Origin of the sequence: Mycobacterium sp. (assembly GCF_049683935.1) — a bacterium.
GTDB lineage: Bacteria > Actinomycetota > Actinomycetes > Mycobacteriales > Mycobacteriaceae > Mycobacterium.
On record NZ_JBAUJR010000234.1, the window covers coordinates 1 to 41023 of the forward strand.

Genomic DNA, 41023 nt, shown 5'->3' on the forward strand with positions numbered 1-41023 from the left:
GCGCGGCTGTGCTGCTCGCCGACGACACGACCGAAAAACGCGCGCTGCTGGGGCGACTCGCCGAGGGTGCATCGGCAGCCGTGGTCGGACCCGGTGGCAACCGCCTCCGCGCGACACGATCCGGCACCGGCTGGACCGTCCGTGGCGAATCGCCGGCCATCCTGGGGATCTGCTCGGCGCAGGTGATCCTGGTTGCCGCCAACGCTGATCACGGCACTGTGTGGTTCGCCCTCGAGCCTTCTCATCCCGGGGTGGGCATCGAGGTGCTCAACAGCACCGACAAGACCACCGACGTGGGGGTGCTGCGGCTGAGCGACTATGTGTGCGAATCAGATTCGCTTCTGAACGGCATCGATGACGAACGCGCACACTGCTTGACGGTGGCCCTGACCGCCAGTGCCGCATCCGGCGCCATCCGGTGGTGTGTCGACGCCGTCACCGACCACCTGCGCACCCGCGAACAGTTCGGTAAGCCGATCGGCACGTTCCAGGCACTGCAGCACCAGGCGGCGATGCTGCTGGTGAACAGTGAGCTGGCGACCTCGTCGGCGTGGGATGCCGTCAGGTCGGCGTCGGAAGTGGTGTCGCAGAACCGCATCGCGGCGGCGGGTGCGGCCCTGATGGCGGTGGCCCCCGCGCCCGATCTGGTCCTGGACACGCTCACGATGTTCGGCGCGATCGGCTTCACCTGGGAGCACGACCTGCACCTGTACTGGCGGAAGGCCACCAGCCTGGCCGCCTCGATCGGGCCGACGCCGCGGTTCGCCCGAACACTGGGCGGCCTGACCTGCAGTGAAAGCCGTAATGTGGCAGTGAAACTCGGTGATGTCGACGCAGAGTTCCGGCGAGGCGTGGCTGCCGTTCTCGACGAGGCGCAGACGCTGCGCAACGACCGCCCCGGCCGGCAGGGCGACTACGAGAACCTCGCGTCCGGCCCTCAGCGCACCCTCCTGGCCGAAGCCGGCCTGATCGCCCCGCACTGGCCGCGGCCGTGGGGCGTCAACGCCACACAGCTGCAGCAGCTGATCCTCGACGAGGAGTTCGCTGCCCGGCCAGAACTCGTCAGGCCCTCCCTAGGTATCGCCGAGTGGATCCTGCCGACGTTGATCAGTTCGGCGCCGGAGCACATCCGACAGAAGTTCATCCCGCCGACACAGCGCGGCGAGCTCGGCTGGTGTCAGCTGTTCAGTGAACCCGGTGCCGGCTCGGATCTCGCTTCACTGACGACCAGGGCCACCAAGGTCGACGGTGGCTGGCTGGTCAACGGCCACAAGATCTGGACGTCCTCGGCGCATACCGCGGACTACGGGGCGATGCTGGCCCGCACCGACCCCGACGTAGCCAAACACCGCGGCATCGGCTACTTCATCGTCGACATGCGCGCGGCGGGCATCGAGCTGCAGCCGATCCGGCAGGCGACCGGGGAGGCGCACTTCAACGAGGTGTTCCTGACCGACGTGTTCGTCCCCGACGAGCTGTTGCTCGGCGGTCCCACCGACGGGTGGAGCCTGGCGATCGCCACGATGGCCCAGGAGCGAGTGGCGATCAGCGGCTACGTCAACTTCGACCGGGCAAGCATCCTGCGTCGGCTTGCCAACCAGGAAGGACCCGAGCAGGAATCGGCGTTGTCGGCGCTCGGTGCGGCCGATGCCTACGCCAATGCGATCAAGGTGCTGGCTGTGCGTGAGGTCATCCGACTCCTCGACGGGCAGATGGCGGGCCCGGCCTCCAGCATCGCCAAGGTCGCGATGAACGTGATGCTCCGCCGAACCTTCAAGGCCACCCTCGAGCTCACCGCGCCGGCGGCGCTGGTCGAGGACCCTATGCCGCCGGTACCAGCGATCATCGAGCCGTACTTCCACCTGCCCGCCGAGCTGATCGGCGGCGGCACCAAGGAGATCCAGCTCAACATCATCGCCCAGATGATCCTCGGGCTGCCCCGCAAGTGACGCGGGTGAATTCAACGAAAGTGAGTGCACATGGGGTTGCGCGGGGATGCCGCGATCGTCGGCTACGTGGAGTTGCCTCCGGAACGGTTGAACAAGGCGACCCCCGCCCCGTTCACGTTGGAGCAGTGGGCTGAACTGGGAGCCGCGGCGCTGGCCGATGCGGGGCTGCCCGGCGAGTCGGTCGACGGCATCGTCACCTCGCACCTGAGCGAGTCGGAGATCTTCGTACCGTCGACGGTGACCGAATACCTCGGCGTGCGGGCGAATTTCGCGGAACTGGTCGATCTCGGCGGCGCCAGCGCGGTGGGCATGGTGTGGCGCGCCGCGGCGGCCATCGAGTTGGGAATCTGCGATGTGGTGCTGTGTGCGATTCCGGCGCGCTACATCACCCCGACGTCGGAGAAGAAGCCCAAGCCGCTGATCGATGCGATGTTCTTCGGTGCGTCCAGCAACCAATACGGCTCCCCACAGGCGGAATTCGAGATTCCCTACGGCAACCTCGGCCAGAACGGACCCTACGGTCAGGTCGCCCAACGGTATGCGTCCGTGTACGGATACGACGAGCGCGCGATGGCCAAGATCGTGGTGGACCAGCGTTTCAACGCCAACCACACCGATGGCGCGATCTGGAAGGACAAGCCTCTGACCATCGAGGAGGTGCTGGCCAGCCCGGTGATCGCGGATCCACTGCACATGCTCGAGATCGTGATGCCGTGCGTCGGGGGCGCAGCGGTGGTGGTCGCCAGTGCCGACGCCGCGGCCCGCGCGAAGAACCGTCCGGTGTGGATCAAGGGCTTCGGGGAGCAGGTGCCCTACAAGACGCCGACGTACGCCGAGGATCTGCTGCAGACGCCGATCATCCGCGCCGCCGACACCGCCTTCGACATGGCGGGGTTGAGTCGCCAACAGATGGACATGGTCTCGATCTACGACTGCTACACGATCACCGTGCTGCTGAGCCTCGAGGATGCGGGCTTCTGCGAGAAGGGCAAGGGGATGGAGTTCGTCTCCGGGCACGACCTGACATTCCGCGGTGACTTCCCGCTCAACACCGCGGGTGGGCAACTCGGATTCGGGCAGGCCGGAAACGCCGGAGGGATGCACCACGTCTGCGACGCCACCCGGCAGATCATGGGCCGCGCCGGCGCCGCTCAGGTAGCCGACTGCAACCGTGCCTTTGTCTCCGGCAACGGTGGCATTCTGTCCGAACAGACGACTCTCGTACTGGAAGGGGACTGACGGTGAGCAGCGCGATGTTCCAGCGACCGATGCCGGTCAAAACTCCGACCAGTGCACCGTTCTGGGATGCGCTGGCCGAACATCGGGTGCTCATCCAATACTCGCCGTCGTCGCAGTCCTACGTGTTCTACCCGCGGGTGCGGGCGCCGAAGACGTTCGCCGACGACTTGGAGTGGCGGGAGATCTCCGGTATGGGCACGGTCTACGCCTTCACGGTGGCCCGCCGCCCCGTCGGTCCGCACTTCGCCGACGCCGTGCCCCAACTGCTCGCGATCGTGGAATGGGACGAGGGCCCTCGCTTCTCGACCGAGCTGGTCAATGTCGCTCCCGACGACATCACTGTCGGGATGCGGGTCAAGCCGGTGTTCTGCGACTATCCCGATCACGACGTGACGATGCTGCGCTACGAGCCGGCTGCGAGCTGAGGGCAATGACCGATATGTCCGACGTCGACGCCATCTGCGAGGTGCTGGTGCGCTACGCCACCGGTATCGACAGGCGCGACTGGCCACTGTTCCGTACGGTGTTCACCGACGACTGTGAACTCGACTACGGCGAGATCGGCGTCTGGCGAGGCGTGGACGCGGTCACCGAATTCATGGTCGCGGCACACGAGATGGCCGGCCACACGATGCACCGGATCACCAATCCGGCGGTCACCGTCGACGGCGACACCGCCACCGCACGCGCCTACGTCGACGCGCTGATCATGGCGCAGGACAACGGTTCCGGCGTCAATGCGGCAGGATTTTATGACGACGAGTTCGTGAGGACCGATGTGGGCTGGCGTCTGGCGAAGCGGCGCTTCACCGCGGTGCTGGTCCGGACGGTGGGTGGCTGAGTCAGCGGCCGGTGGTCGGCTCGTAGATCTCGGTGGCGTCGGTCCGGCCGCGCAGGCCGGTCTTGCCGCGGGGCACCCACCGGGACCGCTCGGCGGGGTCGGCCCTCTCGAGCGCGGCTCCCGAGCACAGTGCCCTGCCGTCGAACTCCTTGGCGCAATCGGCCAGTCGCGCCGCTTCGTTCACCGGGTCACCGACCACTGTGTACTCGTAACGGTTTTCGGCCCCGATGTTCCCGGCGAACACCGGACCGGCCGACACCCCGATACCGAAATCGACCGGCAGCCTGCGTAATTCCGAGGCCAGCGCGCGTGCTGTCGACAATGCCGCGGTAGCGGGTCCGTCGATCCGCAGCGGGGCGCCGAACACCGCCAGCGCCGCGTCTCCTTGGAATTTGTTGATCAGCCCGTGCTGCTCGTCGACCGCGGCCACCACGATCCGGAAGAAGTCGTTGAGGACACGGGCCACCTCATGCGGTTCGTGCACGATGGCCAGTTGTGTCGAACCGGCCAGGTCGATGAACAACACCGCGACGTCGCGTTCATCGCCGGCCGGCGACTCGTTCTGCTCGACGGCTCGGCGGGCGACTTCCTCACCGACGTGGCGGCCGAACAGATCGCGCAACCTGTCGCGCTCCCGCAGGCCTGTCACCATGCGGTTGAAACCGCTTTGCAGCCGCCCGATCTCGGACCACTCGTACACCTCGATGGTGCGGTCGATGTGGCCCCTCTCGACATCGGCCATCGCGTCGATCACCTGGTTGACCGGATCGGAGATCGACATCGACACCAGGATCATGGCACGCAGTCCGAGCACCACGGCCACCAGCGCCAGCACGATGAGCGCCAGTTCGATCGGAGCGGACTCGTCGAGCAGCCAGCCGTTCGAGCGCAGTATCAACAGCAGAGCGATGGCAAGTCCCGGCAGCGCCGTGCAGACGGTCCACATCAGCAGCAGTCGCGCGCGTACCCCCGGCGCGGCAGGGCGCGTGAGGTGGGCGGGCACCGCCGCCAGCACCGGGCGCAGGGTGCGGATCGTGAAGAGGAATCCGGTACACACCGTGGCGACGGCGCCGAACAGCATGGTCGAGGCGATGACGATGACAGCGACCGGGCCTGTGTCGAGGTAGAGCGGTACCTGGACGGCGGCGGCGACCGCCCAGGGCGCGATCGTGATCGCCGATTGTCGCCGCATCATCCTCGTCGCCGTGCGAAGTTGTGCGTCGGTCGGCGTCACGCCGGCGCTCAGCCAGGTGAGCGTGGGCCTGAGGATCAGGACCGCGCCCCCGGCGACGAAGGCGGTCCCGACCACGCCGACCACACCCAGTGTGAGGACGTTGGCGGAGGTGATCACACTCGGTCCGACGAGCGAGCGGACGATCAGCACCACCTCGGCGACCGTGAGCACATAGGCAGAGGTGAGACCTGCGGCATAACGGATCAGCAGGCGGCGTGGCCTCACACGGCCGAAGGTATCAGTCGCTGGCGGGCAGCGGCTTGGCTTCCTTGAGAGCCAGCGGGGTGGACCCGACGCTGAGGGTCCCCTTTCCGGCTTTGGTGACCAGTACTTCGGCGCCCGCGTCGTCGACGTAGCGCTTGCCCATCAGGTTTCCGTCGGCCAGCGCGTCGTCGAGCGACAGCCCGGCGTCGACCTCATCGCCGATCGGGACCATCGGTGCGCCCCCCGCGCGGAGGTCGTCGAGGCTGTCTGCACTGCGCACCACGATCACCTGGGTGTCGCAGACCTGGCTCTGCAGGCGGCTGCCGTTCTTGATCATGCGGGCTCCTTGCTCGACGTCGAGTTCAGTTCGTGAACGAGTTCGCGGCGCAGCACCTTGCCGGTCGCGTTGGTGGGCAGTTCGGCCCGGAACACCACCCGGTCGGGGGTGCGGGAGCCACGCAGCTGCGAGCGGACATAGGTTCGCAGATCCTCGACATCGGGTTCGGCGTCCGGCCGGGGTACCACGACGGCCACGATGATCTGGCCCCACTCGGGATCGTCGGCGCCGACCACCGCACAGTCGCGCACGTGCGGATGCTCGACGAGCACGTCCTCGATCTCGGCGGGGGCGATGTTCTCCCCGCCGCGGATGATGGTGTCGTCGGAACGCCCGCCGATGAACAGATATCCCTCGTCGTCGAGATAGGCGACATCCTTGGTGGGGAACCAGCCCTGCTCGTCGAGCACCGAACCGATGTCGGTGTACCTGCCCGAAACCTGCTCGCCGCGGACGAAGAGCTCGCCGGCCTCACCCGCGCCCAGGACGGTGCCGTCCTCGGCGCGGATCTGCACCTCGATGCCCGGCACCGGTTGGCCGACCGATCCCAGGCGCCGGGCGGCCCCCTCGTCGGGTGCTCCCAACGCGGCGCGGTGATCGTCGGGGGTGAGCACGGCGATCGTGGAACTGGTCTCGGTGAGGCCGTAGGCGTTGACGAACCCGACCTCGGGCAGCAGCGACAGTGCCTTGCGGACCAGCGGCAGTGCCACCTTGGAGCCGCCGTAGGCCAGGGTGCGCAACGACGGCAGCGCCACCTTGTCGGCGTCGAGGACGGTGACGATCCGGTCGAGCATGGTCGGTACCACGGTCGCGGACGTGACGTTCTCGGTCCCCACCAGGCGCACCCACTCGGCGGCGTCAAAATGCCGCAGGTACACCATCTTCCGGCCCGCGTACAGGTTCGACAGGGCGGCGCCGACGCCGGCGATGTGGTAGGGCGGCACACAGATCAGGGCGGCATCACCGGGGTCAGCCGAGGCGAACTCCACGGTGCCGGTGACATAGCTCGTCAGGTTGTTGTGGGTGAGTTCGACAGCCTTGGGCTTGGAGGTGGTGCCCGAGGTGAACAGGACCACCGCCACCGCATCCGGATCCGCGAACTCGGCCGCCGGTTCTGCCGTGCGGGCGGCGTCGAGGAGTTCACCCGAACCCATGGTGCGGTAACCCCCGCCGACGGCGTCGCGGTACTCGTCGTCGACCACGACCAGTGGGTCGGGCAGACGGTCGAGCAGTGCCCGCAGGCCGTCGGTGGACAACCGGTAGTTCAACGGGGTGAACGGCACCGCCGCGCGCGCGGAGGAGAACAGCAGTAGCGGCAACAGCGCGCCGCCGGTGCCGACATAGACGACGTGCCGTGCGCCGGAGGCCGCGATGATGCCTGCGGCTCCGTCGGCCAGCGCACTCAGTTCGTCGGTGGTGAGCCGGACATCGTCGGAGACCACCGCCGTCCGGTCCGGCTCGGCCGAGGACGCCATTTCCAACAGCAGCGAGATACTCATGACTTGTCCAGGAAGATATCCCACATCGGGTCGTCACCGCCGCCGTAGCGCGACAGGTCGCTGACCCCGGCGGCGGTGAGGACGTCGGCGTCGATGAAGCACTCGCCGTTGACCTCGGCGGCGGGCCTGGACAGAATCGCCACCGCCGAGTCCGCCATGATGTCGACGCTGCGCGAGGCGCTCACGAGCGCGTCGCCGTCGGCGAGGTTGGTCACCGCCGACGTCGCGATGTAGGTCTGGGGCCACAGACAGCAGAACCCGATACCGGTCTCGGCGTACTCCGTGGCCCATCCGAGGCTCAGTAGCGTCATCCCGTACTTGGACAGCGTGTACGCCGGGTGCGCGCCGAGCCAGTACGGGTTCATGTTCAACGGCGGAGAGATCGTCAACACCTGCGCGTGCGGGGATTTCTGAAGATGCGGCAGCGCCGCCTTGGTCAGCAGGAACGTGCCGCGGACGTTGATGTCCATCATCAGATCGAACTTCTTGGCGGACAGATCCTCGGTGCGATCGGTCGCGATGGCGCTGGCGTTGTTCACGACGATGTCGACGCCGCCGAAGCGTTCGACCGCTGCATCGATGGCGCGCTGCACGTCCTCTTCCTTACGGACGTCACCGACGACTGCCAGGCCCGTGCCGCCGGCGGCTTCGACCTCGGCGACGGCGGTGTGCACGGTGCCGGGAAGTTTCGGGTGCGGCTCCGCGGTCTTGGCCAGCAGCACGACGTTGGCTCCCAGCTTCGCAGCGCCCAGCGCGATGGCAAGTCCGATCCCGCGGCTGCCACCGGACACCACCAGGGTGCGATCGGTGAATGATGACTCGCTGGACATAAGCCTCCTCGGCTGGCGGACCCGGATACCCAGGATAGTGCGGTTCTCATTTTAGGGGAATCCCATAATCGCTGTGTAGCGGGGCTTAGGCGGTTGGGTTCGCGGTGTCGCACCCGCTCCCGAGTGCATCTTTCCCTCAGGCGGTATTGGCATTCTCATTTTTTGCAAGTACGTTATCCCCTGATGACCACACCATCCAATCAGCCAGTGGAGACACCGTCCGGGCTCCCGTTGGAGCCTGTGTACGGACCGGCCGACCGTTCCGGCGACCAGCCGCCGCCGGGTACCTATCCCTTCACCCGAGGCAATTTTGCGTCCGGGTACCGGGGTAAGACGTGGACCTTTCGGCAGTACTCCGGCTTCGGGACCGCCGAGGAGTCGAACCGCAGATATCGCTATCTGCTCGCCCAGGGTGGCACCGGATTGTCGGTGGCGCTGGACCTTCCCACTCAGTGCGGTTATGACTCCGATGACCCCGAGTTCGGCGAGGAGGTCGGCAGGGTCGGGGTGGCGGTCGACACGCTCGCCGATGCCGAGGTGCTGTTCGACAGCATTCCCCTGGACAAGATCAGCACCAGCTTCACGATCAACGGCACCGCGGCGATCCTGCTGGCGTTGTATGTGGCGGCCGCCGAAAAAGCCGGGGTGCCAAGGGAAAAACTCACCGGCACCATCCAGAACGACATCCTCAAGGAATACGCGTCACGCGGCACGTGGATCTGGCCCCCGGAGCCGTCGCTGCGCCTGATCGCCGACACCATCGAGTTCTGCGCATCGGAGGTGCCGAGGTTCAACGCGATCTCGGTGGCCGGGGCGCACTTCCGCGACGCGGGCGCCAACGCCGTTCAGGAGATGGCGTTCACGCTGGCCGACGGCGTCACCTACTGCGACACCGTGGTCGAACGCGGTCGGATGACGATCGACAAGTTCGCGCCCCAGATCTCGTTCTTCTTCTACACCCACGGCGACTTCTTCGAGGAGATCGCCAAGTACCGGGCGGGGCGCAGACGCTGGGCGACGATCGTGCGGGAGCGCTACGGCGCGACCACCGACAAGGCGTCGATGTTCCGCTTCGGTTGCGTGGCCGGGGGCGCGTCGCTGTATGCACCGCAGGCCCAGAACAACCTGGTGCGGGTGGCCTACGAGTCGATGGCGGCGGTGCTGGGCGGGGTGCAGTCGATGTTCACCGCGGCCTGGGATGAGCCGTTCGCGCTGCCCAGTGAGGAATCGGCGACGCTGGCGCTGCGCACCCAGCAGATCCTCGCCTACGAGACCGGGGTCACCAAGGTGGCCGATCCGCTCGGTGGCTCGTACTTCGTCGAAGCGCTCACCGATGCCACCGAGGCCAAGATCATCGAGATCATGGACGATCTCGAGCAGCACGGTGGGATGGTGCGTTGCATCGAGGACGGCTATCTCCAGGGTCTGATCGCCGACGAGGCGTACAAGATCCACCATGAGGTGGAGTCGGGTGTCCGGCCCGTCGTGGGCGTCAACAAGTTCGTCGTCGACGAGCCCCCACCGGACATCGTGACCTACGAACTCGACGCCGAAGGCCGTGACCTGCAGCTCAAGCGGCTGGCCAAGGTCAAGGCCGAACGCGATGGCGTGGCGGTCACGCAGGCGTTGGCGGCACTGGCCAGATCCGCGGAGGGTGATGACAATCTGATGCACAAGCTGATCGACTGCGCCAACGCCTACTGCACCGTGGGCGAGATGGTGTCGACTCTGAAGTCGGTGTGGGGCGAGTTCCAGCAGCCGGTGGTGTTCTAGTGGCCACTCGAGTGTTGGTCGCCAAGCCCGGCCTCGACGGGCACGACCGGGGTGCCAAGATCGTCGCGCGAACTCTGCGCGACGCCGGATTCGAGGTCATCTACACCGGCATCCGTCAGCGCATCGAGGACATCGTGTCCATCGCCCTGCAGGAAGACGTTGCACTGGTTGGGCTTTCGATTTTGTCCGGTGCCCATGTCGCGTTGACCACCAGGACCGTCGACGCACTTCGGGCTGCGGACGCAGGTGACATCGCAGTTGTCGTCGGCGGCACGATCCCGCAGGGAGATGTCCAGAAGTTGTTGGACGCGGGCGCGGCCGCAGTGTTCCCGACCGGCACCTCGCTGGAGACCCTGGTGCGCGACGTGCGGGAGCTGACCGAGAAAGAAGGCGATCAAGAATGAGGCCGGGTGGGCGAAGCTGGGTGGGGGAGCGATGAGACTGGGCGTGATGATCGGCGCCGAGCGTGGCGACATGTCGCGCAAGGTGAAGAAACTGGTCGCCGACATCGAGTGGGCCGACGAGGCGGGCCTGGACACCGCGTGGATGCCCCAGGTGCCCGACGACTTCGACTGCCTGACGATGGTGGCGCTGATGGCGGCACACAGCTCCCGCATCGAATTGGGCACCGCAGTGGTGCCACTGCAAGCTCAGCATCCGATCGCGCTTGCCCGGCAGGCGCTCTCGGTGAACGCGATGGCGGCCGGTCGGCTGGCGTTGGGTGTGGGACCGTCACACCACTGGATCGTCAGAGACATGCTCGGGCTGCCCTACGAGAAGCCGGCGGGCTACACCCGCGACTATCTCGAGGTGTTGAATGCCGCGACCGCAGGCCCGGGTCCGGTCGACGTGGAGAACTCCTCCTTCACCGTGCACAACCCCACCGCCCTGGGCGCCGAACCCCCGATGCCGGTGCTGGTCGCCGCTCTGGGGCCGGTGATGCTTCAGATCGCGGGAGAACTGGCCGACGGGACCGTGCTGTGGATGGCCGACGAGAAGTCCATCGGTGAGCACATCGCGCCGAAGATCAACAAAGCCGCCGCCGAGGCGGGACGACCCGCACCGCGCGTCGTTGCGGGTATCCCGGTCTGTCTGTGCGCGAACTCCGAGATCGACGCGGCCAAGGACCGGGCCAACCGGATCCTGGCCGAGGCGGAGACGTCGCCCAACTACCAGAAGTTGCTGGACCGCGGGGATGCGCGCAATGTCGGTGACCTGTGCGCAGCCGGCGACGAGGACTCAATTCTCGCGCGCTTCAAGCAGTTCGCGGACGCCGGTGTAACCGATCTGTCGGTGCGACTGCTGCCCATCGGGGACACCCGAGACGAGCTCATCGCGTCGAAGTACCGCACCAGAGAAGTGATCGCTGAACTCGCCAAGGCGCTCCGGTGAGCGCGTGCGCGAAGAGCAGACCATGGTGAGTTCGCCGGGACCGCTGGCGGGCATCCGCATCCTCGAGGTCGGGGTCATGCTGGCGGGGCCGTACGCCACCATGCTGCTCGCCGATCTCGGCGCGGACGTGGTCAAGATAGAGCCGCCCGGGGGTGAGATCTCGCGGCAGGTCAGCGACAGCTACTTCGCCAGCCTCAACCGCAACAAACAGAGTGTGTGCCTGGACCTGCGGTCGGCTCAGGGGCGCGCCCGCTTGGGCGAGCTCGTCGCGGATTCCCATGCGCTGCTTGTCAACATGAAGCCGTCGGCGATCAAGCGACTCGGCCTGACCTACGAGTCGCTGCGTGAGTTCAACGAGCGCATCGTCTGTGTGGCGTTGACCGGTTTCGGCCTCGACGGCGGAGACGATCCCGCGTTCGCCTACGTCATCCAGGCGGCCACCGGGGTGGCCGCCATGACGGGTGATCCGCAGGGGCCACCGACCCTGCCCGGGTACTCATCAGCCGACAACTCGACCGGTCTGACAGCTGCCGTGGGTCTGCTGGCCAAGATCGTCTCCGGGCGCGGTGGTCAGGTCGACGTGTCACTGCGCGACGTGATGCTCTCCCAGCTCAACTACCGCGCCGCAGCGTTCCTCAACGACGGCATCGAGCCGCGCCGGTACCCTGACGGCGCGCACTCGTACTATGTTCCGGCGCAGCTGTTTTCGACTGCCGAGGGGTATCTCGCACTGTTCATCACCCACGACGCGTTCTGGGCGGCATTCGCGGCCGAAGCCGGCATCGAGGGATTCCCGACGATGGCCGAGCGCGCGGGTCGCCGTGACGAGGTGCTGGCGGTCGTCAGCGCCGCGCTGGCCGCCGACACCGCAGCCAACTGGGAAACTCGGCTGCGGCCGTTGGGAATTCCCGTCTCCGCTGTGCGCACCTTGCCGGAGGCGCTCGCCGCGACCCCGGAGGTGGTGGTCACCGCCGGCGACTTCGACCTGGTGGGCAGCCCGATCCGGATCGCGGGCTACGAACCCACCTACCGGCCCGCGCCGCGACTCGACGATCACCACGCCCTCGACGGGGGAGCGGTGCGTGCGAATCAGTCGTCGTAGTTGACCGTCACCGAAGGAGTGTCGGGAACGGCCTGGCAGGTGAGCACGTAGCCGTCTGCGACCTCGTCCTCGGTCAACGCGTCGTTGACCCGCATCGTCGCGGTGCCTTCGGTCAGGTGCGCCATGCAGGTTCCGCAGTTTCCCGCCTCGCAGGAGAAGGGCGGGCCCATCCCCGCCCGGCGGGCACTCTCGAGGAGCGTCTCGCCGGGTTTGGGCGAGACCGACGCGGTGCTGCCGTCCAGTTGGATGGTGACGGTTGCGGTGTCCGTCTCTGTCACGGTGCCCCCAGATCCCGGTGCTGCGGGTCGGTCATGTGACCCTCTTTCGACATTGTCATTCTGATAACAGGAGAATACTATTCTCCTGAACAAACGCTAGTCCTCTCGCACACATCATCCATGACTTCCGGAAGGGGCGCGCGCGACGTGAGTGAGCCGATGGCGCTCGCCTTCGAGGATCAGGAATACACCCTGACCGACCTCGACGCGCTGGCCGACGGGATGGCTCTGGTGCTCGCGCAGCGCGGCGTCGGCCCGGGTAGCCGGGTCGCGGTGATGTCGTCGAACCGTCCGGAGTTCGTGGTCGCGCTGCGCGGGATCTGGCGACTGGGCGCCGCCGCGGTGCTGTTGAGCCCCGCCTGGAAGCAGGCCGAGGTGAGCCATGCGCTGTCGCTGACCACGGCGTCGCACGCGGTCGGCGATCATCCGGTGCTCGCCGAGTTGATGCCGATGGTGCACCTGGACGACCCGATCACACCGGCGCACCGTCGGGCGGCAGCGGTCGACCCCAGCACAGACGGCGACGCGGTTTTTGTGTTCAGCTCCGGAACCACGGGCATGCCCAAGGCGGTGCGTCACACGCACACGTCGTTGGCGGTCGCGGTGCGTCACTGGCGGGGCGCACTGCAGTTGTCGGCGACCGACCGGATGCAGGTGATGACGCCGCCGTCTCACATCCTCGGTCTGCTCAACATCGTGACGGCGCTCGACACCGGGTCCTGGATCCGGCTGCACTTCCGCTTCGATATCGACACGATGCTTCGCCACATCGAATCCGACCGCATCACCATCGAGATGGCGGTCGCGCCGATCGCGCTGGCGCTGTCCGCGCATCCGCGTCTGGAGTCCTACGACCTGTCGTCGCTGCGGTACATCATGTGGTGCGCCACCCCGGTCACGCAGAGTGTGGCCGACGCCGTCACCGAACGGTCCGGCGTCTCGTGGGTCACCGCGTACGGGGCCAGCGAATTGCCGGTGATCTCGTGCAACACGATCGAGGGTGCGCGGCTGGACACCGTCGGCCGGCCGGTGCCCGGGGTCCAGGTGCGGATCGTGTCGCTGGACAGCGGCGAGGCGCTGGAGGTCGGAGCCGAAGGGGAGATCCAGGTGCTCTCGGAGTCGGTGATGGCCGGCTATCTGCCTGTCGACACGACAGCCGAGATGTTCGCCGACGGTTGGTACCGCACCGGCGATGTCGGTTACCTCGACCGGGACGGGTGGTTGCGGATCACCGACCGCGCCAAGGAGATGATCAAGGTCCGCGGATTCCAGGTCGCTCCGGCGGAGATCGAGGCGGTGTTGCACGGGCACCCCGCCGTCGCGGACTGCGCGGTCTTCGGGGTGCCCGACGGGGCCAATGGCGAGGCCGTGGTGGCCGCCGTGAGACCCGTCATGACTGTGGATCCCGACGTGCTGGTCTCGTTGGTCGCGGACCGGTTGGCGTCCTACAAGCGCCTGAGTCGAGTGTTCTTCGTGTCCGAGATACCCCGTCTGCCGTCGGGGAAGGTATTGCGCCGAGTGCTGAAGGAGCGTCTGTGGACGTCCGTCTGACAAGTGAACAACAACAGTTGAGGGACTCCGCGGCCAAGCTTGCCGACGACCTCGGTCCGGGGTCGGTCGCCGATCTCGACGACGAGAGTCGGGTGACGCGGCTGGAGAAAGCCGTGGACGCCATCGGCTTCCGGACACTGCGCTCCGACGGTGCCTCCGGTGTCGAGGTCGCAATCGTCGCGGAGGAGTTCGCCCGCGGTCTGGTCGACGTGCCGTTTCTCGGTCCGCTGCTCAGCGACGATCTGAACCGTCGGCTCGGCCACGAATCAGCCGCAGCCGCTCAGGTTCTCGAATCGGTCGACCTGACGGGAAGCCTGGCCGGAGTGGTCGAGTCGCCGCCCGGCCTCAGCGACCTCTCCGAGGAGGACGCGGACCGGTGGCGTGCGCTGGCGCTGACAGTGACGTGCGCCGACCTGGTGGGCGCCGCACGCGGCACCCATGCGCTCGCGTGTGAATACGCAAAGGTCCGCGAGCAGTACGGTGCCACCATCGGTTCCTACCAGGCGGTGGGGCACCTACTGGCCGAGGCGTTGGCTCTGATCGAGGGATCGATCAGCGTGTCCCGCCACGCCGCGTGGGCTGTCGACGAGCTACCTGTCGCCGAGGCGCTCGAGGCCGCGCGCGTCGCCAAGATCTACTGCGCGCGTGCGGCGTTGACCGTGTGCGAAACATCGATTCAGGTGCACGGTGGCATCGGCAACACCTGGGAATGCCTGGCGCACGTGTATCTACGCCGGGTGCTTGCCGCCACCGAGACCTGGCCCGTGAAGTTAGAGGAGCTGACCATTGGACTTTCGTGATTCCACCGAGGAGGCCGCGTTCCGGGACCGGTTGCGCGGCTGGCTGACCGAGCAGAAGGGCAAGTTCCCGACCTCGGGTGACGAGTACTGGGCCAAAGCAGGCGAGTGGCACCAGGCGCTGTTCGGGGCCGGGTTCTTCGGCACCTCATGGCCCAAGGAGTACGGTGGCCAGGACCTGCCGCCGGTTTACGACGTGATCGTCGACGAGGAGATCGCCAAGGGCGGCGCGCCGGCGCGCCCGAGCCTGGGTTATCTCGTCGTCGGGTTGAGCCACCACGGCAACGAGGAACTGCGACAACGGTTTCTACCGGGAATGATCAACGGCACCGAGCGCTGGTGTCAGGGTTTCAGCGAACCCGGCGCCGGGTCGGATCTGGCGTCGCTGACGACGACCGCCACCCGTGACGACTCCAACCCCGACGAGTACGTGATCCATGGGCACAAGATCTGGACGAGTTACTCCGACGTCGCCGACTGGTGCCTGGTGCTGGCGCGCACGGACAAGAACGTGCCCAAACACAAGGGCATCTCGGCGTTCATCGTCTCGATGCACCAGCCCGGGATCGTGCAGCGGCCGCTGAAGATGATCAGTGGGGTCACCAGGGAGTTCGGGCAGGTCGAGTTCGACGGCGCCAGGGTGCCCATCGGGAACATGGTCGGCGCGCCCGGCGAGGGTTGGAAGTTGGCGATGACCGTGGTCAGCCACGAGCGTGAGCCGTCGACGCTGGGGTTCTCGGCGCGCTACGGCAAGCTGGTGCGCCAGTTGGCATCTCGCTCCGAGGACGCGGCGCCGGATGAGCTGTCGTGGGCCTGGGTGCAGACCGAGATGCTGCGGTTGCACGTGCGCAGGCGACTCTCCGAACAACTCGACGGACTGACTCACGGACCGCAGGGTTCGCTGGACAAGCTGCTGATGACGTGGGTCGAGCAGTCCGTCGGACATGCGACGCTGGCTACACTGGGCACCAAGGACCCGGAATTGTTCGATGCCTACATGTACAGCCGAGCCCAGAGCGTGATGGGTGGCACGTCGCAGATCCAGAAGAACATCATCGCTCAGCGGATTCTCGGGTTGGGAGCCTAAATGTACGACATGCCAGACGAAATCGATGTCCGCGCCGACGGTGGTCTGCGGATCATCACCCTGAACCGGCCCGATGAACTCAACGCCGTCAACGATGCGCTGCACGTTGGGCTGGCCAAGGTGTGGGAGGCGCTCAACGAGGATGCTGACGCCCGGGCCGCGGTGATCACCGGTGCGGGCCGGGCGTTCTCGGCCGGCGGTGATTTCAACTATCTCGACGAACTGCGTGGCAACGAGGCCCTGCGCCAGAAGACGATCAAGCACGGCCGGGACCTCGTCGTCGGTATGGTGCGGTGCCGCATCCCGGTGATCGCCGCGGTCAACGGCCCGGCGGTGGGTCTCGGTTGCAGCCTCGCCGCGCTGTCCGACATCGTCTACATCGCCGAGAGCGCCTTCTTCGCCGACCCGCATGTCCAGATCGGTTTGGTCGCCGCCGACGGTGGCCCGCTGGTCTGGGGTTCGCAGATCAGCCTGTTGCAGGCCAAGGAGTTCGCGCTGACCGGGGTGCGGATCAAGGCCCAACGGGCAGTCGAACTCGGTCTCGCGAACCATGTCGTCGCCGATCCGCTGGCCGAGGCGACCGCGTGTGCGAAGAAGATCCTGGAATTGCCGCAGCAGGCCGTCGAGGCCACCAAGCGGCTGATGAACATCCAACTGGAGCGGTCGGTGATGGCTTCGCTGGACTACGCGAACCTCGCGGAGTACGTCTCGTTCGGCACCGCCGACTTCAACAAGATCGTCGACGGGCTGATCGCCAAGCAGACGTAACCTTGCACCGCGGAATAGCATTCCTGGTCGTCAGAGCGTGAGATTCACAGCCCGGAACGCTATTCCGCGGCGACGGATTCCGAGCGTTGGATGGTGCCGGTGATGCCGTCGGCGTCCTGCTGTGCGAGCAGCAGCGCGGCCTCGGCCATCGCTTCGGGCGGTTCGACCATCTCGGGCGGGATCTCGAGGCCGCCACCGCCGGCCTGCCAGCCTTCGGTCAGCACCACCCGGGACGGGCTCAGGCAGTTCACCGCGATGTTGTCGGGCTTCAGGTCGGCCGCCAGCCCGAGGTAGAGCCGTTCGGCGGCGGCCTTGGACACCCAGTAGGCGTTGGCACCGTGGTCGGTCATCGCGACGCCGGTCGTCGTCACAACGATCAACGATCCGCCACCGCGGGCGCGCACATGCGGGATCACGGCCTTGGTGACGAGGAAGACGCCGGTGGTGTTGACGTCGAGGCACAGCTTCCACCGCTTCAACGGGGTGGATTCGATCGGACCGAGCCACAGCACACCCGCGTTCGCGACGAGGATGTCGATGCCGCCGAACTCGGCGACGGTCGCGGCGACCGCGCCGTCGACGGATTCCTCGCTGGTGACGTCGCACACCAGCGGCAGCGCCTGTCCACCCGCGGCGGTGATTCGGTCGGCGACCGATCCGATGGTGCCCGGCAGCCTGCCCTGCTCTTCAGAGCGGGCGGCCACGGCCACCGAGGCGCCCGCGCCGGCCAGCGCACACGCGATGGTCGCGCCGATGCCACGACTGGCACCGGCGACGAACGCGACCCTGCCCGAAAGGACGCCTGTCACTTCGGTGGGAACCGGAGCGCTCCGTCGAGGCGGATGATCTCGCCGTTGAGATAGTCGTTTTCGATGATGCTCTGCGCGAGTTGCGCGTACTCCGTCGAGCGCCCCATTCGCTTGGGGAAGGGCACCTGCGGGGACCAGTACTGCTCGAGTTGGTCGGCCGCCTTTCCGTATGCGGGGGTGTTGATGGTCCCCGGCGCGATGGTGACGACGCGAATTCCCAGCGGCGACAGATCACGTGCGGCGACGAGCGTCATCCCCAAAACACCGCCCTTGGCGGCGGCGTAGGGGAGCTGCCCGATCTGGCCCTCGTAACCCGCAATGGAGGCGGTATTGATGATCACGCCGCGGGCGCCCTCGTCGAGCGGCTCCGATCTGGCGATCGCGGCGGCCGAGAGCCGCATGATGTTGAACACCGCGGTGAGGTAGAACTCGATGGTGGTCTTGAAACCGTCGAGGTCCAACGGCGATCCGTCCTTGCCGACGAGACGCCCGCCGCTGGCGGGGCCGCCGTGCGTGTCGACTGAGATACGCAGCGGAGCAAGGGATTCTGCCTCGGCGATCGCCGCGTTCACAGACTCCTCCGAGGTGGCGTCGGTGCGGATGTAGCGCACGCCGAGTTCGGCTTCGAGCGCCTTGCCCTTGTCGTCGGCCATGTCGGCGACGACGACTTTGGCACCCGCCGAGTGCAGCCGGCGCACCGTCGCTTCGCCCAGTCCTCCTGCGCCGCCGACGACCAGGGCCGAACTACCGGTGATCTGCATGTGCGTCCTCCTTGAAACTAACACTCTCAGTGAGAGAGAATAACATTCTCAGAACCGGCATCAACGTGTGAACAGTGAGGAATCCCGCTGCGTAATCTGTCTGGAGTGACCATCGACGAGCTCATCGCGGCAGCGGTAGCCGGCTCTGCTCGGGCGACCGGCCGACTGCTCACCCTGGTCGAGGGTCCGCGTCGGCACGACGTGCTCGCTGCGTTGGGAGACGTCGGCCCGGCGCGCGTGGTCGGCATCACCGGACCGCCCGGCGCCGGAAAATCGACGACGGTCGGCGCCCTGGCGGGCGCCTACCGCGCCAAGGGCATGCGGGTCGCGGTGCTCGCCGTCGATCCGTCCTCGCCCTACAGCGGTGGCGCGCTGCTGGGTGACCGGATTCGGATGGCCGCCCACATCAACGATCCCGACGTGCTGATCCGGTCCGTGGCGGCGCGCGGGCATCTCGGCGGCCTCGCCGCAGCCGTACCCGCAGCCATCAGACTCCTGACGGCGCTGTCCTATGACCTGGTCGTACTCGAGACCGTCGGCGTCGGGCAGTCGGAGATCGAGATCGCGGCGGTCGCCGAACCGACCGTGGTGATCCTGAACCCCGGCGCGGGTGATGCGGTGCAGGCCGCCAAAGCGGGGCTTCTCGAGGTGGCCGACATCGTCGTCGTGAACAAGGCCGACCGTGACGGTGCCGACCAGACGGTGCGTGATCTGCATGCAGAGACCGAGGCGCCGATCCTCAAACTTGTTGCCGCACAAGGTGAGGGCATCGGCGAACTGGTCGATGCGATCGACGCGTACCACCGGACCGACACGGCGCCTCGGCGGATCGCCCGCGCGCGTTCTCAGATTCTGTCGCTGGCGCAGACGCGGCTGCGAAGCCACCCGGATCTGGAGCGACTGGCGCAAGCCGTCGCCGACGGCCGCGACGATCCCTACACCGCCGCGGAGCGACTCTTCGGTGCTGCTGCCGAATCCTGACCCGACTCAGGCAGATCCAGCATGCGGCGCGTCATCTGCGTCAGCTGGGCACGGAGCGTGGGGCCGTCGAAGTCGGCGATGAGCGGGTGCATGACCGCGACACTGATCGCGCTCGACAGCATCGCCGCGTGGAACCGTGCCTCGACACCGGCCTCGGTGCCCAACAGTGCGGCGTAGAGGCGCTCGATGAATCGTTGGAACGGTTCGTGTTCGGCCTGTAGTCGGATGATCACCGGATCGAACTGCAGCACGCTGACCACCCCGCGGCGTTCGATGGCCTGGTCGATCATCCGGGCGAGGAGAACTTCGCGCGCTTGTACCGGGTGCCCCGCGGCCTCAGCAGCTTCGACCGCATCCTCCAGTGTGGCCATCTCCCGCTCGGTGATGGCGACGACGATCTCCTCCTTGGTCTTGAACTGCCGGTAGACGGCGGCCTTCGTCACGCCCATCGCGTCGGCGATCATCTGCAGTGACGTCCCACTGACGCCGTGCTCGGCGATGAGTTTCAACGCTGCGTCGAGCACCCTGGTCTGCGCGGCGGTGCGCGTGATCGCGCCGAACCGCATGTCGGAGGGGGTGGACGTCACAGCGACGAGGGTAACCGACCGGCAACCGTCGTCGCCGAGTTGTCAGGACACCGATGTGCCGGTGGCGGCGGCGTGCCCGGCCCGGTAGCCGAACACCATCGCCGGACCGAGCGTTCCGCCCGCGCCGCCGTAGGCCTTCCCGGTGGCTCCCGCCATGGCGTTGCCCGCTGCGAACAGACCGGTGATCGCGGTGCCGTTGACATGGAGGACGCGGCCGTCGCGGTCGGTTCGTGGGCCGCCTTTGGTGCCCATGGCGCCGATGGACACCGGTACCGCGAAGTACGGGGCGGTGTCGATGGGGCCGAGGGTCCTTCCGGCTGGGGTGGTCGCCTTGTCATCGCCCCAGTAACCGTCGTATGCGCTTGCGCCGCGGCCGAACTCGGGATCGACCTCGCCGGCGACGGCGGCGTTCCACGCGTGCAGCGTCCGTCTCAGGCCGTCGGCGTCGATCCCGGTCTTGTCGCTGAGTTCGTCGAGATCGGTGGACTGGCAGAACCAATCGGGGATGGGTCCGTCCGGATCGACACCGAGGAAGCCGTAGTGCTTGAGGTGCAGCGAGTCGAACACGATCCAGGCCGGGTCGTTGGCGTACCCGAGTCTGGGGTCCAGGAAGTGGAACGGACCCGCCATCGAGTTGTATTCGCCCGCCTCGTTGAGAAACCGGTTGCCGGCCCGGTTGACGATGATGCTTCTCGGGCGGGTGCGCTCGAGTCGGACGCTGCGACTGCGGGGGTGACCGGCGAACGTGTCGCCGGGGATCTGCACGATGGGAACCCACCACGCCTCGCCCATGTTGGCCAGGTCGGCGCCGTGTGCCATCGCCATCCGCAATCCGTCGCCGGTGTTGGTGGGTGGGGATACCGCGCCGCGCATCGGACCCCGCAGATACGCCTCGACCAGACGGTCGTCCCACTCGAAGCCGCCGGTGCCCAGTACCACGCCGTGGCGCGCACGCACTCGAAACTCTCTTTCACCCTGAGCGATTCGAACCCCGACGATCCCCAGCGGATCAGCGATCAGCTCGACTGCACGCGAATCGGTCTGGGGGACCACCCCTGCGTCGAGCAGCCCCTTCAACAGCCCGGCGATCAATGCCGTCCCGGCCACGCAGAAGTCGCCGGACATGTCCTCGACCGAGGCGTGGATGCGAGCACGCGTCTCGGCGTCGATGCCGACATTGCTGAAATCGGCGGGGAAGGAGGTGATCCGGTTGCTCCAGTCGCCGAGACGCGACAGGTCGAAGGGCCGGGCGTTCAGTGACCGTCCGCCTGCCGGTTGGCCGCCCGGTAGTTCCGGCTTGTAGTCCGGGAACCCTGCGGCAACCTCGAACTCGAGCTCGCTGTGTGCCTCGACGAAGTCGAGCATCGCCGCCCCGGTGCCGACGAACGTCTCCACGAGTTCGTCGTCCAGGTAGCCGAGGGACTGGGCGCGCAGGTAGGCCATCGCATCCTCGGCGGTCAGCTCACCGTCGGAGGACCGGCGGTGGGCGGGGATCCACACGATCCCGCCGGACACCGCGGTCGTCCCGCCAACGGTCGCTGCTTTCTCGTACACCGCCACCGAGGCGCCGTTGACCGCCGCGGTCAGCGCTGCGGTCAGCCCCGCGCCGCCAGTGCCGAGCACGACGACATCGACGTCGTGGTCCCAATCGGTCACCACTGTCTCCCTCCGGTCATTCCCGCCCTCAGCTGAGGAGAGCCGATAATTCGTTGGCTGCCTTGATGACTGAGTCGCGACCCTGTACGACGACGTCTTCACGATGTGAGATCAGGTTGATGCAGGTGGGCGGCGACGGTGGCCTACGGCGCACCGGAACCGCCAGGCCGAAGGTGTTGGGTTCGATCTCGCCGTGGGTGATCACCCAACCCTGCTGGCGAGCCAGTGGCACCAGGGGGCGTTCTGCCGGGCGTGGCGCCATGCTCGCCAGCAGCGCGATTCCGGCGGCGCCGCGCTCGAGCGGGTATCGGCTGCCCTCGTGGAACGACAGTTGGTAGAAGACGTTGGTGGGGACCATGACCGCAACCGCGACCTGCTGATCGCCCTCGGCCACCAGCAGTGACACGGTGGTGCCGAGTTCGTCGGCGAGACCACGCAGGGTCGGCACACACAGCTGGCGGACGTTGTTGTCGAACGAGGCACCGAGCACGGCCAGTGCTGCGGCGGAGCGGTACCGGCCGTCCTCACCTTTGGCCACGAACCGGAACTGGGCCAGCGTGCTGAGGAGTCGGTAGGCGATCGTGCGGTGCACCCCGATGTCGTCGGCGACCTGGGTGACGGTCAGTCCTGTGGGCGAATTGGCGACCAACTGCAGAGCGCTCAGACCCCGGGCCAGCGTCTGCGATCCGGGTGCACCGGGGGTCGCAGCAGGTGTCCCCGGTTCGACGAACGGTCGAGTCATGCGGGCCTTCCTTGACAGGCGCACTCATGAGAGTGATGCTCTGACTATATTGCACGTAGATGTGCGATAAATGAGCAGAGTGCTTACAACATACGAGAATTCGATTCTCGCCGTCAAGGGCTGAGGCGAGGTCCGAACACACGGAAAGGGGCGCGGGGTGGCGGAGTTCGAGAGCGTGTGGAGCGACCTGCAGGGTGTCGCGTTCTCCCAGGGTTATCTCGACGCCGGGGGCATCCGTACCCGCTACCTGCACGCCGGTGACCCGCACGATCCCGCGCTGGTGCTGCTGCACGGGTCGGGGGGCCACGCCGAGGCCTACGTCCGCAACCTGCAGGCGCACGCCGAACATTTCTCGACCTGGTCGATCGACATGCTCGGCCACGGGTACACCGACAAGCCGGGACATGACCTCGAGATCAGGCACTACGTCGAGCATCTGGTCGCGTTCCTCGACGCGATCGGAGCCGACCGCGCCGACATCAGTGGTGAGTCACTGGGTGGCTGGGTCGCCGCCCGCATTGCGGTGGATCACCCGGAACGGGTGCGGCGCCTGGTGCTCAACACCGCCGGCGGCTCGCAGGCCGATCCCGAGGTGATGAAGCGCATCGTCAGTTTGTCGATGGCCGCGGCGGAGGATCCGACGTGGGAAACCGTGCAGGCACGCATCAAATGGTTGATGGCCGACAAGTCGAAGGACTACGAGGACATCGTCGCCAGTCGGCAGCGCGTCTATCGGCAACCCGGGTTCGTGTCCGCGATGAAAGACATCATGGCGCTGCAGGATCCGCAGATCCGCGCGCGCAATCTGCTCGGACCCGACGAGTACGGCGCGATCACCGCGCCCACCCTCGTGTTGTGGACCAGCGACGATCCCACCGCCGATGTCGACGAAGGTCGCCGCATCGCCTCGATGATCCCCGGCGCCCGGTTCGAGGTGGTGCCGGGATGCGGTCACTGGCCGCAGTACGAGGATCCCAAGACGTTCGACCGGCTGCATCTGGACTTCCTGCTGGGGGTGCGATGAGCACCCGCGCGACGAACCGAGTGCGCCGATGACCACCGACAACGACGTCGACGTCGACGTCGTCATCGTCGGGGCCGGGCCGTCCGGACTGACCCTGGCGAACATCCTTGGCCTGCAGGGTGTTCGCACTCTGGTGGTCGAGGAGCGCGACACCCTGATCGACTATCCCCGGGGTGTCGGCCTGGACGACGAGGCGCTGCGCACCTTCCAATCGATCGGACTGGTCGATCGTGTGCTGCCGCACACCGTGCCGAATCAGATCCTGCGCTTCTTTGATGCCAAGCGCCGACTGCTCGTCCAGATGGCCCCGCCCGACGCCCGATTCGGCTGGCCCAAGCGAAACGGCTTCGTCCAGCCCATGGTCGACGCCGAATTGTGCCGCGGTCTCGAACGATTCGAACATGTCGAGGTCCGGTTCGGTCGGCAGATGCAGACGTGCGTGCAGACCTCGGACGGCGTGACCGTGCAGTTCACCGACGGCCGGGATCCGGTACGCGCGCGCTACCTGGTGGGCTGCGACGGCGGCCGCAGCGTCACGCGCCGCCTGATGGGTGTGTCGTTCGACGGCACCACGTCATCAACGCGCTGGCTGGTCGTCGATGTGGCCAACGATCCGCTGGGTCACCCGAACAGCGAGGTCGGGGCGGACCCTCGGCGGCCGTATGTCTCGATCTCCATCGCCCACGGCATCCGGCGCTTCGAGTTCCTGATCCACCCCGACGAATCAGACGAATTGGCCGACGATCCGGCCTTCGTCCGACGCATGCTTGCGCAACTGGTTCCGCATCCCGAGCGCGTCGACATGATCCGCCACCGGGTGTACACCCACCACTCACGGATCGCCGGGTCCTTCCGTGAGGGCCGACTCCTGCTGGCCGGTGACGCCGCGCACCTGATGCCGGTGTGGCAGGGCCAGGGTTACAACAGCGGAATCCGGGATGCCGCCAACCTCGGATGGAAGTTGGCCGCTGTGGTGACCGGGCGGGCCGGCGATGCGCTGCTCGACACCTACGACGTCGAGCGTCGCAAACACGCCCGCGCCATGATCGACTTGTCCACGATGGTGGGCCGGGTCATCTCCCCGACGAATCGTCGGGTGGCCGCGTTGCGGGACCGTGTCATTCACGCCGCGTCGGTGGTGCCGTCGCTGAAGCGCTATGTGCTGGAGATGCGGTTCAAGCCGATGCCCCGATACCAGCAGGGCGCGGTCCATCATGCGGACGCCGCGGGGCCCGGGGTGAGCTCGCCGACCGGCACGCTGTTCATCCAGCCGCGCGTGGACACCCGTGATCGGCAGAACGTGCTGCTCGACGAAGTGCTCGGCTCTGGATTCGCCGTGCTGTGCTGGAGCAACAATCTGCGTGCTGTTCTCGGTGAAGCCGCATTCGACCGGTGGAAAGCGCTGGGAGCGAAGTTCGTCGAAGCACGGCCGATGACACAGTTGCATTGGACCGGGCATGACGACGCCGATGTGACGACCGTCGGGGACCGCTCGGGTGCACTCAAGTCGTGGTTCGACGTGTACACCGATTCGGTGCTGTTCATCCGCCCCGATCGGTGTATCGCCGGGGCGTGCATCGCCCAGCGCGCACCAGAGATGTCGGAGGCGATTGTCGACGTACTCCATCTGACCCAGGAAGGAGGCTCCGATTCGAATGGCCACGACTCAGATCGCGCTGTGCTGCATGTCGCACAGTCCGCTACTGAATCTTCCGGGACCATCGCAGGAACTCCTTGACGACATCGAGTCGGCGATCGCGAACACCCGGGAGTTCGTCGCCGCCTTCGATCCCGAACTCGTCGTCACGTTCTCCCCGGACCACTACAACGGCTTCTTCTACAACGTGATGCCGCCGTTCTGCATCGGTACCGCCGCCGAGGGTGTGGGTGACTACGGCACCTACCGAGGTGCTCTCGACGTGCCGGCGGGCCTGGCGACCGACTGTGCCCGAGCGGTTCTCGACGCCGGGGTCGATGTCGCCATCTCGGCGGCGATGCACGTCGACCACGGCACCGTGCAGCCGTTGGAGAAGCTCTTCGGCGATGCCGTGGCCAAACCGGTGATCCCGGTGTTCATCAATTCGGTGGCCACTCCGCTGGGCCCGATGCACCGGGTCCGCGCGCTCGGCACCGCCGTCGGAGCACATCTCGCAGGACTGAGCAAGCGGGTGCTGGTGATCGGATCCGGCGGTCTGTCCCACGATCCGCCGGTGCCGACGCTGGCCACCGCGCCGCCGGCGGCGCTGGATCGGATCGTGCACGGCAAGCCCATGACCAGCGAGCAGCGGCAGGCCCGTCAGGTGGCGGTGATCGATGCCGCCCGCGAATTCGCCTCGGGCAGGGGCGGCCTCGCTCCGCTCAATCCCGAATGGGATCACGCCTTTCTGGACCTCGTCGACACCGGGAGGCTGGACGAGGTCGACGCCTGGGACAACACCTGGATAGCTGCGCAGGCGGGGAACTCGGCGCATGAGGTCCGTACCTGGGTGGCGGCCTTCGCCGCACTCGCTGCGCAGGGGAGCTACCGGACCGGCGATCGCTTCTACCGCGCGGCACCGGAGCTGATCGCGGGCTTTGCCATCAGGACGGCGGTGAGTACGCCATGAGCTCGGCAATCGATCCGGATTTCGACCACGTCGCCGACGTCCTGGTGATCGGTTCCGGTGGCGGCGGGATGACGGCGGCGCTGGCCGCCGATGCCGCCGGACTCGACACGCTGGTGGTGGAGAAGTCCGCCCACTTCGGCGGTTCGACAGCGCTGTCCGGCGGTGGGATCTGGGTGCCGGGTGCACCGTCGCAGCGGCGCGCGGGTCATGTGCCCGACCCCGATGACGTCTTCACCTACCTCAAGGAGATCACCGGCGGTCTGGTGAGCGACGCCCGGCTGCGCATGTACGTCGATACCGCCCCCGAGATGATGGAGTTTCTCGAGAAGCTCAGTCCGTGGCTGGATTTCGTGTGGAAACCCGGCTACGCGGACTACTACCCGGAAGCCCCTGGAGGCTCCGAGCTGGGCAGCACGATCAACGTGGAGGCCATCGACCTGCGCGTGCTGGGCGACGAGGAGCAGAACCTGCTGGCGCCGCTCGCTCTGGCCCCCAGGGGAATCTGGTTCGGTCCGAAGGACTTGCGGCTGTTCTACCAGGTTCGGCAGTCGTGGCGCGGCAAGGCGGTGCTGGTGAAGCTGATCTGGCGGATGTTCCGGGCGCGGGTGTTCGGCGACCGGATGGCCGCGATCGGCCAGTCGCTCGCGGCCCGACTGCGGCTGGCGATGAAGCAGCAGGACATCCCGCTGTGGCTCAGCTCGCCGATGACCGAGTTGATCACCGATGTCGACGGTGCGGTGATCGGCGCGGTGGTCGAGAAGGACGGACGCGCAGTCCGGATCAGGGCCGCCCGTGGGGTCGTGATCGCCAGCGGCGGCTTCGACCACGACATGCAATGGCGTTCCGAGCACCTGCCGGAGGTCGAGAAGGACTGGAGCTTCGGCAATCCCGCCGCCATGGGTGACGGGATCCGGGCCGGGCAGAAGGTCGGCGCCGCCACCGAACTGCTCGACGAAGCCTGGTGGTTCCCGGCGATCTGCTGGCCGGACGGTCGGCTGCAGTTCATGCTCAACGAGCGCATGATGCCGGCACAGTTTGTCGTCAACGGTGCCGGCGATCGATTCATCAACGAGGCGGCGCCGTACATGGACTTCGCCCACGCCATGATCGACGGTCAGAGGTCCGGTGTGACACACATCCCGTGCTGGCTCGTCACCGACATCCGGTCGTTCCACCGCTACGTCGTCGCCGGGCATCTGCCGATTCCGAAGGTCCCGTTCGCACCGGTGCCCACCGGTCGGAAGGTGCCGGCGGCCTGGTTGGAGTCGGGTGTGGTGAAACAGGGCGCCACCTGGGAGGAACTGGCCGACCAGATCGGGGTTCCCGCTGCCCGATTGCGCGCCACCGCAGAGCGATTCAACCAGCTGGCGCACTCCGGCCACGATGACGACTTCTGTCGCGGTGACAGCGCCTACGACAACTATTACGGCGATCCGACCCTGCCCAATCCGAACCTGCACCCGCTCGGCGAGCCGCCGTACTACGCGTTCCAGATCATCCTGGGTGATCTCGGCACGTCGGGAGGGTTACGCACCGACGAGTTCGCGCGGGTGCTGCGATCCGACGACAGTGTCGTGAGTGGGCTCTACGCCGTCGGCAATGCCTCCGCTGCCGTGATGGGCCGCAGCTACGCGGGTGCGGGCGCAACCATCGGTCCCGCCATGGCCTTCGGGTACGTGGCCGCCAGACACATCGCCGATTCAACCCAGATTCAGCCACCGGTCTTGCCGGATCGTCAAGGAGGTAAACAGAAGTGAAGATTTCGCTGTTCTACGAGTTCCCGTTGCCCCGGCCCTGGTCGGAGGACGACGAACACCAGTTGTTCCAGCATGGATTGGACGAGGTGGAACTCGCTGACAAGGCTGGGTTCTCCACCGTCTGGCTCACCGAGCACCACTTTCTCGAGGAGTACTGCCACTCCACCGCACCCGAGATGTTCCTGGCCGCGGCCAGCCAGCGCACCAAGGACATTCGGCTCGGTTTCGGGGTCATGCACCTTCCGCCCCCGATCAATCACCCGGCGCGGATCGCCGAGCGGGTCGCCACGCTGGACCATCTGTCCAACGGCCGGGTGGAATTCGGAACCGGTGAAGGGTCCTCGGTCGCCGAGCTCGGCGGGTTCGACATCGACCCGGCCGACAAGCGCGCGCAGTGGGAAGAAGCACTCGAGGTCTCCATCCGATGCATGACCGAGGAGCCGTTCACCGGATTCAAGGGCGAGCACGTCGAGATGCCCGCCCGGAACGTGATCCCCAAGCCTCTGCAGAAGCCGCACCCGCCGGTCTGGGTGGCGTGCACCCGGCCGTCGTCGGTTCAGATGGCCGCTCAGAAGGCCATCGGTGCACTGAGTTTCGCGTACACGGGCCCGGAGGCACTCAAGGACCGGGTGGATGGTTACTACGCAGAGTTCGAAGAGAAGGGCACCCCGATCACCCCCGCGATCAACCCGAATCTGCTGGCGATCGGTGGCGACCTGTCGATGATGGTGGCCAAATCAGACGACGAGGCGCTCAAACGGCTCGGCATCGGCGGCGGCTTCTTCTCGTTCGGGATCATGCACTACTACCTGACCGGTATGCACACCCCCGGCCGCACCAAGGTGTGGGAACGCTACGAAGAGGCCGTCAAGGAGGATCCGACGCTGGCCTACGGACCGGGCCGCGGTGCGATCGGCTCACCGGACACGGTCCGGGAGTTCCTGCGCGGTTATGAAGCCAGCGGCGTGGACGAGATCATCCTGCTGCTGAACCCGCGCAGCCACGAGGGCACGATGGAGTCCATCGAGATCATGGGCAGGGAGATCCTTCCCGAGTTCATCGAGCGTGACGCGAAAGCGGTCGCGGACAAGGCCAAACGTCTCGAGCCGGTGATCGAGAAGGTCGAGGCGCGACGACAGGCCTGGGACGCGCCGCTGTTCGACGAGACCTACGAATTCGGCGGGCTGCCCACCGGCCGCGGTGGCAAGTTCACCGCCGGCGAGATTCCTGAGGCGATGGCGGAGATCAACGAAGGCAGGGTCAAGGCCGCTCAAGCGGAGAAGGACGCCAAGGCCAAGCAAGCCGCGAGCTGAGCGTGACCACCCTCGACCGCCTGGTCCGCTATGACGGCAAGCATGTCGTGGTCACCGGCTGCGCCTCGGGCATCGGCGCGCAGTTGGCGCACCAACTTCACGAGCTCGGCGCACGGGTGACGGGTCTGGATCGCTGCGCTCCGACTGAATCACAGTCTGCGGTAGACGAGTTCGTCACGGTCGACCTGGCGGATCCTGGCTCTGTCGACGCGGCAGCCGGCAGTGTCGAGGGCCCTGTCGATGTGCTCTTCAACGTGGCCGGGGTGTCCTCGGGCATCGGGGATCCAGTGCTGGTCGTCCGGATCAACTTCCTGGGAATGCGGCAGTTCACCGAAGCGCTCGTCGGACGGCTGGTTCCCGGTTCGGCGATCTGCAACGTGTCCTCATTGGCGGCGGCGTCGTACCGGGAGAACGCCCACACCACCCAGGGCCTGCTCGATACAGACTCGGTCGACTCCGGATTGGTCTGGTGCGCTGACAATCCGGATGCGCTCGCCGATGGCGGCTACCGCCTCTCCAAGGAGGCGATCATCCTCTACGGAATGCGCCGTGCCTCCGACCTGGGTTCCCTGGGCATCCGGATCAACTGCACCGCCCCTGGCGTCACGGAGACCCCGATACTCGACCAGTTGCGGTCCGCCTATGGACAGCAGTATCTGGACTCGTTCACCGCGCCGCTGGGCCGGGTGTCGACCGCCGAGGAGCAGGCCGTGGTACTGGCGTATCTGGGTAGCCCTGCCGCTGGGTACATCACCGGGCAGGTGTTGTGGACCGACGGCGGTATTCTCGCGGAGCGATTGTCCACCGGCATTCGCACTGCCCAACTGGCCCAGGGGAGCTGATCATGGCCGGTAGCATGACCGACTTCCGGCAGATGGCGGACGAGGTGCGCAACTGGGGTCGCTGGGGCGACGCCGACGAGGTCGGCACCCTCAACCTGATCACGGCCGACAAGGTCGCCGAGGCGGCGGCAATGGTCAAGAAGGGCAAGGTCATCTCGCTCGGCGGCGACTTCGGCTCGGCGGGACCGCAGGGCGCGTTCAAGTTCCGGCAGAACCCGGTCCACGTGATGACCGTCGACGGTGGTGATGCTTCGACGCTGGTCCGGTACGGCCCGGAGTGGTTGCGTAACGCAGTGGCCGCCGACGTCAGCGCCTTCTTCGCCGACAACCCGTTCCGCTTCAACGACGACATGATCGTGATGCCGCTGCAGGCCGCCACCCAGTGGGACGCCCTGTCGCATGTCTACTACGAGGACAAGCTGTACAACGGGTTTCCCGCCGATTCGGTGACCAGCTTCGGCGCCTTCCACTGTGGTATCGAAAAGGTTGACGCCAAGGGCATCACGTCGCGTGGTGTGCTCCTCGACGTGGTGGCGCACCGCGGTCTCGAGACTTTTTGTGCGCCCGGTACACCGATCACGCCCTCCGAACTCGACGAGATCGTCGCCCGGCAGGGTGTGGAGATCCGGTCGGGCGACATCATCGTCGTGCACACCGGATGGTGGACGCGGTTCCTGTCCACCGGCGACGGCGCGGAAGCCGGCTCCGGCCTGGACTGGACATGTGCGTCATGGCTGCACCGGCACGACGTCGCCGCCGTGGCCGCGGACAACCTGATGGTCGAGGACCCCGATCCGGCCCAGGGCGTCGAGGGCACGTTCCTTCCGATGCACATGTTGTGTCTGCGCGACATGGGCTTGATGCTCGGCGAGTACTGGGACCTCGGCCCGTTGGCGGCCGACTGTGCCGCAGACGGCGTCTATGAATTCCAGCTCCTCGCGTCGCCGCTGAAGGTTGTTGGTGCGGTGGGAGCCCCTGTCAGTCCGATTGCGATCAAGTGAGTGATGAATTGACCAGTATCAGAACACCGTTCATCGTCGGTCTCGGCGGAACGCTGCGCGCGAACTCGTCGACTGAACGCGCGTTGCGTCTCTGCCTGGAATCGGTGGAGCGCCAAGGGGGACGAACCCGGCTGTTCGCGGCCGAGGACCTCGACCTGCCGATGTACGCGCCGCACGAACTGAACCGCACACCGCGCGCGCTCGAACTGGTGACGGCTCTGCGGGATGCCGACGCGGTCGTCGTCGGCTCCCCGGGATACCACGGCGCGGTATCCGGGCTGGTGAAGAATGCGCTCGACTACATCGAGGATCTTCGGGAGGACCCGCGCGTCTACCTCGACAACACGCCGTGGGGCTGCATCAGCTGCGCCTACGGCTGGCAGGCCGCGGTCGGCACGTTGACTCAGTTGCGGGGCATCGGGCACGCGCTGCGGGCCTGGCCGACGCCGCTCGGGGTGGCCATCAACTCCGCCGAGAACGTCTGGGACCCTTCGGGTGGGCTCGCCGACTCCGAACAGGGCGCCGCCGTCGGCACTCAGCTCGACCTGCTGGCCACCCAGCTGCTGGCATTCGCGGGGACCGCGAAGGCGACGGCGTGACCGATCGGCACACTGTGCTGGTCGACGGCCTGCTCACCAGTTACCTGGAAGCGGGACAGGGTGATCCGATCGTCCTGCTGCACGGAGGCGAGTTCGGGGCCGACGCCGCGATCGGCTGGGAGCACACCGTCGACGCGCTGGCCGCCCGCCACCGTGTGCTCGCTCCCGACATGCTCGGGTTCGGTGGATCGGCCAAGGTGGTGGACTTCACCGATGGGCGGGGCATGCGGATCAGACACATCGCCCGCTTCTGCGAGACGATGGGCATCGAGGCCGCGCACTTCGTGGGGAACTCGATGGGCGCAGTGAACATGCTCGTCGACGCCACCTCGGAGAGCCCTCTGTTGCCTGCCCGCAGTCTGGTGACGATCTGTGGCGGTGGGGACATCCAGCGCAACGAGCACGTCGGCGCGCTCTACGACTACGACGCCACTGTGGCAGGCATGCGCCGGATCGTCGAGGCCCTGTTCTTCGACCCGTCCTATCCGCAGGACAATACCTACGTGCAGCGTCGCTACGAGTCGAGCATCGCTCCCGGAGCGTGGGAGTCCCTGGCGGCAGCACGTTTTCGCCGCCCCGGCCTGGATACGCCGTCGACGCCGACCAGCGCGCGCGCCTACGACCGCATCACCGTCCCGGTCCTGGTGGTGGAGGGACAGGGCGACAAACTACTTTCTGGGGGGTGGTCGGCCGAGATCGCCGCGCAGATCCCGCACGGCCGTGCTGCGGTGATCGAGAATGCGGGTCACTGTCCGCAGATCGAGCAACCCGAGGCCGTCAATGCGCTGCTGCTGGACTTCTTCGAAGGGATCCTGAATGACTGAACTCGCAGGCAAGGTCGCGATCGTCACCGGTGGTGCCTCAGGTCTGGGCGCCGGTCTGGTGCGACGGTTCGCGGCCGAGGGCGCAAAGGTGGTGTTCTGCGATCTCGACGGCGACAGCGGTACGGCATTGGCGACCGAACTCGGTGCCGACGCACTGTTCGTCGAGGCCGATGTGTCCGACATCGATCAGGTGGCCCGACTGGTGGCGACGGCCGTCGACCGTTTCGGGGGTCTGCAGGTGATGGTCAACAATGCCGGGGTGTCGGGCACCATGCACCGGCGCCTGTTCGACGACGACCTCGCCGACTTCCACAAGGTCATGTCGGTCAATCTGTTGGCAGTGATGGCCGGTACCCGCGACGCCGGTCGGCACATGGCCGAGAACGGCGGCGGCTCGATCATCAACCTGACCTCGATCGGCGGCATTCAGGCTGGTGGCGGGGTGATGACCTACCGGGCGTCGAAAGCGGCGGTCATCCAGTTCACGAAGTGTGCGGCAATCGAGTTGGCGCACTACGAGGTTCGTGTGAATGCGATCGCTCCGGGCAACATCCGCACCGCAATCGTGCGCAAGTCGGCGGCCGGGGAGGATCTGGAGAAACTCGAGCAGTTCGAGGCGAAGATCCGCCAGCAGATGCGCGACGACCGACCCCTCAAGAGGGAGGGCACCGTCGACGACGTCGCCGAGGCGGCTCTCTACTTCGCGACGGACCGGTCGCGCTACGTGACCGGCACCGTGCTGCCGATCGATGGCGGCACCGTCGCCGGCAAAGTGCTCGTCCGCAAGTCCGCGAAGTCCGACGCACCGGCGCCCTGAACTTCTTTAAATCAGTCGCTTGACTTAGCCGGTGTGACCGGGTTCACTGAAGTGGTGACCACAGCCCGTAGCGTGCGCGCCGATCGCGCCACCGGTACGCAAGAGGCGATCCTGAAGGCGGCGGAGCGTCTCTACGCCGAACACGGTGTGTTCGCCGTGTCGAACAGGCAGGTCAGTGAAGCCGCAGGACAGGGCAACAACGCGGCCGTCGGATACCACTTCGGTACCAAGACCGATCTGGTGCGTGCGATCGAGCACAAGCATCGACTGCCGATCGAGGAGTTGCGGGAGCGGCGTATCGCCGACATCGGCGACTCGACGCAGATGCGGGACTGGGTCGCCGCGCTGGTCTGTCCGTTGACCGATCACCTTGCTGCACTGGGTAATCCGACGTGGTATGCGCGCTTCGCCGCGCAGGTGATGACCGATCCCGCGTATCACAACATCGTCGTCAAAGACGCGTTGTCCTCACCGTCGCTGGTCCGGGTGCTCGACGGGATCAACACCTGCCTGCCGGACCTTCCCGTCGACGTCCGGATCGAGCGCAACATCATGGGACGCAACCTGCTGATGCACAGCTGCGCTGATCGCGAACGGCTGCTGGCACAGGGGTCTCCGGTCGCCCGGACGTCATGGCAGGCCGCCGCGTCGGGCCTGATCGACGCCATCGTCGGACTCTGGCACGCCCCCGTCACGGAGTTGCCCTGACATGAAGGTCACCGTCGACCAGGACAAGTGCGTGTCATCCGGAATGTGCGTGATGAATGCCGGTGATGTGTTCGACCAGCGCGACGACGACGGCGTGGTGGTGCTGTTGGTCGACGAGCCCGGACCCGCCCACGCCGAGGAAACCCGCAGGGCCGCGGCCGCCTGCCCGGCCCTGGCCATCCAGATCGAGGAATGACGGAGAAGACATGACAGACACCCTTGCCGCCGGGCATGTTTCGGCTGACGTCCCCGAGTACCCGATGGAACGGGAAGCCCGCTGCCCGTTCTCGCCGCCACTGCCGATGCTTGAGATGGGGGAGAGCCGGCCGCTGTCGCGGGTACGGATCTGGAACGGCACCACCCCCTGGCTGATCACCGGCCACGAGGTGGCGAAGGCGCTGTTCGCCGATCCCAGGGTCAGTGTCGACGACCGCCGCGAGGGTTTTCCACACTGGAACGAGCACATGCTCTCCACGGTGAACAAGCGCCCACGGTCGGTCTTCACCGCCGATGCCGAGGAACACACCCGGTTCCGCCGGATGCTGTCCAAGCCGTTCACCTTCAGGCGGGTCGAGGCGCTGCGGTCGGCTATTCAGGAGGTCACCGACGAATGCATCGATGACATCCTCGCGGGTCCGCAGCCCGCCGACATCGTCGCCAAACTCGCACTGCCCGTGCCGACCAAGGTGATCAGCGAGATGCTCGGCGTGCCCTACGAGGACCACGAGTTCTTCCAGCATCACGCCAACGTCGGACTGGCACGCTTTGCGGCCGCGGATGCCATGCAGAAGGGGGCGATGAGCCTTCACAAGTACCTGATCGACCTCGTCGAGAAGAAGATGGCCGAGCCGTCCGAGGACGCGGTGTCCGATCTCGCCGAACGGGTGACCGCCGGCGAGATCAGCGTGAAGGAAGCCGCGCAGTTGGGCACCGGGCTCCTGATCGCCGGCCACGAGACCACCGCCAACATGATCGGCATCGGCGTGCTGGCGTTGCTGGAGAACCCCGAACAGGCTGCGCTACTGCGAGATTCCGATGACCCGAAGTTCATCGCCAACGCCGCCGAGGAGCTGATGCGCTACCTGTCGATCATCCAGAACGGTCAGCGTCGCGTGGCCATCGAGGACATCGAGATCGCCGGGGAGACCATCAGAGCGGGCGAGGGCATCATCATCGACCTCGCTCCGGCCAACTGGGATGCCGCCGCGTTCCCGCAGCCCGACAAGCTGGACTTCACTCGCGACGCCGGCCAGCAACTGGGGTTCGGTTACGGACGGCACCAATGCGTCGGTCAGCAACTCGCCCGCGCCGAACTGCAGATCGTCTTCCACACGCTGCTGCGCCGCATTCCGGCGATGCGGCTGGCGATCCCGTTCGACGAGGTGCCGTTCAAACACGATCGCCTCGCCTACGGCGTCTACGAACTTCCGGTGGCCTGGTAGTCACCGCGCAAATCAACAGCCCTGCACCACAGCCCGATTGGAGCACCAACGATGTCCACTCCGACAGTTCCCTCGCCCACCCGTCCGGTGACGACGCTTTATCCCCCCGAAGGATGGGGCGCACCGAAGAACCGCCACGGCCACGCCAGTGGCGGTATCGCAGGACTCCCCGAAGGAACCGAGATCTTCTCGGCGGACAATCACATCTCGGTCGCCGATGACATCTTCTATGAGCGGTTTCCCGAGGAACTCAAGGGCGCGGCCCCGCGCATCTGGTACGAGGACGGCGCGTACATGGTCGGCATGAAGGGCAAGGCGTGGACCGGCGGCGATTTCGGCCGGGTGCTCATGCAGTACGACGACCTCGCCGGGGCCGCGTCGAACAACATCGACGCGCGCATCAAGGAGCTCAAGCAGGACGGCATCGACAAGGAACTGGCCTTCCCGAACGCGGTGCTGGCGCTGTTCCACTATCCGGACAAGTCCCTGCGCGAGAGAGTGTTCCGGATCTACAACGAGCACATCGCCGACCTGCAGGAGCGTTCCAACGGGCATTTCAACGGTGTCGGCCTGATCAACTGGTGGGATCCCCGTGGCACGCGAAGCACCCTCGAGGAGCTGAAGTCCCTGGGACTGCGGACATTCCTGCTGCCGCTCAATCCCGGCAAGGACGACGACGGCAACATCTACGACTACGGCAGCACGGCCATGGACGCCGTCTGGGACGAGATCGAGGCAGCAGGGTTGCCGGTCAGCCATCACATCGGCGAGACGCCCCCGAAAACGCCCTGCCAGAACAACAGCGTCGTGGTCGGCATGATGGTCAACGTCGACTCGTTCCGTGAGCAGTTCGCCAAGTACGTGTTCTCCGGCATCCTCGATCGGCATCCCTCGCTGAAGATCGGCTGGTTCGAGGGCGGGATCGCCTGGGTTCCGACCGCACTTCAGGACGCCGAACACATGCTCGCCTCCTACCGGCACATGTTCAACCATCAACTCGAGCACGGCGTTCATCACTACTGGGACAACCACATGAGCGCCTCGTTCATGGTTGATCCGCTGGGCCTGCAGTTGATCGACCGCATCGGGGTCGACAACGTCATGTGGTCCTCGGACTACCCGCACAACGAGAGCACCTTCGGGTACTCCGAGAAGTCGCTGGCGTCGGTCGTCGACGCGGTGGGTGCGGACAACGCGGTCAAGATCGTCAGCACCAACGTCAAGAAGTTCCTCGGCCTTCCGGTTGACGCGTCATGACGGCGACGTTCGCCGGATCGTCGCTGCTCGACATCCCGGACCTACCCGACCGCGCCAGGATGTACCGCGAGTGCGGCGCGCGGCTACGCGACTCGATGCGTGCGAAGGGTGTCGACGCACTGGTGCTCCTCGGCAACGGCAACGTGGTGTACGCCACGGGTGCCAGCTGGCCCCTGCTGGACGCCGGCCTGTCCCATGTCGAACGGCCGATCGCGGTGGTGCTCGCCGACGATGAGCACCCGCACCTGTTCATGCCGTTCCGGGAGGGCACGTCCTTCGACTCGGAGCTTCCCGCCGATCATGTGCACGGCCCGCTGTACCTCGAATTCGACGAGGGTGTCGACCATTTCGGATCGATCCTGGCCGATCTGCTGCCACCCGGGGCCACAGTGGCCGTCGACGAACTGACCGGTGCGATGCGACGGGCGTCAGGGCGGCTGTTTCCTACCGGTCTGCCGTCGGACGCGGCGCAGGTGATCGGGCCGGCCAAGCTGGTCAAGACGGTCGATCAGATCTCGGCGGTCCGCAAGGCATGCCGAATCACCGAGCAGGCCGTCGTCGATGTGCAGAAGTCGCTGGTGCCGGGGGTGCGCCAGATCGATCTGTCGGCGCAGTTCGTCCGGCGCGCATTCGAACTCGGCGCCACCGCGAACATGCTCGAGGCCATCTGGCAGGTGATGCCCACGACTCGGGACAGTGGCGCTGTCTGGACCACCACCGGTGACCTGGCGCTGCCGCTGCTGACCACCGAGAAGGAACTGGCCCGGGGCGACGTGCTGTGGACCGACGTCAGCATCACCTACGAGGGATACTGCTCGGACTTCGGGCGTACCTGGCTGGTCGGCGACGAACCGTCGGACCGGCAGCAGGCACAGTTCGTCAAATGGCGGGAGATCCTCGACGCGGTACTGGCGGTCACCAGGGCCGGCGCCACCTGCGGTGATCTGGCGCGCGCGGCGATCGCCGCCAACGGAGGGACAAAACCCTGGCTGCCGCACTTCTACCTGGGTCACGGCATCGGCACCAACGCCGCTGAGATGCCGATGATCGGAACCGATCTGGGTCAGGAGTTCGACGACAACTTCGTCTTCCCGGCAGGCATGCTGCTGGTTCTCGAACCCGTGGTCTGGGAGGACGGAACGGGCGGCTACCGCAGCGAGGAGATCGTGGTCATCACCGAGGACGGATATCAATCCATCACCGACTACCCCTACGCACCGTACGGACACGCCTCATGACGCTCGAGATCCTGCCCGACGACCTGCCGTTACGCACCGGGAGGCGGGAGCGCGCCCTGGCGCAGATGGAGGCCAACGACCTCGACGTGCTGGTGTTGGGTCGTCAGGCCAATGTGCGTTATGTGACCGGGGCGCCGCAACTCTGGGTTGCGGGCACCCGGCCGTTCGCGCCGATCTGTGTCGTCGTGCGGGCGACCGGCGAGATCCACCTCAACAGCAGTTGGGACGAGGGCATTCCCGAGGAGATCAGCCACGATCACCTCTACGGGCTGGCCTGGAATCCGATGACCCTCATCGAGGTCCTCAAGAACATCGACGGGTCGGCCACGGCGAAACGTGTCGGAACCGATGCACTGTCACCGACTTTCGGCCAGTTGCTGCCGATGGCGTTCCCCAACGCCGAACTCGTCGACGGCGAGGAGGTGATGAGGGTGGCGCGCCGCATCAAGACCGCAGCGGAGATCCGCTCGCTGCGGGGCGCTTTGGAGGTCGCCGAGAACGGCCTCGCTGCAGCGGTGGCCGAACTCGCGCCGGGAGCAAGCGAACAGGCGCTCACCGGAGTCATGCTCGAGGCGATGGCGGCAGGCGGGGTCAGCACGTCGGCCACCCAGGACGGGGCGTGGATCACGCCGCGCGAACAGTCGTGGCGGGTGGGTCGGCGAGATCGCAGGGTCGCCGACGGTGACCTGGTGGCCTTCGCATCCGGCGCGCTGGCCAACGGCTATGTCGGCGAGGTGGGGCGCACCTGGCCGGTCGGCGACGTCAAGGGCGCTGACACACTCTTCACCCGTGCAGATGAACTGCGGGACAGGCTTGTGGCAGCGTGTCGGCCCGGGGTTCCGGCCAGCGATCTGTTCGGCGCCTACGAGGCGGCGGGCGAGTCGCTGCCGCCGATGCCGGTGGCCCACGGCCTCGGCCTCGGCTTCGACCCGCCGGTGGTCTCGCCTGACCTGGCGCAGACATCGGCCGCTGAGCATCTGGATCCTGGCATGGTGCTGGCTGTCACGGCATATGTGTGGCAGGCAGGTATCGGTGCGGTGTTCCGCCGCGATGCGGTGCTGATCACCGAATCCGGAGCCGAAGTGCTCACGGCCAGTCCATTCCCGGCCCAGGCCGGCGCCGGAATCAGCTGAGGGACAATACATGACCGAGCAAGAGCGTCCTTCGGCAGAGGAGATCATCCTCTACGAGAAGGATCCCAAGACCAAGATCGCCACCATCACCTTCAACCGTCCGGAATTCCTCAACGCGCCGACGTCCATGGCGCGGTTGCGTTATGCCGATGTGCTGCGTGCGGCCAACACCGACAACGACGTGAAGGTGGTGATCATCCGCGGCGTCGGGGATAACCTGGGCAGCGGTGCCGACCTTCCGGAGTTCATGGAGGGCAATGAGAATCCGTCCGCGCGGCTGGCCGAACTGCGGCTGGAGGATGACGGCGTCGGCGAGGTCACCTACCCCCCCAAGGGCACGTTCCGCAACGGCGCCACCATCAGCTCCTGGTACGCGAACTCACAAGCGGGCAACCGCGCGCTACAGGACTTCAAGAAGATCAGCATCGTCGAGGCCAAAGGGTACTGCTACGGCTGGCACTTCTACCAGTGCGCCGACGCCGACCTGGTGATCTCGTCGGACGACGCGCTGTTCGGCCATCCGTCGTTCCGTTACCACGGCTGGGGCCCGCGCATGTGGACCTGGGTGCAGATGATGGGGCTGCGCAAGTTCCAGGAGATGGTCTTCACCGGCCGTCCGTTCACCGCTGCCGAGATGTATGACTGCAACTTCCTGAACAAGGTGGTGGCTCGCGACCAGTTGGAGGCCGAGACCCTGAAGTACGCCCGGGCCTGTGCTCGGAACCGGCCCGTGGACACCGTCTTTCAGCAGAAGATGTTCTTCGAGATCTTCAAACAGCAGCAGGGCGAGTACATGGGCAGTCTGCTCAGCGCGTTCTTCGAGTCGATGGGCAACGGGGTCGCCAACGACAGCGACGACGACCTCGACATGTTCGAGTCGATCGACTCCGGCCTGTCCGCGGCGGTCAACGACAATGACAGCAAGTTCCCGCCCGAGTTCCGGCTGAGTAAACGCAACCGGGCCAAGGAGGACTAGAGCATCGGTGTCCGCTTTGCCTGATCCACCACTCTCCGGCTACGTCGTCGTCGACCTGTCCAGTGGGATCGCCGGCGCCTACTGCACCAAACTGCTCGCTGACGGTGGCGCAGAGATCGTCAAAGTCGAGACACCACAAGGTGATCCGCTGCGCAAATGGTCGGCGTCGGGGGCGGAGATCGCCGAGGGCGCCGACGGCGCGCTGTTCAGCTACCTGGGGTGCTCGAAGCGCAGCGTGGTGGGCGACGCGACGTCGGACGGCGACTTCGTCAACGCGATGCTCGCCGATGCGGATGCGGTCGTGTGGTCGCGGGGTTCGAGCCTGGCCGAGCATCCCGACTTCCACCCGGAGACGATCCGAGACCGGCACCCGCACCTGACCGTCACCGCGATCACGGCGTTCGGCCTCGAGGGCCCGTGGAGTGACCATCCGGCAACAGAATTCACCCTGCAGGCGTGGTCGGGCGGCATCGTCGGCCTTGGCCGCGGCGCCCCGGACCGGGCGCCGGTCTACGTCGGTGGACAGGTCGGGGAGTACCTGGCCGGCGCGTACGCCAGCGCGGCCACGCTGACCTCGCGGATGCGGGGTGGCGCCGAACTGGTCGACCTGTCGATGCTGGAGACGGCGATACTCGGGCTGACCTACTACCCGGTGAGCTACTTCGAGATCCTGGGCAGGCCGTGGCGCGATGCGCGCAGGTTGACCGTTCCCGGCATCGCACGCGCGAAGGACGGACTGGTCGACATCGGGTGCGGCACCGCCCAACAGTGGTTCGACCTGTGTGCGATGACCGGCCATCAGGAGTGGATCGACGAGGAGTCGCCGCTGTCGATCACCCAGCAGGCCAACGAGAGGGCCGACGACCTCTACGCCTGGGTGGCCGACCAGACCGTTGCCGAGATCAGAGATCTTGCCACCGCGTTCCGCATCCCGAACGCCCCGGTCGCCCACGGTGCGAACGTCGACTCGCTGGACCACTTCGTCGCGCGCGGCTCGTTCATCCTCAACCCGCGGGACGGTTTCACCCAGCCCGGTCCGCCGTACCGCCTGGCGCCCGCGGTGCTGCGG

At 66.6% G+C, this 41023-nt stretch carries 41 protein-coding genes; 31 read left to right on the forward strand and 10 right to left on the reverse strand.

Features of this window, described 5'->3' with window-relative positions:
- From WA965_RS13415 to WA965_RS13430, 4 genes are all read left to right on the forward strand, one after another.
- Positions 1-1949 (forward strand): acyl-CoA dehydrogenase family protein (locus WA965_RS13415; RefSeq protein WP_526447623.1); only part of this gene is annotated, 1949 nt, incomplete at its 5' end.
- 30 nt (positions 1950-1979) lie between these two features.
- Entirely contained in the window at positions 1980-3188 is a 1209-nt protein-coding gene (locus WA965_RS13420) for a thiolase family protein (protein WP_526296769.1), read from the forward strand.
- Positions 3189-3202: 14 nt separating this feature from the next.
- Positions 3203-3613, forward strand: coding sequence for a Zn-ribbon domain-containing OB-fold protein (locus tag WA965_RS13425; RefSeq protein ID WP_526296855.1), 411 nt, complete (start codon positions 3203-3205; stop codon positions 3611-3613).
- Positions 3614-3627: 14 nt separating this feature from the next.
- Positions 3628-4029, forward strand: a complete 402-nt coding sequence (locus tag WA965_RS13430; RefSeq protein WP_526296857.1) for a nuclear transport factor 2 family protein — start codon at positions 3628-3630, stop codon at positions 4027-4029.
- A 1-nt stretch (position 4030) separates the two neighbouring features.
- On the opposite strand, the gene WA965_RS13435 is transcribed toward WA965_RS13430, so the two are convergent.
- The 4 genes from WA965_RS13435 to WA965_RS13450 are packed head-to-tail and all read right to left on the reverse strand — an operon-like array spanning position 4031 to position 8133.
- A complete protein-coding gene (locus tag WA965_RS13435) occupies positions 4031-5488 on the reverse strand; it encodes an adenylate/guanylate cyclase domain-containing protein (protein ID WP_526296771.1) in 1458 nt (485 codons plus the stop codon).
- Between the two features lie 13 nt (positions 5489-5501).
- Complete coding sequence (locus WA965_RS13440; RefSeq protein ID WP_526296773.1) at positions 5502-5804, reverse strand: hypothetical protein; 303 nt, start codon at positions 5802-5804, stop codon at positions 5502-5504.
- Complete coding sequence (locus WA965_RS13445; RefSeq protein ID WP_526296775.1) at positions 5801-7303, reverse strand: class I adenylate-forming enzyme family protein; 1503 nt, start codon at positions 7301-7303, stop codon at positions 5801-5803. Before WA965_RS13445 ends, WA965_RS13440 begins: the two co-directional genes overlap by 4 nt.
- Positions 7300-8133, reverse strand: coding sequence for an SDR family oxidoreductase (locus WA965_RS13450; protein ID WP_526296777.1), 834 nt, complete (start codon positions 8131-8133; stop codon positions 7300-7302). Before WA965_RS13450 ends, WA965_RS13445 begins: the two co-directional genes overlap by 4 nt.
- A 183-nt stretch (positions 8134-8316) precedes the next feature.
- Here WA965_RS13450 and WA965_RS13455 point away from each other — a divergent pair, with 183 nt between their 5' ends.
- The 4 genes from WA965_RS13455 to WA965_RS13470 are packed head-to-tail and all read left to right on the forward strand — an operon-like array spanning position 8317 to position 12400.
- On the forward strand, positions 8317-9906 hold the full coding sequence (locus WA965_RS13455) for a methylmalonyl-CoA mutase family protein (RefSeq protein WP_526296779.1): 1590 nt from the start codon (positions 8317-8319) through the stop codon (positions 9904-9906).
- Positions 9906-10310: a cobalamin B12-binding domain-containing protein gene (locus WA965_RS13460; protein WP_526296780.1), complete on the forward strand. Its 405-nt coding sequence runs from the start codon at positions 9906-9908 to the stop codon at positions 10308-10310. Before WA965_RS13455 ends, WA965_RS13460 begins: the two co-directional genes overlap by 1 nt.
- Before the next feature lie 31 nt (positions 10311-10341).
- Positions 10342-11298 (forward strand): LLM class F420-dependent oxidoreductase, encoded by a 957-nt coding sequence (locus tag WA965_RS13465; protein WP_526296782.1) that lies wholly within the window; start codon positions 10342-10344, stop codon positions 11296-11298.
- A 22-nt stretch (positions 11299-11320) separates the two neighbouring features.
- The gene (locus WA965_RS13470; protein WP_526447629.1) at positions 11321-12400 is read left to right on the forward strand and encodes a CaiB/BaiF CoA transferase family protein; all 1080 of its coding nucleotides are present in this window, start codon (positions 11321-11323) and stop codon (positions 12398-12400) included.
- On the opposite strand, the gene WA965_RS13475 is transcribed toward WA965_RS13470, so the two are convergent.
- Complete coding sequence (locus tag WA965_RS13475) at positions 12388-12678, reverse strand: 2Fe-2S iron-sulfur cluster-binding protein (RefSeq protein ID WP_526296784.1); 291 nt, start codon at positions 12676-12678, stop codon at positions 12388-12390. The two genes, WA965_RS13470 and WA965_RS13475, sit on opposite strands and share 13 nt — an antisense overlap.
- A 147-nt stretch (positions 12679-12825) precedes the next feature.
- On the opposite strand from WA965_RS13475, the gene WA965_RS13480 reads away from it, so the two are divergent.
- From WA965_RS13480 to WA965_RS13495, 4 genes are read left to right on the forward strand one after another with little or no spacing between them, the layout of a single operon-like run.
- On the forward strand, positions 12826-14229 hold the full coding sequence (locus WA965_RS13480; protein WP_526296786.1) for a class I adenylate-forming enzyme family protein: 1404 nt from the start codon (positions 12826-12828) through the stop codon (positions 14227-14229).
- The gene (locus WA965_RS13485) at positions 14214-15029 is read left to right on the forward strand and encodes an acyl-CoA dehydrogenase family protein (RefSeq protein WP_526296788.1); all 816 of its coding nucleotides are present in this window, start codon (positions 14214-14216) and stop codon (positions 15027-15029) included. Before WA965_RS13480 ends, WA965_RS13485 begins: the two co-directional genes overlap by 16 nt.
- Complete coding sequence (locus tag WA965_RS13490) at positions 15016-16113, forward strand: acyl-CoA dehydrogenase family protein (protein WP_526296790.1); 1098 nt, start codon at positions 15016-15018, stop codon at positions 16111-16113. The genes WA965_RS13485 and WA965_RS13490 overlap by 14 nt, the downstream gene beginning before the upstream one ends.
- Positions 16114-16881 carry an enoyl-CoA hydratase/isomerase family protein gene (locus WA965_RS13495; protein WP_526296792.1) on the forward strand — a complete coding sequence of 256 codons (768 nt, stop codon included), beginning with the start codon at positions 16114-16116 and terminating at the stop codon, positions 16879-16881.
- A gap of 59 nt (positions 16882-16940) precedes the next feature.
- On the opposite strand, the gene WA965_RS13500 is transcribed toward WA965_RS13495, so the two are convergent.
- Together WA965_RS13500 and WA965_RS13505 are read right to left on the reverse strand one after the other, a co-directional pair.
- Positions 16941-17690: an SDR family NAD(P)-dependent oxidoreductase gene (locus WA965_RS13500; protein WP_526296794.1), complete on the reverse strand. Its 750-nt coding sequence runs from the start codon at positions 17688-17690 to the stop codon at positions 16941-16943.
- A complete protein-coding gene (locus WA965_RS13505; protein WP_526296796.1) occupies positions 17687-18451 on the reverse strand; it encodes an SDR family NAD(P)-dependent oxidoreductase in 765 nt (254 codons plus the stop codon). The genes WA965_RS13500 and WA965_RS13505 overlap by 4 nt, the downstream gene beginning before the upstream one ends.
- A 105-nt stretch (positions 18452-18556) precedes the next feature.
- On the opposite strand from WA965_RS13505, the gene meaB reads away from it, so the two are divergent.
- Positions 18557-19432 carry a methylmalonyl Co-A mutase-associated GTPase MeaB gene (gene meaB / locus WA965_RS13510; RefSeq protein WP_526296798.1) on the forward strand — a complete coding sequence of 292 codons (876 nt, stop codon included), beginning with the start codon at positions 18557-18559 and terminating at the stop codon, positions 19430-19432.
- Here the strand turns inward: meaB and WA965_RS13515 are convergent.
- The 3 genes from WA965_RS13515 to WA965_RS13525 all read right to left on the reverse strand — a co-directional run bounded on the left by WA965_RS13515 (position 19387) and on the right by WA965_RS13525 (position 22417).
- Complete coding sequence (locus WA965_RS13515; RefSeq protein WP_526296861.1) at positions 19387-19998, reverse strand: TetR/AcrR family transcriptional regulator; 612 nt, start codon at positions 19996-19998, stop codon at positions 19387-19389. The genes meaB and WA965_RS13515 overlap by 46 nt on opposite strands.
- A gap of 63 nt (positions 19999-20061) precedes the next feature.
- On the reverse strand, positions 20062-21675 hold the full coding sequence (locus tag WA965_RS13520) for an FAD-dependent oxidoreductase (RefSeq protein ID WP_526447625.1): 1614 nt from the start codon (positions 21673-21675) through the stop codon (positions 20062-20064).
- 28 nt (positions 21676-21703) lie between these two features.
- Positions 21704-22417: an IclR family transcriptional regulator gene (locus tag WA965_RS13525; RefSeq protein ID WP_526296802.1), complete on the reverse strand. Its 714-nt coding sequence runs from the start codon at positions 22415-22417 to the stop codon at positions 21704-21706.
- Positions 22418-22574: 157 nt separating this feature from the next.
- Between WA965_RS13525 and WA965_RS13530 the strand changes: the two genes are divergently transcribed.
- The 18 genes from WA965_RS13530 to WA965_RS13615 form a co-directional block, all read left to right on the forward strand.
- Complete coding sequence (locus WA965_RS13530; protein WP_526296804.1) at positions 22575-23441, forward strand: alpha/beta fold hydrolase; 867 nt, start codon at positions 22575-22577, stop codon at positions 23439-23441.
- 28 nt (positions 23442-23469) lie between these two features.
- Entirely contained in the window at positions 23470-25179 is a 1710-nt protein-coding gene (locus WA965_RS13535; protein ID WP_526296806.1) for a bifunctional 3-(3-hydroxy-phenyl)propionate/3-hydroxycinnamic acid hydroxylase, read from the forward strand.
- Complete coding sequence (locus WA965_RS13540; RefSeq protein WP_526296808.1) at positions 25097-26047, forward strand: 3-carboxyethylcatechol 2,3-dioxygenase; 951 nt, start codon at positions 25097-25099, stop codon at positions 26045-26047. The genes WA965_RS13535 and WA965_RS13540 overlap by 83 nt, the downstream gene beginning before the upstream one ends.
- Positions 26044-27804 carry an FAD-dependent oxidoreductase gene (locus WA965_RS13545; protein WP_526296810.1) on the forward strand — a complete coding sequence of 587 codons (1761 nt, stop codon included), beginning with the start codon at positions 26044-26046 and terminating at the stop codon, positions 27802-27804. The genes WA965_RS13540 and WA965_RS13545 overlap by 4 nt, the downstream gene beginning before the upstream one ends.
- On the forward strand, positions 27801-29117 hold the full coding sequence (locus WA965_RS13550; protein WP_526296812.1) for an LLM class flavin-dependent oxidoreductase: 1317 nt from the start codon (positions 27801-27803) through the stop codon (positions 29115-29117). Before WA965_RS13545 ends, WA965_RS13550 begins: the two co-directional genes overlap by 4 nt.
- A 2-nt stretch (positions 29118-29119) precedes the next feature.
- Positions 29120-29959, forward strand: a complete 840-nt coding sequence (locus tag WA965_RS13555) for a coniferyl-alcohol dehydrogenase (protein WP_526296814.1) — start codon at positions 29120-29122, stop codon at positions 29957-29959.
- Positions 29960-29961: 2 nt separating this feature from the next.
- On the forward strand, positions 29962-30960 hold the full coding sequence (locus WA965_RS13560; RefSeq protein ID WP_526296816.1) for a cyclase family protein: 999 nt from the start codon (positions 29962-29964) through the stop codon (positions 30958-30960).
- An 8-nt stretch (positions 30961-30968) separates the two neighbouring features.
- Positions 30969-31559, forward strand: coding sequence for an NADPH-dependent FMN reductase (locus WA965_RS13565; RefSeq protein ID WP_526296818.1), 591 nt, complete (start codon positions 30969-30971; stop codon positions 31557-31559).
- Positions 31556-32383 (forward strand): alpha/beta fold hydrolase, encoded by an 828-nt coding sequence (locus tag WA965_RS13570; protein WP_526296820.1) that lies wholly within the window; start codon positions 31556-31558, stop codon positions 32381-32383. Before WA965_RS13565 ends, WA965_RS13570 begins: the two co-directional genes overlap by 4 nt.
- Positions 32376-33200 (forward strand): SDR family NAD(P)-dependent oxidoreductase, encoded by an 825-nt coding sequence (locus tag WA965_RS13575; protein WP_526296822.1) that lies wholly within the window; start codon positions 32376-32378, stop codon positions 33198-33200. Before WA965_RS13570 ends, WA965_RS13575 begins: the two co-directional genes overlap by 8 nt.
- A gap of 33 nt (positions 33201-33233) precedes the next feature.
- The gene (locus WA965_RS13580) at positions 33234-33908 is read left to right on the forward strand and encodes a TetR/AcrR family transcriptional regulator (protein ID WP_526296824.1); all 675 of its coding nucleotides are present in this window, start codon (positions 33234-33236) and stop codon (positions 33906-33908) included.
- A 1-nt stretch (position 33909) separates the two neighbouring features.
- Entirely contained in the window at positions 33910-34104 is a 195-nt protein-coding gene (locus tag WA965_RS13585) for a ferredoxin (RefSeq protein ID WP_526296826.1), read from the forward strand.
- A 10-nt stretch (positions 34105-34114) separates the two neighbouring features.
- Positions 34115-35350 (forward strand): cytochrome P450, encoded by a 1236-nt coding sequence (locus tag WA965_RS13590; RefSeq protein ID WP_526296827.1) that lies wholly within the window; start codon positions 34115-34117, stop codon positions 35348-35350.
- A gap of 51 nt (positions 35351-35401) precedes the next feature.
- Positions 35402-36607 carry an amidohydrolase family protein gene (locus WA965_RS13595; protein ID WP_526296829.1) on the forward strand — a complete coding sequence of 402 codons (1206 nt, stop codon included), beginning with the start codon at positions 35402-35404 and terminating at the stop codon, positions 36605-36607.
- Positions 36604-37845: a M24 family metallopeptidase gene (locus WA965_RS13600; RefSeq protein WP_526296831.1), complete on the forward strand. Its 1242-nt coding sequence runs from the start codon at positions 36604-36606 to the stop codon at positions 37843-37845. The genes WA965_RS13595 and WA965_RS13600 overlap by 4 nt, the downstream gene beginning before the upstream one ends.
- Positions 37842-38978, forward strand: coding sequence for a M24 family metallopeptidase (locus tag WA965_RS13605; protein WP_526296833.1), 1137 nt, complete (start codon positions 37842-37844; stop codon positions 38976-38978). The genes WA965_RS13600 and WA965_RS13605 overlap by 4 nt, the downstream gene beginning before the upstream one ends.
- A gap of 10 nt (positions 38979-38988) precedes the next feature.
- Positions 38989-39954, forward strand: a complete 966-nt coding sequence (locus tag WA965_RS13610) for an enoyl-CoA hydratase/isomerase family protein (RefSeq protein ID WP_526296835.1) — start codon at positions 38989-38991, stop codon at positions 39952-39954.
- A gap of 7 nt (positions 39955-39961) precedes the next feature.
- Positions 39962-41023: CoA transferase (locus WA965_RS13615; RefSeq protein ID WP_526447627.1), on the forward strand; the 1062-nt coding region annotated here is incomplete at its 3' end.

Bases quoted from the DNA above. Each gene is read 5' to 3' on its own strand.
- WA965_RS13540 (WP_526296808.1), top strand. From the start codon at position 25,097: ATGGCCACGACTCAGATCGCGCTGTGCTGCATGTCGCACAGTCCGCTA.
- WA965_RS13470 (WP_526447629.1), top strand. From the start codon at position 11,321: ATGGTGAGTTCGCCGGGACCGCTGGCGGGCATCCGCATCCTCGAGGTC.
- WA965_RS13430 (WP_526296857.1), top strand. From the start codon at position 3,628: ATGTCCGACGTCGACGCCATCTGCGAGGTGCTGGTGCGCTACGCCACC.
- WA965_RS13525 (WP_526296802.1), bottom strand. From the start codon at position 22,417: ATGACTCGACCGTTCGTCGAACCGGGGACACCTGCTGCGACCCCCGGT.
- WA965_RS13505 (WP_526296796.1), bottom strand. From the start codon at position 18,451: ATGCAGATCACCGGTAGTTCGGCCCTGGTCGTCGGCGGCGCAGGAGGA.
- WA965_RS13445 (WP_526296775.1), bottom strand. From the start codon at position 7,303: ATGAGTATCTCGCTGCTGTTGGAAATGGCGTCCTCGGCCGAGCCGGAC.
- WA965_RS13515 (WP_526296861.1), bottom strand. From the start codon at position 19,998: ATGCGGTTCGGCGCGATCACGCGCACCGCCGCGCAGACCAGGGTGCTC.
- WA965_RS13450 (WP_526296777.1), bottom strand. From the start codon at position 8,133: ATGTCCAGCGAGTCATCATTCACCGATCGCACCCTGGTGGTGTCCGGT.
- WA965_RS13440 (WP_526296773.1), bottom strand. From the start codon at position 5,804: ATGATCAAGAACGGCAGCCGCCTGCAGAGCCAGGTCTGCGACACCCAG.
- WA965_RS13595 (WP_526296829.1), top strand. From the start codon at position 35,402: ATGTCCACTCCGACAGTTCCCTCGCCCACCCGTCCGGTGACGACGCTT.
- WA965_RS13590 (WP_526296827.1), top strand. From the start codon at position 34,115: ATGACAGACACCCTTGCCGCCGGGCATGTTTCGGCTGACGTCCCCGAG.
- WA965_RS13610 (WP_526296835.1), top strand. From the start codon at position 38,989: ATGACCGAGCAAGAGCGTCCTTCGGCAGAGGAGATCATCCTCTACGAG.
- WA965_RS13600 (WP_526296831.1), top strand. From the start codon at position 36,604: ATGACGGCGACGTTCGCCGGATCGTCGCTGCTCGACATCCCGGACCTA.
- WA965_RS13455 (WP_526296779.1), top strand. From the start codon at position 8,317: ATGACCACACCATCCAATCAGCCAGTGGAGACACCGTCCGGGCTCCCG.
- WA965_RS13420 (WP_526296769.1), top strand. From the start codon at position 1,980: ATGGGGTTGCGCGGGGATGCCGCGATCGTCGGCTACGTGGAGTTGCCT.
- WA965_RS13535 (WP_526296806.1), top strand. From the start codon at position 23,470: ATGACCACCGACAACGACGTCGACGTCGACGTCGTCATCGTCGGGGCC.
- WA965_RS13585 (WP_526296826.1), top strand. From the start codon at position 33,910: ATGAAGGTCACCGTCGACCAGGACAAGTGCGTGTCATCCGGAATGTGC.
- WA965_RS13495 (WP_526296792.1), top strand. From the start codon at position 16,114: ATGTACGACATGCCAGACGAAATCGATGTCCGCGCCGACGGTGGTCTG.
- WA965_RS13425 (WP_526296855.1), top strand. From the start codon at position 3,203: ATGTTCCAGCGACCGATGCCGGTCAAAACTCCGACCAGTGCACCGTTC.
- WA965_RS13560 (WP_526296816.1), top strand. From the start codon at position 29,962: ATGGCCGGTAGCATGACCGACTTCCGGCAGATGGCGGACGAGGTGCGC.
- WA965_RS13575 (WP_526296822.1), top strand. From the start codon at position 32,376: ATGACTGAACTCGCAGGCAAGGTCGCGATCGTCACCGGTGGTGCCTCA.
- WA965_RS13545 (WP_526296810.1), top strand. From the start codon at position 26,044: ATGAGCTCGGCAATCGATCCGGATTTCGACCACGTCGCCGACGTCCTG.
- WA965_RS13465 (WP_526296782.1), top strand. From the start codon at position 10,342: ATGAGACTGGGCGTGATGATCGGCGCCGAGCGTGGCGACATGTCGCGC.
- WA965_RS13605 (WP_526296833.1), top strand. From the start codon at position 37,842: ATGACGCTCGAGATCCTGCCCGACGACCTGCCGTTACGCACCGGGAGG.